This is a genomic window from Mesobacillus sp. S13 (assembly GCF_020422885.1).
GTDB lineage: Bacteria > Bacillota > Bacilli > Bacillales > Cytobacillaceae > Mesobacillus > Mesobacillus selenatarsenatis_A.
The window spans coordinates 4,238,472-4,296,142 of record NZ_CP084622.1 but is presented as its reverse complement, the minus strand read 5'-3'; the positions used below and the strand labels follow the sequence as shown (position 1 = coordinate 4,296,142).

Annotated in this window: 46 protein-coding genes and 1 riboswitch (2 of these 47 cut by a window edge); of the genes, 40 read left to right on the top strand and 6 right to left on the bottom strand. The window is 41.9% G+C overall.

Annotated features, from left to right (window positions below; genetic code table 11):
• The 10 genes from LGO15_RS21950 to LGO15_RS21905 form a co-directional block, all read left to right on the top strand.
• A protein-coding gene (locus LGO15_RS21950) for a M14 family zinc carboxypeptidase (protein ID WP_226085939.1) crosses the window boundary here: on the top strand, window positions 1-372 show its final stretch. It extends 1,749 nt beyond the left edge of the window; the window shows 372 of its 2,121 coding nt (coding positions 1,750-2,121); its start codon lies beyond the left edge, outside the window; it ends in the stop codon at window positions 370-372.
• 179 nt (window positions 373-551) lie between these two features.
• Window positions 552-2,543 (top strand): metallophosphoesterase, encoded by a 1,992-nt coding sequence (locus LGO15_RS21945; RefSeq protein ID WP_226085937.1) that lies wholly within the window; start codon window positions 552-554, stop codon window positions 2,541-2,543.
• A gap of 235 nt (window positions 2,544-2,778) precedes the next feature.
• Entirely contained in the window at window positions 2,779-5,457 is a 2,679-nt protein-coding gene (locus LGO15_RS21940; RefSeq protein WP_226085935.1) for a glucosaminidase domain-containing protein, read from the top strand.
• Window positions 5,458-5,790: 333 nt separating this feature from the next.
• Window positions 5,791-6,939: a CDP-glycerol glycerophosphotransferase family protein gene (locus LGO15_RS21935; RefSeq protein WP_226085934.1), complete on the top strand. Its 1,149-nt coding sequence runs from the start codon at window positions 5,791-5,793 to the stop codon at window positions 6,937-6,939.
• Window positions 6,940-6,970: 31 nt separating this feature from the next.
• Window positions 6,971-7,678 carry an IspD/TarI family cytidylyltransferase gene (locus LGO15_RS21930; RefSeq protein ID WP_226085933.1) on the top strand — a complete coding sequence of 236 codons (708 nt, stop codon included), beginning with the start codon at window positions 6,971-6,973 and terminating at the stop codon, window positions 7,676-7,678.
• A 1-nt stretch (window position 7,679) separates the two neighbouring features.
• A complete protein-coding gene (locus tag LGO15_RS21925) occupies window positions 7,680-8,705 on the top strand; it encodes a ribitol-5-phosphate dehydrogenase (protein ID WP_167833229.1) in 1,026 nt (341 codons plus the stop codon).
• A 105-nt stretch (window positions 8,706-8,810) separates the two neighbouring features.
• Complete coding sequence (locus LGO15_RS21920) at window positions 8,811-9,611, top strand: LicD family protein (protein ID WP_226085932.1); 801 nt, start codon at window positions 8,811-8,813, stop codon at window positions 9,609-9,611.
• Between the two features lie 168 nt (window positions 9,612-9,779).
• Window positions 9,780-10,514, top strand: a complete 735-nt coding sequence (locus LGO15_RS21915; protein ID WP_226085931.1) for a WecB/TagA/CpsF family glycosyltransferase — start codon at window positions 9,780-9,782, stop codon at window positions 10,512-10,514.
• A gap of 18 nt (window positions 10,515-10,532) precedes the next feature.
• A complete protein-coding gene (locus LGO15_RS21910) occupies window positions 10,533-11,639 on the top strand; it encodes a glycosyltransferase family 4 protein (protein ID WP_167833227.1) in 1,107 nt (368 codons plus the stop codon).
• A 38-nt stretch (window positions 11,640-11,677) separates the two neighbouring features.
• Window positions 11,678-13,141, top strand: a complete 1,464-nt coding sequence (locus tag LGO15_RS21905) for an oligosaccharide flippase family protein (protein WP_226087959.1) — start codon at window positions 11,678-11,680, stop codon at window positions 13,139-13,141.
• Between the two features lie 38 nt (window positions 13,142-13,179).
• Here LGO15_RS21905 and LGO15_RS21900 read toward each other — a convergent pair whose 3' ends face one another.
• Together LGO15_RS21900 and LGO15_RS21895 are read right to left on the bottom strand one after the other, a co-directional pair.
• Window positions 13,180-15,255, bottom strand: a complete 2,076-nt coding sequence (locus LGO15_RS21900; RefSeq protein WP_226085930.1) for an LTA synthase family protein — start codon at window positions 15,253-15,255, stop codon at window positions 13,180-13,182.
• A gap of 130 nt (window positions 15,256-15,385) precedes the next feature.
• Window positions 15,386-16,849: an O-antigen ligase family protein gene (locus tag LGO15_RS21895; protein ID WP_226085929.1), complete on the bottom strand. Its 1,464-nt coding sequence runs from the start codon at window positions 16,847-16,849 to the stop codon at window positions 15,386-15,388.
• A gap of 343 nt (window positions 16,850-17,192) precedes the next feature.
• Here LGO15_RS21895 and LGO15_RS21890 point away from each other — a divergent pair, with 343 nt between their 5' ends.
• The 5 genes from LGO15_RS21890 to LGO15_RS21870 all read left to right on the top strand — a co-directional run bounded on the left by LGO15_RS21890 (window position 17,193) and on the right by LGO15_RS21870 (window position 24,235).
• Window positions 17,193-18,632, top strand: coding sequence for an MBOAT family O-acyltransferase (locus tag LGO15_RS21890; protein ID WP_226085928.1), 1,440 nt, complete (start codon window positions 17,193-17,195; stop codon window positions 18,630-18,632).
• Between the two features lie 19 nt (window positions 18,633-18,651).
• Window positions 18,652-19,713: a hypothetical protein gene (locus tag LGO15_RS21885; RefSeq protein ID WP_226085927.1), complete on the top strand. Its 1,062-nt coding sequence runs from the start codon at window positions 18,652-18,654 to the stop codon at window positions 19,711-19,713.
• Window positions 19,714-19,958: 245 nt separating this feature from the next.
• Complete coding sequence (locus LGO15_RS21880; RefSeq protein WP_226085925.1) at window positions 19,959-21,839, top strand: phosphotransferase; 1,881 nt, start codon at window positions 19,959-19,961, stop codon at window positions 21,837-21,839.
• Window positions 21,829-22,827, top strand: a complete 999-nt coding sequence (locus LGO15_RS21875) for a DMT family transporter (RefSeq protein ID WP_226085923.1) — start codon at window positions 21,829-21,831, stop codon at window positions 22,825-22,827. The genes LGO15_RS21880 and LGO15_RS21875 overlap by 11 nt, the downstream gene beginning before the upstream one ends.
• Before the next feature lie 343 nt (window positions 22,828-23,170).
• A complete protein-coding gene (locus LGO15_RS21870; protein ID WP_226085922.1) occupies window positions 23,171-24,235 on the top strand; it encodes a glycosyltransferase family 4 protein in 1,065 nt (354 codons plus the stop codon).
• 126 nt (window positions 24,236-24,361) lie between these two features.
• Here LGO15_RS21870 and LGO15_RS21865 read toward each other — a convergent pair whose 3' ends face one another.
• Window positions 24,362-25,402 carry an LCP family protein gene (locus tag LGO15_RS21865; protein WP_226085920.1) on the bottom strand — a complete coding sequence of 347 codons (1,041 nt, stop codon included), beginning with the start codon at window positions 25,400-25,402 and terminating at the stop codon, window positions 24,362-24,364.
• A gap of 112 nt (window positions 25,403-25,514) precedes the next feature.
• Window positions 25,515-26,147 carry a YigZ family protein gene (locus LGO15_RS21860; protein ID WP_226085918.1) on the bottom strand — a complete coding sequence of 211 codons (633 nt, stop codon included), beginning with the start codon at window positions 26,145-26,147 and terminating at the stop codon, window positions 25,515-25,517.
• 427 nt (window positions 26,148-26,574) lie between these two features.
• On the opposite strand from LGO15_RS21860, the gene LGO15_RS21855 reads away from it, so the two are divergent.
• The 24 genes from LGO15_RS21855 (at window position 26,575) to prfB (ending at window position 52,645) form a co-directional block, all read left to right on the top strand.
• The gene (locus tag LGO15_RS21855) at window positions 26,575-27,717 is read left to right on the top strand and encodes a sensor histidine kinase (protein WP_226085916.1); all 1,143 of its coding nucleotides are present in this window, start codon (window positions 26,575-26,577) and stop codon (window positions 27,715-27,717) included.
• A gap of 73 nt (window positions 27,718-27,790) precedes the next feature.
• A complete protein-coding gene (locus tag LGO15_RS21850) occupies window positions 27,791-28,474 on the top strand; it encodes a response regulator (protein ID WP_167833218.1) in 684 nt (227 codons plus the stop codon).
• A 138-nt stretch (window positions 28,475-28,612) separates the two neighbouring features.
• Window positions 28,613-28,774 (top strand): sporulation histidine kinase inhibitor Sda, encoded by a 162-nt coding sequence (gene sda, locus LGO15_RS21845; RefSeq protein WP_226085914.1) that lies wholly within the window; start codon window positions 28,613-28,615, stop codon window positions 28,772-28,774.
• A 534-nt stretch (window positions 28,775-29,308) separates the two neighbouring features.
• On the top strand, window positions 29,309-30,148 hold the full coding sequence (locus LGO15_RS21840) for a DegV family protein (protein ID WP_226085913.1): 840 nt from the start codon (window positions 29,309-29,311) through the stop codon (window positions 30,146-30,148).
• A gap of 452 nt (window positions 30,149-30,600) precedes the next feature.
• Entirely contained in the window at window positions 30,601-32,016 is a 1,416-nt protein-coding gene (locus LGO15_RS21835) for an ATP-dependent helicase ComFA (RefSeq protein WP_226087958.1), read from the top strand.
• Window positions 32,013-32,720, top strand: a complete 708-nt coding sequence (locus LGO15_RS21830) for a ComFC family protein (protein WP_226085912.1) — start codon at window positions 32,013-32,015, stop codon at window positions 32,718-32,720. The genes LGO15_RS21835 and LGO15_RS21830 overlap by 4 nt, the downstream gene beginning before the upstream one ends.
• 29 nt (window positions 32,721-32,749) lie before the next feature.
• The gene (locus LGO15_RS21825; RefSeq protein WP_226085911.1) at window positions 32,750-33,151 is read left to right on the top strand and encodes a TIGR03826 family flagellar region protein; all 402 of its coding nucleotides are present in this window, start codon (window positions 32,750-32,752) and stop codon (window positions 33,149-33,151) included.
• A 78-nt stretch (window positions 33,152-33,229) separates the two neighbouring features.
• Window positions 33,230-33,499: a flagellar biosynthesis anti-sigma factor FlgM gene (flgM, locus tag LGO15_RS21820; protein WP_226085910.1), complete on the top strand. Its 270-nt coding sequence runs from the start codon at window positions 33,230-33,232 to the stop codon at window positions 33,497-33,499.
• A gap of 56 nt (window positions 33,500-33,555) precedes the next feature.
• Window positions 33,556-34,026, top strand: a complete 471-nt coding sequence (locus LGO15_RS21815) for a flagellar protein FlgN (RefSeq protein WP_226085909.1) — start codon at window positions 33,556-33,558, stop codon at window positions 34,024-34,026.
• Between the two features lie 17 nt (window positions 34,027-34,043).
• Window positions 34,044-35,591 (top strand): flagellar hook-associated protein FlgK, encoded by a 1,548-nt coding sequence (gene flgK, locus LGO15_RS21810; protein WP_226085908.1) that lies wholly within the window; start codon window positions 34,044-34,046, stop codon window positions 35,589-35,591.
• A gap of 10 nt (window positions 35,592-35,601) precedes the next feature.
• Entirely contained in the window at window positions 35,602-36,492 is an 891-nt protein-coding gene (flgL, locus tag LGO15_RS21805; protein ID WP_226085907.1) for a flagellar hook-associated protein FlgL, read from the top strand.
• A 45-nt stretch (window positions 36,493-36,537) separates the two neighbouring features.
• A complete protein-coding gene (locus LGO15_RS21800) occupies window positions 36,538-37,092 on the top strand; it encodes a DUF6470 family protein (RefSeq protein ID WP_226085906.1) in 555 nt (184 codons plus the stop codon).
• A gap of 50 nt (window positions 37,093-37,142) precedes the next feature.
• Window positions 37,143-37,586 carry a flagellar assembly protein FliW gene (fliW, locus tag LGO15_RS21795; RefSeq protein WP_226085905.1) on the top strand — a complete coding sequence of 148 codons (444 nt, stop codon included), beginning with the start codon at window positions 37,143-37,145 and terminating at the stop codon, window positions 37,584-37,586.
• Window positions 37,587-37,589: 3 nt separating this feature from the next.
• On the top strand, window positions 37,590-37,811 hold the full coding sequence (gene csrA, locus LGO15_RS21790; RefSeq protein WP_226085904.1) for a carbon storage regulator CsrA: 222 nt from the start codon (window positions 37,590-37,592) through the stop codon (window positions 37,809-37,811).
• A gap of 145 nt (window positions 37,812-37,956) precedes the next feature.
• Entirely contained in the window at window positions 37,957-38,724 is a 768-nt protein-coding gene (locus tag LGO15_RS21785) for a flagellin N-terminal helical domain-containing protein (protein ID WP_226085903.1), read from the top strand.
• Between the two features lie 153 nt (window positions 38,725-38,877).
• Window positions 38,878-38,974, top strand: a riboswitch (cyclic di-GMP riboswitch).
• A gap of 75 nt (window positions 38,975-39,049) precedes the next feature.
• The gene (locus tag LGO15_RS21780; RefSeq protein ID WP_226085902.1) at window positions 39,050-44,134 is read left to right on the top strand and encodes an OmpL47-type beta-barrel domain-containing protein; all 5,085 of its coding nucleotides are present in this window, start codon (window positions 39,050-39,052) and stop codon (window positions 44,132-44,134) included.
• 199 nt (window positions 44,135-44,333) lie between these two features.
• Complete coding sequence (flaG, locus tag LGO15_RS21775; RefSeq protein WP_226085901.1) at window positions 44,334-44,696, top strand: flagellar protein FlaG; 363 nt, start codon at window positions 44,334-44,336, stop codon at window positions 44,694-44,696.
• Between the two features lie 17 nt (window positions 44,697-44,713).
• Window positions 44,714-46,270 carry a flagellar hook-associated protein 2 gene (locus LGO15_RS21770; RefSeq protein ID WP_226085900.1) on the top strand — a complete coding sequence of 519 codons (1,557 nt, stop codon included), beginning with the start codon at window positions 44,714-44,716 and terminating at the stop codon, window positions 46,268-46,270.
• A 16-nt stretch (window positions 46,271-46,286) separates the two neighbouring features.
• The gene (gene fliS / locus LGO15_RS21765; protein WP_226085899.1) at window positions 46,287-46,688 is read left to right on the top strand and encodes a flagellar export chaperone FliS; all 402 of its coding nucleotides are present in this window, start codon (window positions 46,287-46,289) and stop codon (window positions 46,686-46,688) included.
• The gene (locus LGO15_RS21760) at window positions 46,688-47,026 is read left to right on the top strand and encodes a flagellar protein FliT (protein WP_226085898.1); all 339 of its coding nucleotides are present in this window, start codon (window positions 46,688-46,690) and stop codon (window positions 47,024-47,026) included. Before fliS ends, LGO15_RS21760 begins: the two co-directional genes overlap by 1 nt.
• Window positions 47,027-47,199: 173 nt before the next feature.
• On the top strand, window positions 47,200-47,745 hold the full coding sequence (hpf, locus tag LGO15_RS21755; RefSeq protein ID WP_167833199.1) for a ribosome hibernation-promoting factor, HPF/YfiA family: 546 nt from the start codon (window positions 47,200-47,202) through the stop codon (window positions 47,743-47,745).
• A gap of 115 nt (window positions 47,746-47,860) precedes the next feature.
• Window positions 47,861-48,703 (top strand): DUF1028 domain-containing protein, encoded by an 843-nt coding sequence (locus tag LGO15_RS21750; RefSeq protein ID WP_226085897.1) that lies wholly within the window; start codon window positions 47,861-47,863, stop codon window positions 48,701-48,703.
• Window positions 48,704-48,909: 206 nt separating this feature from the next.
• A complete protein-coding gene (gene secA, locus LGO15_RS21745; protein WP_226085896.1) occupies window positions 48,910-51,423 on the top strand; it encodes a preprotein translocase subunit SecA in 2,514 nt (837 codons plus the stop codon).
• 111 nt (window positions 51,424-51,534) lie between these two features.
• Window positions 51,535-52,645 (top strand): peptide chain release factor 2 gene (gene prfB / locus LGO15_RS21740; protein WP_167833196.1). Its coding sequence is split into 2 segments (ribosomal slippage): window positions 51,535-51,606 and window positions 51,608-52,645, totalling 1,110 coding nucleotides; the frame shifts between segments, so codons are not numbered across the junction.
• A gap of 258 nt (window positions 52,646-52,903) precedes the next feature.
• On the opposite strand, the gene LGO15_RS21735 is transcribed toward prfB, so the two are convergent.
• Together LGO15_RS21735 and LGO15_RS21730 are read right to left on the bottom strand one after the other, a co-directional pair.
• Complete coding sequence (locus LGO15_RS21735; protein WP_226087957.1) at window positions 52,904-53,854, bottom strand: nuclease-related domain-containing protein; 951 nt, start codon at window positions 53,852-53,854, stop codon at window positions 52,904-52,906.
• A gap of 575 nt (window positions 53,855-54,429) precedes the next feature.
• Entirely contained in the window at window positions 54,430-57,015 is a 2,586-nt protein-coding gene (locus LGO15_RS21730; protein WP_226085895.1) for a CoA-disulfide reductase, read from the bottom strand.
• A 497-nt stretch (window positions 57,016-57,512) separates the two neighbouring features.
• On the opposite strand from LGO15_RS21730, the gene LGO15_RS21725 reads away from it, so the two are divergent.
• Window positions 57,513-57,671 carry the beginning of a YitT family protein gene (locus tag LGO15_RS21725; protein WP_226085894.1) on the top strand. Its footprint extends 705 nt past the window's final position, so only the first 159 of its 864 coding nucleotides appear in the window; it begins with the start codon at window positions 57,513-57,515; the stop codon falls past the right edge of the window.

Sequence of the window (57,671 nt, the reverse complement as noted above, 5' to 3'; positions counted from 1 at the left end):
AGTGAACCAGAAGCATTGGCGTTATATGAATTCACTAAGGCACATAACTTTAAAATAGCCACGGCATACCATTCTTCAGGACAAATCTTGTACTGGAACTTTAAACAGACTGGCAGCCGATACACACGTGATTATAATATCGCCTTGAAATATCAAAGGATGACAGGATATAGCCTTGTTAAGCCAACAACCAACCCAAGCGGCGGGGGCTTCACGGACTGGTTTATCCAGGATATCAAGATGCCAGGCTTTACACCGGAAATCTCACCTTATACTTACGGTAAGCCAGTTCCGGTAAGCAGGTTTGACAGCATCTGGAACGAAAATAAAGCAGCAGGTTTAATGCTTGCGAATGAAGCACTTGGTTTATAGGTTAGGCAAAAAAAGCAGCTCAGGCTGCTTTTTTGTTTGGGCCGGTTAATAATAAATATCGAGTTCGTAAAGATTTTTTATAATTTTTCGCCTTTTTGAATGGGAGTTTTGGTAGATTTTCAATATTGTGGAATTAGAGTATAATATATTTACCTAATTATAGAAGGGTAGGCAAATAAGTGTTTCGTATTTTTATTGTTATTGTACTTACCGTCGGGGGATATTTAGGATTAGCGAATACGGACTTTGCAAGTGCTGCAGAAACAGAGATACCGAGGCTTCAGTTTCCGGTCATAAGTGATACCCATATTTGTGGGGAACCTCAGACTTTGGGGGGGATCCCAGTTTGCCAGGATTATAGCCGGGATTTAAAGTTCGGGAGGGCACTCGAGGATTATCAAGAAACAGCACCTAATTACAAAGCGATTGCTGTTGTCGGGGATCTAACGAACCAGGGGCTTGAACAGCAATATCTCGCTTTTGGTCAAATGCTGAATCAATATGTGCCTTCTTACATAGAGAAAGTCTTTGCAATCGGGAATCATGAATTTTTCGAGAAAAAGTATAATCGAGCTTTGACAGATGAGGATATGATTAAGAGATTCCTTGCCCTGGCTGGCAAAGAACGATTGTATTATGACACATGGATTTATGGCTATCATTTCATTGTGCTTGGAAGTGAATCAACGGCAAGTGGTGACTATAATTCTGCGTTTATTTCTGAAGAACAATACCAATGGCTGGTAGAGAAAATTGCAGTCAATACATCAGAAAGTAAACCCATTTTTGTGTTCCTGCACCAATCTATCAAGGATACGATTTACGGGAGTGAATACTGGAGCGGAATCAGTGATTCCAGGCTCGCAGATATTTTAAGGAAGTACCCGCAATCTATCCTTTTCACGGGTCACTCGCACTATCTGCTGGAACATCCAAGAACTGTTTACCAGGATGGGTTCACAATGGTCAATACTGGGGCAGTTGCATATGGCTATTATGATGGCGGGAATCTATTTGGCAAATCGCAGGGATTGTTGGTGAATGTCTTCAAGGACCGTGTAGAAATCAAGGCGAGGGACTTTGGTACTCAAGCTTGGATCAATCAATACTCGATTGAGGTACCCTATAAAAAGACCTATGAGGATATTGAATTGCCTGCTTTCTCGGAAGGGTCTAGCATAACCATAGATTCAGTAAATCATAAATCAGCGAGAGTTTCCTGGGATCCAGCTACAGATAATGGCATTATAGAAAAATATGAAATTTATTTGAATGGTAAACTATGGGACACAAAATATACTCGTTATTGGGAAGATGATGTATCCGTCGAAATGGTTATGTTAAATGGCCTTTTACAGCATACGGATTATAATATTGAAGTCATTGGCATTGATGGCTATGGAAACAAGACTCAAATTGGTTTGAAAACATCATTCCAGACTACTTGGACATATAGTGGCTGGGTTAATGAAGATGGTAACTGGTATTACTATGACCCTGAAACAGGAACGACTAGAACAGGATGGGTCGATTATGAAGGCAAGAGATTTTACATGAATGAAACTGGCATCATGCAAACAGGTTGGATATCAGTGGATGGCATGTGGTACTACCTGGATGATAAGGGTGTCATGCAAGTTGGATGGAATTTGTACAAAAACAAGTGGTATTACATGGATGAAACAGGCGCCATGCAAACAGGCTGGGAATTAGTGAATGGAAAGTGGTATTATCTATCCGAAAACGGCACGATGGTCAGCGGCTGGTTATTGGAGAAGGACAAATGGTATTATTTAGCTGCAGATGGCTCCATGAAGACCGGGTGGCTCAAGTCAGGAACAAAGTGGTATTATTTGTCGTCAAAGGGTATGGTGACGAATTGGCACCAAATTGGAGGCAAATGGTACTTCTTTGATCAGAACGGAGGAATGAAGACCGATTGGATTAAAGATGGTGAGAATTGGTATTATCTAGAATCCAGTGGTTCTATGAAGACAGGGTGGCTTAAATACAGTGACGCATGGTATTATCTCGATATGAGAAGCGGTGTCATGATCAATGGTTGGAAGTATATTGGCGAAAAATGGTACTATTTTTACAGAAACGGGAAAATGGCTGTAAATACTACTATAAATGGTTATAAAATTGGAGCAAATGGCGCGATGTATTGAGTTATAAGATCAGGACACTCTCCTTTCAAAGGGAGAGTGTTTTTTTATTCGACAAATTATTTAAATATTTAAAAAATACAGGACTGTTTATGCTATAATTTAAAAAGCCAATAATTACCACGGGGAGGTCGTCATAAATAACTAAAATTCTATAAATATATTAAACTGGGTGTCGATATATAGAGTAGATTTCATCAGAAAAAAGAGAGATAGAAATAACAGGGGGAAAAGGGTCTTGAAAAAATATGTGTTGCTTGCTGCCATGTCTCTGCTTCTTGTTTTTTCATCCAGTGCGAATGCGTATACAACAACAGGATGGAAGTTGAAAAATAATTACTGGTATTATTACCATAAGGATGGATCGCTCGCCAAAGGATGGGTCTCATACAATGGAAAGTGGTATTATCTTGCGAGCAATGGGGTAATGCAAACAGGCTGGGAACTTGTAAAGAATAAATGGTACTACCTTGAGAGCGGCGGTGCAATGAAGGAAGGCTGGCTGCTCTATAAAAACAAATGGTATTATCTTAAGCCAAAGTCCGGCGACATGAAAACCGGCTGGCTGCTGGATAAATATAAGTGGTATTACCTTGAGAGCAGCGGTGCGATGAAGGAGGGCTGGCTGCTCTATAAAAATGATTGGTATTATTTGAAACCGAAGTCGGGTATCATGGCAGAGGGCTGGATTGAGACTGGCGGCCATAAGTACTTTATGGATTCTTCAGGGAAGATGGTATCTGGAAGAGTGATGATAGAAGGGAAGCCATACATATTTGCCAAATCAGGTGAACTGATTGAAGACAAAGTGACAGGCTGGTTCCAGATTGGACAAGACCGGTACTATTATAATGAAGATTTTACCGCAGCTACAGGTTGGAAAACTATCGACCGCGACAATTACTTCTTTTTTGATAACGGAGTAATGAAAACCGGCTGGCATAAGGAAGCGGAAAAGACCTTCTATTTCGACCAGGATGGCAAAATGGCGGTAGGCTGGAGGACCATTGACGGTTATCGCTACTATTTTGATGAGAATGGATTAATGGCTACGACTGGCTGGATTGAAGATGGGACGAAGCGCTATTACCTGCAAGAGGATGGAAAAGCACTCGTCGGCTGGCTGGAAGAAGCCAACAATAAATATTACTTTAATGCTGACGGCAGCATGGCAAGAGGCTGGACCGTAATTGCGGATAAGCGTTACTTTTTCGGCGAAGATGGTTCGATGAAAACAGGCTGGATCATTGAAGGGAATGACCGCTATTACCTTAACAGCAAAGGTGAATCAGTGACCGGCTGGCTGCTTTACGAAAATCAATGGTATTATTTCAGTCCTGAGGGAAAAGCTGCGACGGGATGGGTGAACGTCAGCGGGAAGCTTTATTATTTGAACGCGGAAGGCATCATGCAGACTGGCTGGCTTGCTGTCGACGGAAAGAAATATTTCCTGAAAGACAGCGGTGCTGCTGCAATTGGCTGGATTGCTGTAGGAGAAAAGAAGTATTTCTTCAATAATGATGGATCTATGTACAACGGCTGGCAGGTTGAGGGAGCCAAACGCTACTACTTTGGCGTAGATGGACTTGTTGGACCAGGTTGGCTGCTGATTGACGGCCACTACTATTACTTTGGCAGCGATGGAGCTGCTATGACCGGCTGGCTCACAGACGCCGGGAAAAGGTATTACCTCGAAGCTGATGGGAAAAGAGCGATAGGCTGGAAGACCATTGATGCAAAACGCTACTACTTCAGCTCAGGCGGAGAGATGGCATCAAGCAAATGGATCAAGCTTGAAGGAACCTGGTATTATTTTAATCAGGATGGAACTGTGAAAACCGGCTGGCTATTATATCAGGGGTACTGGTACTACCTTGGAGCAGAAGGTGCCATGGTGACGGGCTGGCTGCAGGATAATGGCAAGACTTATTATCTGGATGCAGATGGAAAGATGGTAACCGGTGAGCAGACAATTGATGGCCGGGTATACTACTTTTATGAAAATGGCGCTCTAAATACCGGGCCAATCATTTCAAATACAGCATATGACCTGACATTTGCTGAAATGTTACAAAAACAAATGGCTGTTTCGCCACAGACTGATAAATACAGGAATGATAAGGCGTATGTCAGCGGAGATTTTGTCAATGTCAGCGCCAGCACTCCTAATGTAGGGACTGTGACTGCTAATAAGCTGAATGTAAGGGCTGGAATGGATACTACCCATCATATATTTGGATATGTCTATTATGGAACTACTGTTCAAATCGTAGCTAAAGTTGGAGACTGGTACGAAATCAAGTTCGGTGCATGGAGAAATGCTAAAGCAGAAGATGTAGCATATTACCTGAATCCGAATAACTTCAGCCAAACTGATGATTCGTATTATCAATTTCTTTCACTATCAAAGAACACCCAGGCAACTGCAGCGGAAATCAATGAGAAAATCCTTGTCAAAAAGGGAATCCTCACAGGGAAAGCAGAGGCCTTCATTAAGGCGAGCAAGGACTATAGTGTGAATGAGATTTATCTCATTTCGCATGCTTTGTTAGAAACGGGCCATGGAACATCCGAACTCGCTAACGGAGTAACCATTAATGGAAAGAAAGTATACAATATGTATGGTTACGGAGCATATGACAATTGCGCTTTATCATGCGGAGCACAGTTCGCTTATGATCAAGGATGGTTCACGCCTGAAGATGCAATTATTGGCGGAGCACAGCTCATCGCCAGCAAATACATCCATCAAGGCCAGGACACACTCTACAAAATGCGCTGGAACCCAGCCAACCCAGCAAGACACCAATACGCAACAGACATTGGCTGGGCCGCAAAACAAGTCAACAGCTTCAGTAAACTATACGCACTACTCAAATCACCAACACTGTACTTCGACGTACCACAGTATAAATAAAGAGGTGCCTGGGGAGGTGCCTGTCACCACCCGGAATTTGTCGAATCAAAAGCCTATATCCAGAAGCGTTGCTGTTTCTGGATATCAGGCTTTTTTATTTTGGTGTTTTGAGATTCGACGAGTTTGACGAGTTCGACGGGTGCCTGTCACCACCCGAAATTTGTCGAAGGGGCTATTTGGTGATATCTGTTGAAATTTGTAATTAGTTTGTTTATCATTAATAGGAAAACATTTTATGACTACATGCCTATAGCGATGATAGATGAAGCGATATTTATGGAAGCAATATCGCTTTTATTATGTTATAGGTCAAGGATAGGCAGGAATTCTACGATGAAGCAATTGATCAAGAAGCTGTACCAGTTTATTTTCTATAAAGTATTGTACAATCTCTTCAAGTTGCTGCCGGTAAATGAGAGGAAGATCATTTACATTTCTCATTATGGGAATCGATTTGGCTGTAATTCTAAGAGTATGTACGATCACATTAAGGTACATTATCCCGAGTACACGAATGTCATTGTCCTGAACAAGGCAGATGTGAAAAATGAGCATGCTGGGGATAAGGGTGTCGGCTACTATTCAGTCTCGTTCCTGCATGAACTCGCTACTTCGAAGTACTGGGTAGTCAATACGAATCTTCACCCGGACTTGTCGCCACGTAAGGAAACGGTATACCTGCAGACATGGCATGCTGCTGGCGCATTCAAGAAGTTCGGACTTGACCTTCCGGAGAGCAGGGGGCAAGAGAAGGAAAGCTGGAAGCGGGATACATCCCACTGGACAAAGCTGATTTCAAGCTCAGAGAGCATCGTCGAAACATACGCGAGCGCTTGCGGCATTGATCAAAGGAAGATTTATCCGATCGGACTGCCGCGTAATGATATCTTCTTCAAGAAGAATGATATCGCCAAAATGAAAAAAGACTTTTACAAAGACTACAATATACCTGATGACAAGAAAATCATCCTGTACGCACCAACCTACAGGGACACTGATAATGATAACCCAATCAACCTGGATTTTAGCAAACTCCAGAAAGAGCTCGGCCAGGAATACGTTTTTGTCCTGAAATTGCATCCGTTCCTTGCGAACTATAAATTTAAAGCAGCGACAAAGGAAGAAGAACAATTCGTCCTGAACTTGTCATCCATCGATGATATCCAGGATCTGCTGCTGATTGCTGATGTCCTGATCACAGATTATTCTTCGGTCATTTTTGACTTCGCCATCACAGGCCGTCCGATGATTTTTTATTCATATGATTTGGGTGCTTATGAGAGAGGCTTTTACTTTGACTATAGAACTAAGCTTCCTGGACCGATTGTTTTTAACCAGGAAGAGCTTGAAGTTGAATTAAAGGATTACCGGAAGCTGTCCGAGACATATCACGAAGCAGTCCTACAATTTGCGAAAGAATACAATGCAGGGTTCGATGGGAAATCGACCGAAAAAGCAGTCAAGCTGCTGCTGGAACAATAACACCTAAAAACGATGAAACGAGGTATGAATCATGATATACGCAGAAATCCTTGCAGGCGGAAAAGGAACACGAATGGGCAATATCAATATGCCGAAACAGTTTCTTACATTGAATAACAAACCGATTATTATTCATACTATTGAAAAGTTCATCTTGAATGACCGATTTGATAAAATCCTTGTCGTAACACCAAGCGAGTGGATCAATTACACAAAGGATATTATTCGCAAGCACATCGGCGAAAACCATCCGATCATTGTAGTCGAAGGCGGCAGGGACCGTAATGAATCAATCATGAGCGGAATTCGCCACATATCCGAAAATTTCGGACTGAATGATGATGATATTATCGTTACCCATGATGCTGTTCGCCCTTTCCTGACTCACAGGATTATCGAGGAGAACATTGATGCCGCATTAGAGAGTGGTGCTGTTGACACAGTAGTGAGCGCGGTGGATACAATCATTGAATCTGAGGATGGAGTCTATATTTCCAATATCCCGAAGCGTGACAATATGTATCAGGGACAAACACCACAAAGCTTCAGTATTAAAAAGCTTGTTGAGTTATATAATTCTCTGTCAGAAGACCAAAAGAGCATTTTGACTGATGCTTGTAAAATCTTCACTCTATATGGAGAAAAAGTGAAAATCGTTAAAGGCGAAGTTTTCAATATCAAAATCACTACTCCGTTTGATCTTAAGGTGGCAAACGCCATGATACAGGAGAAGATGTAAAATGATAAATCAAGTATACCGTCTTGTGTCGGCAAGGCAATTTGAGATTAGTTACAATGACCATTCGATTAACTCAGAACATATTGCCATTCGTCCAACACATTTGTCGATTTGCAATGCTGACCAGCGATATTATACTGGAACCCGTGGAAAAGAAGCGATGGCCAAAAAATTGCCGATGGCTTTGATTCATGAAGGGATCGGGAAAGTCGTCTATGACCCGAAAGGCGAGCTCAAGCCTGGCACTAGTGTGGTAATGGTGCCGAATACTCCGGTAGAGAACGATGAAATCATTGCTGAAAATTATCTTAGGTCGTCTAAGTTCCGTTCTAGCGGATTTGACGGTTTTATGCAGGACTATGTGTTTATGGACCGAGATCGGGTCGTAATCCTGCCGGAATCCATCAATCCGCATGTCGCGGCTTTCATAGAATTAATCACCATCAGCATGCACGCCTTAAAGCGTTTCGAGGCAAAAGCGCACTCCCGAAGGAATTCATTCGGCATCTGGGGTGACGGTAATTTAGGGTTTATCACTGCATTAATCCTGAAAAAGCATTATAAGGATAGCAAAGTATATGTTTTTGGAAAGACTCAGTGGAAACTTGATAACTTCTCATTTGCTGATGAAACCTATTTGATTGATGATATCCCTGAAAATGTCCGGATTGACCATGGTTTTGAATGTGCAGGCGGGAAAGGCAGTCAATATGCTATCGACCAGATCATCGATCATATTCATCCGGAAGGTTCTATAGCCATTCTTGGTGTTTCAGAGTATCCTGTTGAAATCAATACGAGAATGGTACTGGAAAAGGGACTGACGATTATCGGAAGCAGCAGAAGCGGAAGGATAGACTTCGAGGATACAGTGAACTTCTTGGACGAGCATAAAGAAGTAGTTGATTATTTGACTACAATCGTCGGTTCAGTTAATGAAGTTAAGTCCATCCAGGATGCTATCAAGGCCTTCGAGTTCGACCTGTCTACTTCATGGGGAAAGACGATCATGGAGTGGAAGATTTAACCTGGAATCTAATGCATTCAAAATATCAAATATCACGTTATAGTAGTTTCGAAAGGTTTCTAGCTACTAAATTATCTTACATCTGATTAAAAGGGGGATAGGCCAATGGAAAAGGAAATAGATCAACAAAACCCTCTTTTGGCAGCTCAGAGTGTAATGACTGATATGCTTTATGTGATACACCAGATTTGTGAGAAGCATGATATCAAGTACTGGCTAACGGACGGTTCATTGCTTGGATCGATTAGGCATAAGGGCTTTATACCTTGGGATGACGATGCTGATATAGGAATGATGAGAGAAGATTACAATAAGTTTCTGCGAATTATCCAAGAGGAACTGCCTTCTCCCTATAAAGTACAGTCTAAAGTTAACCAAACCCATGGGCTGCATAACTGGTTGAAAATTATGTATATGGAAGATTTCGAGTGGGTTGATTGGTGGGGGAACTGGACGAAAGGTTTGTCCATCGATGTGTTCCCGTTTGATTTTGTTCCGGAAAAGTATGAAAACAAGAAGTCTTTGAAGGAAAAACTGATCAACAGGGTAGCAACCATTCGATATCCATTGAGTGGGAACCCGTTGAAAACAACGATTCAACGGACAATTAATAAAGTCAAAATCCACAATATTTACAGCAAGTACAATAAACAAACAAATATTGTGACATACGGTATCGAACTGCCCTATTACGGCTGGGCATACTTCCATGTAGATGAAATCTTCCCATTGAAAAAAGGACAATTCGGGAAACATGAATTTTATATACCAAATAACTATGAACGATACCTTGAAAAACTCTACGGAAACTACATGGAACTCCCAAAACCAGAAGACCGGGTAAGCCACATGGCAAACCTCAAATTTTCAAGACCACAGCCGCCCGACAACAAACCGCAAAAATAAAACGGTCCTACGATCGTTTTATTTTTTGTATTTCGAGCGGTGCCTGTCACCACCCGAAATTTGTCGAATACCGTGTTTTGTAGGTTGGGCGTCTGTCTCCGTATGAAGTTATCATTGGGGTGGTGCCTGTCACCACCCGAAATTTGTCGAAAGTTAGGGGTTTTGTTTGTGCGTGATTTAGTTGATATTTTAGGTGTTAAGTTTGTTAGGCTTTCGCGGGGGGAGATTCTTTCTCAGGTTGAGGGGAGTATTGATAGCAACGGGAAGATGTTTGTTGTTACGGCGAACCCTGAGATTGTGATGCATGCGAAGGATCATCCTGATTATATGAGGACGGTTTCTAATGCGGATATGGTGATTGCGGATGGGATTGGCGTTATAATCGGGTCTAAGATCCTTAACACCCCTCTGCCTGAAAGGGTTGCTGGTTTCGATCTGCTCACTGAGCTCCTCAAGCGAGGAAACGAGAAGAACTGGCGTGTGTTTTTCCTTGGTGCTAAGGATGAAGTGCTTCAGGAAGCTGTCGGGAACGTGAAAAAGGACTATCCGAACCTGGTCATAGCGGGTTCGCACCATGGGTATTTCAAGGATGATGACACGAAAGTCGCTGATCTAGTCAGGGAAGCGCAGGCGGATATGGTGTTCGTAGCACTCGGCTTCCCAAGGCAGGAAAAATGGATTGAGGCGTATATGCCGTCATTCGATAAAGGTTTATTCATGGGCGTTGGCGGCAGCTTTGATGTCCTCGCAGGACATGTTCAGAGAGCGCCGGAAATCTGGCAAAAGCTAAACCTTGAATGGCTGTACCGGCTTCTGAAGCAGCCCTCTAGATGGAAAAGAATGCTGACACTGCCTATGTTTATTTTAGAGGTCGTAAAAGAAAAGAATAGGCGGAAACGCTAATCGAAGGGAATCTGTTCTATGAAAGTTCTTCATTTAAATGCGGGAAATGAAACGGGCGGAGGAATGCATCATATTCTTCTGCTCTTGAAGCATATGAAACGGGAAGAGGTAATTCTCGGTGTTTTCGAGGAAGGTGAGATGTCACGAAGGGCTGAAAAGCTGGGCATCACAGTAAAACTCTTCACGCAATCGTCTAGGCTGGATTTTTCAGTGGTCGCCGCTGTTTCTGAATACGTAAACGAGAATCATGTTGATATCATTCATACACACGGTCCGAGGGCGAATCTGTTTGGCACTTTCCTGAAAAAGAAAACGAGCGCTAAGTGGGTGACGACCATCCACAGCGACCCACGTGATGACTTTATGGGGCAAGGCACCAAGGGGAAGGTGTTCACCTTCCTTAATACTTGGTCCATCAAAAAAGCAGATCATTTATTGGCCATCTCTGAAAAATTCCATGATATTCTTCATGAAGAATATAAAATCAGCAAAGATAAAATCACGACGATCCTCAACGGCATCGAGTTCGACGCCGTATCCGGAAAGCCTTATAATAGACAGCAGTTCGGACTGAATGATGACGAACTTGTGGTCATCATGGTGGCAAGGCTCGAAAAAGTAAAGGATCATCTGACTGCTTTTAAAGCAGTGAAGCATGCAATTGACCATGGAGAGAAGGTCAAACTGTTATTGGTAGGCGATGGAAATGAAAAAAATGTTTTAGTCTCTCATGTTGAGCAGCTTGGACTAAAAAAAGAGATTCTCTTCCTTGGCCACCGTGACGATGTAATTGATCTATACCCAATGGCTGATTTGGGCATCCTCACTTCCAAAAGCGAGAGCTTCCCATTGGTACTGCTCGAGGCAGCTAGGGCAGGTGTTCCGGCTATCAGCACAGATGTAGGAGGAGTCCGCAGAATGATTCCATCAGCTGAGCATGGCTGGGTACATGATGGTGGAGACTACAAAGGAATTGGAGACTCACTAATTAAGGCTGCCGAACTGAAGAAAGTGAAGCAATTATCACGCATTGGAGAGGCTTTCCGTGAGCATTGCCGCTCAAACTTTTCAATCATGAACCAAGTCGCAGATGTCAACAAGGCCTATACTAAAATCTTAAGTTAACATACTTACTTAAGACTGGATTGGATATGAAACGAAATATGGAAAAATCTCTTTTTAAAAATGCCATCTATAAGATAGCGTTAAATTTCTTTAACTTAATCGTCCCGATCCTGATCGGCCCTTATGTGTACCGTGCTTTAGGCGCTGACTCCATTGGTAAAGTGAAATATGGAGAGTCCATTTTCAATTACTTCTTCATTTTTGCGACATTCGGGATTTACCAGTACGGGCTTCGGGAAATCAGCAGGATCAAAAAGGATAAGACTAAGGTAGCCCAGCTTTTCACGACGCTGTTCACGTTCAGCTTGATTACGAACGCCGTTACGATGGCCGCTTACTTGTTAGTGACTTTCCTGGGGTATGGTGACCATTACCTGTTCCCGATTCTCCTTATCTTCTCATTCAGCTTCGTCATGAATATCTTTTATGTTGAATGGCTGAATGAGGCATTTGAAAACTATGATTTCATCACAATCAAAACGATCATCGTAAAAATCATCTATGTCGTCCTGTTGATTGCTCTCGTAAAAAGCTCGGCAGATTATTTGATTTTCACATCACTTCTAGTAATGACGACAAGCCTGAACAATATCATCAGTTTTGTTTATATAAAAAGACAAGTGAAGTTTGATTTTTCTCATATGAAATTCAAGCCTCACATTAAACCGTTATTTTTAGTAGTTATCTTCATGAACGGGAATATCCTTTATTCCCAGTTGGATATCTTCATGCTAGGTCGTTATGTCAGCGATGCGGCCGTATCATTCTACGTCATGTCGAAGCAGATTACAACGATAATAAGCGCACTGATGCTCAGCGTCGTACAGGTGACAATACCAAGGCTTTCCTATATACTCGGTTCATCCAATGACGAGGAATCCTATGTGAATCTCGTACAAAGAGTTGCAAGGATATATTATGCTGTCCTTTTCCCTGCAGCTGTAGGCCTGCTGGCTATATCTGACCTGGGGGTAATCGCTTATGGAGGCGGTGAGTTTGCCGGAGCTGGTTCGGTCCTTGCTGTCTACTCCATCTACATGATTTTCGTCGGTACAGACAATGTCCTCGCCAACCAGGTCATGTATGTGAAAAAGAAAGAGAATATCCTCGTCAGGTTCATAGTGGTTGGCGGTATTTTTAACCTGATGTTAAATGCTATCTTTGTGTACTTGGATCTATTCAGTGCAGCGGTGGCCATTGGGACAACAGCTGCATCAACGGTATTGCTAGTTGCGATGGAATATTACTATATCCGAAAAAAGCTGGATATACCTTTATTCCTGTTTAACAAAACCAACATGAAATACCTGCTATTCTCACTGACATTCTTCCCGATTTCGTATATTCTGAGGAGTTTCATCTCAGGTACTTATGTTCTTTTCACTGTCATCGTAGTAGCATGTATCGCCGTCTATGGTGCCCTGATGTGGCTGACCAAAGACGAAATGCTGTACTTGCTGCTTGATAAAGTGAAGAACAAATTGCCTGGTTTCAAGAAATGACCATAACAAAAGGCTGAGGGAAGTCCTCAGCCTTTTTCTTATTCCATCATCATCTTCTTCCCATTCGATTCAGCTATGCTATTTTCCTTATCGTCGAGGACCTTGACAATAACTTCTAGTTCTTTACCTTTGAATTTTTCTGGTACTGAAGCGATTAATGTTTTCTCGTCATTGAAGATGGTTGTTTGCTGCTCTCCGTTCACGAAGACTTTAGCGTTTGAGACAAAATGCTTACCGGTGACTTTGAGGTTATCCTTTTCCGTCATTTTTAGCTTCGTGATTTTCATTTTCTCGCTGCCCAGGAAGTAATCATCATGTGGCTTCACTGGATTCTTCTTGTAGCTGTACTGTTCGCCAAACAAGGTGTCATATTGCAGGAGCTGATACTCTTTGAGTTTGTTCTCATCGATTTTCTCATCAGCGTAAAAGGGCTTTTTAGGAATGACGTGTGTGCCTTCCTCGTAAACTTTTTCAGCCATCGCAAACATCGGCGACTTGTCCCTTTTGGCGTGGGAAAGGATGTAGGAGCCCAGGAAATTAGGCGTCATCCGCAAGTCTTCTTTCTTGCCTTCGGAGTAATTATCCCAAACGAGCAATGGTGTGGTCTGAAGCTTTAAATAATCTTCGTAGGCATGAATGCTCTTGAAGTAGTCGGCTTCACGATACACGGCATAATCATAGCCAAGCATTGGGAGGTGGTCCCCGTAAATCACGACCATTGTTGGTTCATCGAGTTCTTTAACACCTTCAATCAAGACCCTGATCGAATCATCCGTTTCCTTTAGCACCTGGCAGTATAGGTCAAGGACGTATTGAGGCACCTTGGTTAGCTGAGGTGTGTTTTTACAGCTAGGAAGCGGGTCGTAACGAATATCATCGTATGGACCGTGGCTAGAGACGGTAACCGTATTGATAAAGTCAGGGCCTTCCGTTTTCTTAAGTTCTTCGACTGTCTGTTCCATCAGCTCTCGGTCATCGATATATGGACCAATCATCTTCGGATTGGAGAAGAACTCCATGCTGACGAATTTTTCATAGCCAAGCCATTTATACGTAAGGTTACGGTCATAGAACCAGTTCTTGAATGTGTGGACTGCTGTAGTATTATAGCCCTGGTTCCTGAAAACGTGAGGAAGGGCATCAATCGGCCGGTTGACTTGAGCGTTATAACTTTCCTTACCCTCTGGAAGGAAGCGGGTTGACATTCCTGTCATGATCTCCAGCTCCGTGTTGATGGTCCCTCCGCCAAAAATATGAGTAAGAAGCTCGCCTGACGAATGTTCCTTTGTCAGAGATCTGAAATAAGGAATCGGATCCTCTTCAAATGATAGATTCTTCAGCAGTAAAGGATCCCAGAATGCTTCCGCGAGAACGACAATCACATTTGGTTTGAAGTCCTCGTCCACACCTTCCGTTTCAGGCAGGGATTCCACGATCTTATTGATTTCTCGCTTGCTGTATTCAGTCGGATGGACCACTTTGGATTCTTCCTTCAGGTTCAGGAAACCGCCAACCAGTCCAAGTTTCTGGTATTCCTCCACATTGCCGACAGCCGAAGCCCTGATTGAGAAAACCGTGGGGTTCAACAATATTGCTGCTATTCCAGCAATGGCGAAAACAGAGAGAATTAGACGGATTTTCCATTTTAACGGCTCTGTGATTTTCATTAGATAATAGACGATCCCAAAGATGAAAGCCAATATGATAATAGCCATCATGGCCATTTTCACTGATAAAAAGCCGTTAAGGACGTTTGCGAAGGCTGCACCTTCCTTGACAAGGCCGAGGTCAGTCGGTGTAAGATAATCCCCTCTAAGCTTGAACTTCTGGTAGCTGCCAAACGCAACGATAGAAAAGAAGGCTAGCTGCAGAATGATGAATGGAATGAATAATTTCTTCGGAATAAACAATACTGTTGAGATAAACAGCAGGAAGAATAAATAGGATATGACAAATGCTGCGCTGCTTTCCTGGATCCATTTTAACGCCGCTGTAAAAGATCCGCGGTGGATCGATTCGATCGCCAATAATGATACGAGCGGGGCGAGCAGCAATAAAAGGATGTACCATATTTTCGCTTTATTAAGATTGAGTCGGTCAAATACTTTTTTCATAGAAGGGTAATCCTTTCTCTCATTTTTGTATTCTATTAAATCGATGATAAGAGCAAAACTATATATATTTATCCAAACAGCAACTGGATAAACCGAAAGGACGATAAATATCTATCGTCCTTTGGATGTCTTAATGTTTCAGTTGTTTAAGCCTGTGGAAGGCAAATCCTAATGCCAGGAAGTAATAGAGCATGAACGTATCATTTTCAAGGATGTTGTAGACTAGACCCCCGACCATCATTGTCACGAAGAAGAAGACAAGGGTGATCGCCAATGGGCGGTCAGACTGCTTATAAATTTTAATAGTAATTAGCAATAGATAAACAATAAAGACAGTCAGGATCAATACGCCGACAATGCCAGTTTCAGCAAGTGTCAGGATATATTGATTATCTGAGTAAAAATTGAAGCCAATCTCATATTCATCATAGATTGGTGAAGAGTAAGCAAGTGTAGCAGCTCCTCCGAATGTTCCAAAGCCTGTCCCGATGATTGGATGGTCCTTGAAGACTTCAATCGCCTTTGTCACATAATAAATCCTGCCGTCAGCGCTGCTTTTGCCGATTGTATCCTCAGAAAAAGCCTCCTTATAACGGTTGTAGCCTGTTTCCTCTTTATTCTTGTTAGATGAAGGGTCGTCCTCCTCATCGGAACCATCGACGTTATCGACTGCATACAGGACATTGTCTTGATAGAAATCTGCTGTAGCTGTTACTGCATAGAACAAGCCAGCCGATACAAATGTCACCATCAAAATAGGCACTAATCTCTTCAGGTTACGGAAAAAGACGAAATAAGCAATAACGAATACAAAGAGTGCAAGGAAAGCTCCACGTGAATAAGTCAGCAGGAAGGTTGCGCCAATCGTGGACAAGCCAGCTAAAAACAGCCATCTTTTGTTTCCTTTAAAATGATTGAATAAAGCAAGTGAGATCAAGAATGCGATTGCCAGATATAGAGCTAATTCGTTCGGCCCTTTTAGCAAACCGTAAACCCGGATATGGTTTGTATTCGAAAGGCTCCAATTCTGCCATGCTTCTGGCATGAAAGCAGTCTTATCAGATATCTTTTCAACAAACCCATGAATAGACAGGATGACAGCAGTGACGAATGTCAGCAGGATTCCTCTTTTCTTGAATGCTTCCGTAAGGTCCATTCTCTTGACAACATAGTAGACCAGGTAAAACAGGATGTAAGCACGAACCTGCAGGATGATTGCCATCAGTTCGACACCGGTAATCAAAGCGGAAATGATTCCCACCGCCAGGAAGGCGAAGAACGCCAGCTCGAACACCTGGAATTGGAACAGGTTTTTCAGGTTTTTCCGGTTGTCATAAGCTGTCCAAATCAAGAGGGCAAATATAATTAAGTCACCCGTGATCTTTAGCCCGGAATTCATTTCGATTAAAAAGGGCCTCAATGATACAAATAGAATGAGGAGCAGAAGTCCCGCCTGCCTGTTCATCAAAGTGAAGAGGGCGAGGATGACAGATGCAGCCAACGCAATGTAGGTGTTGCCAACCAAGATGCTAAAAGTAACAAGTAAGACAGACAGCAGCAAAATCATGCTGTCTTTGCGTAGTATATTCATCATTTACCAACCTCTATATTTATTTAAATATCTGGCTGCGCTGATTGTTCGCTAAGATGTTCACTGACCCCTTACTGCCTTGTCAAACCGCTTTTAGAGGAATTTATCAGCCCGGGAAGTGATGGCCATCTGCTGCAATCTTGCATTTTTATACACAGGCAAATATTTTTGAATTTTTCATTTAAACCAGCATCTATGATAACTTTTTTTGTCGAATTAATCAAGATTGGATGACTTCCAATTTTGTGGCAGATTATTTATTCTTTATTATGTGATTTACATTTAAAAGGTAATCATATAGAATTTATCCGTTGATAACATCATTACTGAAGGGAAGCATAATCGAATGCTGTTTAATTCATATACTTTTATTTTCTTTTTCCTTCCTATTGTATTTATCGGTTATTTTGCGTTGTTGCGGATCAAGCCAGTCATAGGGAAAGCATTCCTTGTTTTGAGTTCATTCTTTTTTTATGGATATTGGAATGAATCCTACCTCATACTGATCATTGGTTCTATTCTTGTAAACTTCTTCTTCGGCAAGATTCTGTCCCGGGAAAAGGTCAGTCACATCATCAGGAAGCTTGTTGTTAGTGTCGGAATTGCAATCAATATCGCGCTTCTTGGATATTATAAGTACTCTGACTTTTTTATCGAAAATTTCAATGCGCTTTTCAGCCTTGACCAAAACCTGCTGAACCTGGCGCTGCCGCTTGCAATCAGTTTCTTCACTTTCCAGCAGATTGCCTTCCTTGTGGATAGCTACCGATTGGAAACGAAGGATTACAATATTCTTGATTATTCTTTGTTCGTTACCTTTTTCCCGCAGTTGATTGCCGGGCCGATTGTCCACCATAGCGAGGTCATGCCCCAATTCAACGATAAGAAAAATTGGAAGATGAATTATGCGAACATCTCCCGCGGGCTTTATATATTCGGGATTGGTTTGTTCAAGAAAGTCATCATTGCGGACACCTTTGCTCTATGGGCAAATGACGGTTACAACAATATGGCATCACTGTCACTGTATGACAGCTGGGTTACAACGCTGTCCTACACCTTCCAGCTGTATTTTGATTTCAGCGCTTATTGTGATATGGCAATCGGAATCGGCCTTCTTTTCAATATCGTGCTGCCAATCAATTTCAATTCACCATATAAGTCTTTGAACATCCAGGAATTTTGGAAAAGATGGCATATCACTCTGGGAAGGTTCTTTACTCAATATGTCTATATCCCTCTAGGTGGAAATCGGAAGGGACAGGCTAGGACCTATTTCAATCTGTTTTTGATCTTTTTCATAAGCGGCTTTTGGCATGGGGCAGGCTGGACATTCATTGTCTGGGGAGCGATGCATGGGTTTGCAAGCATTCTGTACAGATGGTGGAGCCGGACAGGTTTTTCTTTCCCAAAAGTGGTATCCTGGTTCATCACCTTCATGTTCGTCCACGTTGCATGGGTGTATTTCAGAGCAATCAGCATTGACCAGGCGAATGTCATGATCAAGAAGATGTTCAGCTTCCATACGTTGACCCTGCCAGAAGGATTGGCCCAATCTGTCCTTACATTTACTGGGCGGTCTTACCCTGTTGCAACCTACTTCTTCAGCCTGGATCTGGCTATTGTGCTTGCAATCGGATTGCTTGTCGTTTTCTTTGCAAAAAATTCAATCGAAAAGATGAACTTGTTCCAGCCATCCATTAAACATGCAGTGGCAACAGCATTTTTCTTTGTCGTATCAGTACTATACTTGAACAGGGTAAGTGAATTCTATTTCAACTTCTAAATTGCACGAGGTGCGAATCATGCGCGAGAAATCTTTTATTAAGCTATTTGTCCTTTTTTCCATACTGTTAGCCGGAATCATTGCCGTTTTCATTTATATAGTAGACCCTTTATTCTATTATCGGGAGCAATCCCTTTATAGGCCGCAATACCTGGCAACCGAGAGGTACCAGATGCCTGGATTGCTGAAAAATAGGGAGTACGAAACATTGTTCACATCTACTTCGATGGGCCGGAACTTTGTCGAAAGTCATGCAGATGAAAAAATGAAAACTGTCTCTTTCAACGGTGCCTTGCCTGCATCTACGGCAAGGGAACAGGCGATGGTCGCCGACCTCGCCATCAGGCACCAGGATTTAAAGACGATCATTTGGGAAATCAATTATTATTCTTTTGCCGAAGAACCGGACTGGACTCTGGAACCTGAGAAAAATACCTTCCCGCATTTTTTATATGATGATTCCAAATGGAACGACATCAAATATCTGTTCAACTCCTATTCCTTTGAGGTGATGTATGATAACATTTTAGCCAACAAGGAAGGTGACGAACGGAAGAGGGATGTGGAAACATTATATAAATTCGGTGGCGGGGTGCCGCCGCAATCAATTGAAAGCATGGCGGCCAAGCTCGATGGTTTGGAGCAAAGCAGCCAACTGCCGAAATATGAACATGTGGAATATATGATGAAATCTTTTGAGGCGAATTTGATCCCTCTCGTAAAAAATAACCCTGATATCAAATTCAAGCTGTTTTATGCGCCGTATCCAATCGTCAACCATGTTTCATTTTACCGGAAAAATCCTCAGTATCTTGAGGAGAGGGCAAAGTTCAAAGAGGCAGTATACGAAAAATTAAGCCAGTATGACAACGTCCAGCTCTATGATTTCCAAACAGAATCATCCATTACGTATGTTGCGAAGAACTATATGGACAGCGTCCATTATTACCGCTATATTAACGACTGGATGATTGATTACATGGCTGAATACAAAGGTATTTCCTCTAAGGAAGAGAATGATAAAATCATTGAGGAATTCCGGAATCAAATCATCAACTTCAATGTTGCACAGCTGAAGTAAGGTTTTTCAAAGGTCAGTAAATTTTTGCTGACCTTTTTCTGTGCCAAATTGACTGTATCTCTGTGTCTGATGATGAGAGCATTCCTAGTATCGGCTGAAAAGATTGAGTAAGAGATTCAATATTTTTACAGAAAATGACCATTTTCGAGTTTACTTTCAAATTTTGAACTGATATGATTATATCGTTCAAAAAATGAATGATTAATAAATGGTTATATAAATATTAAATTGAGAGGACGATTCGTTTGTATAACTTCTATATTTTAGAAACTATATCCAAATTCCCGGATTTAAGCCAAAAAGCGATAGCGGAAAAATGCAATATTTCAGCTGGGAAGGTAAATTATACGATCAATAAGCTTCTTGCTAACGGATTATTAGACATAAACAAGAACGGCAAGAAGTTTCAATATACAGTCACTGAATCTGGCAAAGAGTATCTTAAACAGGAGCTGGAAGAGTTTCAGTCTACTAAGGTCACTCTTCATACTAGCGGAAAAAAGCGCATCAAAAATGCAGTGATCCTTGCTGCTGGAGCTAAAAATGATTTCCAGGAGCCTGTTTGCCTGGTTCCTATTGATGAGATCACCTTGATTAACAGAACGCTGGATATCCTATCAAGGAATGGTATTGAAAAAATTGTCATAGTCACGGGTTACAAAGCCTGGGCATTTGACGCACATCCTTCAATTGCTAATCGCCCTGGTATTCACTTCGTTCATAATGCGGATTATTTATGGACAGGCTCGATGGCTTCTCTTGCTGCGGCAAGGGAATTTTTAAACGATGATTTTATATTAATTGAGGATGATATTTTAATAGAAGAAAACGCGATCATTGAGTTGCTAGACCAAAAAGAGAGGGATTGTATCCTCGTAACAAAAGAAAGTGGGTCTGGTGACGAAGCATATATTGAAATCAGGAACGGCTATTTATATAAGATTTCAAAGGACATCCATCAAATGAACCGTATAGATGGAGAGATGATTGGAGTTACGAAGGTCTCAATCGATGTTTACAGGGAAATGCTGCGACAGTTTGAATTTAATAAGAATCCTTTCATGAATTACGAATATATGCTCCTTGATATCTCTAGAAAAATAAATATTGGCTTCTTAAAAATCTCAGATATGATCTGGGCTGAGGTTGATAATACAGCTCAGCTGCAAGCTGTGATTGATAAGACTTATCCAATGTTAATAAGGAAGGAAGCACTGTTTAAAGAATACGAACTACGGCAAACAATTGCTTCAGCACTTGATATTGATGAGAATATCATCACAGAAGTAAAGCCCTTTGGAGGAATGACCAACAAAAACTTCAAAGCCACCATTGGTGATGAAGATTATGTTGTCAGGGTTTCTGGCGCAGGCACACAGGATATGATAAACAGGATCGAGGAAAAGAAAAATACAGAATTGGTAGCCGCACTCGGAATCAATCCTGAACAGCTATATTTTGATGAAACAACCGGATTGAAGATTGCACGATTCATTACAGATGCTGAGACGTTGAATCCGAAGACTGCGAAACGGCCTGAAAATATCAGGAAGGTAGCAATGACCTTAAAGAAGCTGCATTCTTCAGGCATTGAAATGATTAATGAATTTGATACATTCAAAACACTGGCGGTATATGAACTGCTGACTGATAAAGCTGGCGGAACTTATTTCGAGGATTATGAAGAAGTAAAGGACCAGGTTATTGAGCTTAAAAATTATTATGAAAAAATGCATGTGCAACCTGCACCATGCCATAATGACACGGTTCCAGAGAACTTTGTCAGAAGCACGAATGACACCCTTTATTTAATTGATTGGGAATATAGTGGAATGAATGACCCGCTGTGGGATCTCGCTGCTTTCTCATTGGAGTGCGGCTTTGATGAGAAAGAGGAAGAGCTATTTCTGAAGCAGTATTTTGACGGAACGCCAACCATCCAGGAAAGAGAACGAATTATAATCAGCAAGATATTCCAGGATTTCCTGTGGAGTGTTTGGACATTATTGAAGGAAGCCTGCGGTGACGATTTTGGGCCGTATGGACTAAACCGTTACAACCGTGCGAAAGAGAACATTCAGCTATTTAAACAAAAGTTCGGGGAGGCAGCCAAAATTGAACAGTAAAACCATCAAGGGAGCTTCGCTCGGTCTATCGTCTGGTCTTTTTTGGGCTATTGATACAATTTTAATCGGATACATCCTGGCATCGGCGACATTTATGTCTTTTGCAGAAATCGCACTTGCAGCGCCATTGATCAGTACCTTCCTACATGATTTAATGTCGTCCATCTGGATGATGATCCTGCTAGGGGTGAAAGGGGAGCTTGGGTTAACATTCAAGAAACTTAAAACGAGAAGCGGCCTTTTCGTCGTCCTTGCAGCAACTCTTGGCGGACCGGTCGGAATGACCTTTTATGTGCTGTCTGTCCAAAGTATCGGTGCTTCATTCACTGCCACGATTTCATCGATTTACCCGGCAATCGGCGCATTCTTTGCCTTTATCTTGCTGAAGGATAAATTATCCCTGAAGAATTGGGCAGGCTTATTAACAAGTATCTTGTCCATTACCTTGCTAAGTTACTCAGGAAACCTGATCAGCGGCAGCACCGTGTCCATTGGCTTGGTTTTTATACTGCTCTGCGTTTTTGGCTGGGGAATGGAATCCGTAATTGTAGCTTATGGAATGAAGGATGACCAGGTTTCTCCAATTCAGGCTCTATTGATCAGACAATTCACTTCTGCGGTCATATTTGGTCTCTTGATTATTCCGATTTTCGTCGGTCATTCAGTGACTGTGCAAGTACTCAGCACGAATGCTACTTGGCTGATTGCTTTAATTGCCTTAGCTGGTACGCTTTCTTACATCTTTTATTATCAGGCAATCAATCTTGTCGGGCCTGTACGCGCAATGGGCTTGAATATTTCCTACGCTGCCTGGGCGATCCTGATCGATGTGCTGTTCCTTGGCGGAGACTTCTCATTCAAGAACATGGTTTTTGCTGCATTAATCATGGTCGGCTCGATCTTCACGGTTATGGAGAATAAAAAGAAGCTCATTCGTGATGATGGAGATTTAATGCGGGGAAATCCTGCCTCGGCTTTTAATAAATAGTAGTTTCGGAGTCTCTTTCCATAATATACAGAAACTTTCCATGGATAAAAACATATTGATTCGAGAAGATAGACCTATTGACTGTTTAGGTCTATCTTTATTTTTGAATTTTTAGATAATTAACCTAAAAGTTTTATCTTCTCGAAAACGGGAATTCTATTTGCAATGGATATAACCTGTGTTATAATTCCTCATGATACATTTGTCGATATTAGTCTATTAAAAATTTAATCTATAAAATTAGAAACTTATTTTGTGTTTCATCGTCGAATACTTTGTTGGATTGAATTTACTTGTTTTCTTTATTACGTCTATGGGCAAGATACATTTGAGGAGGATCTTCATGGTTTATGTAACCTTAATAGTATGTTTTATCGCTTCCATCCTTATAACTCCTTTAGTTAAAAAATTGGCTTTGAAAATTGGTGCGACTGATGCACCTAATCAGCGTAAAGTACACGCAAAAGTAATGCCGCGCCTAGGCGGACTTGCCATATATATAAGCTTTGTAATCGGTCTTTTGATACTTCGTCCAGAGGCCGAGTATAATACAGCCATTATTTTAGGAAGCTTGATCATCATCATCACTGGCGTACTGGATGACATGATGGAACTATCTGCAAAAATCAAGATGCTTGGACAACTTGCCGCAGCAGGCCTTGTAGTAGTCTGGGGCGGAGTCCAGGTTACATTCATCAACATTCCATTCATCGATTCACAAATCCAATTTGGATTTTTGAGCATACCGATCACTATTTTCTGGATTGTTGGTATTACGAATGCGATTAACCTGATTGATGGGTTGGATGGACTGGCAGCTGGAGTTTCATCTATTGCCTTGATCACCATTTCTGGAATGGCGATTATCATGGGTGACCAGTATACAGTCATGCTTGCATCCATTGTTTTAGCATCAACGCTTGGCTTCTTGATTTATAACTTCCACCCGGCAAAAATATTCATGGGTGATACAGGTGCTTTGTTTCTTGGATACATGATTGCAGTCTTATCATTACTGGGATTCAAAAACGTAACATTCATTTCATTCATTGTCCCGGTTATTATACTCGGAGTACCAATTTCTGATACATTTTTTGCGATCATCCGCAGGATTGTCAATAAACAGCCGCTTTCTGCGCCAGATAAATCACATTTGCACCACTGCTTGCTTCGCCTTGGTTATACACATAGACAAACAGTGCTAATGATTTATGCAATGGCTGCATTCTTCGGATTAGCAGCAGTCATCTTTTCACAAGCAAAGCTTTGGGGATCTTTTGTACTGATTGCGATTCTCCTTCTGCTTATTGAGATCATTGCTGAAAGCATTGGACTTGTCGGTAAAAACTACAGACCATTATTAAAAATATTCAGGACAGTGAAATATTCACAAGCGAGAGACCGCTAAATATGGAATAACCCTTTGCCTCAAGGCAAAGGGTTATTTTTTAGGTTTGGAATACTAATACAGTGGTAAATGGATTAGAAAGGAGTCACTATTTTTTTATGTATCAGTCCAATAAAAAAACCCTTCTTAATTAGAAGGGTCTTGTGAAGCAGTTTCGTTTGTATTGATTGATGTCGATTCAATTGATGATGAATCATTACCAGCAAGGTTAAGGTGGGTTTGCAGTTTAAGCTTCGTTTCCTGGAGAGCAGCTTCATCAAGTTGATAGTAGTAAGCTCCGCCGAGGGTTAAATCAGAACCTGCAAGTGTTAATGTTTCAGTGTTAAGATTTTTTCCTGCAGTAGCAAACTCAATGAAGGACTTCATTTCATCAAAACTTAAATCGGTGGTCATATTGTCGCCAACTGCCTCGATAACATTCGCATATTTTGTAACAGATCCAGCAGATGCAGCTTTAGAGATAATCGCTTTGATAATTTCCTGCTGACGTTTGCCGCGTTCAATATCATTGTCATAGTGTCTAGTTCTTGCAAGTGCCAATGCTTCTTCGCCGTCTAAAGTTTGTAATCCTTCCGTAAGCCTGATTGCTCCGGCACGGTCGTTTGAATCCTGTTCAACGAGGTTGTAAGGAACATTCACTTCAATACCGTTTAATGCATCAATAACATCAATGAATGCATTAAAATTCATTTTCACATAATAATCAATAGGTACATCCAATAAATCTTCCACTGTTTCAAGGGTCAATTCAACTCCCCCATAAGCATGGGCATGGTTGATTCTCGTTTTGTTTGTTCGGCCAGGAATGGATACGTAGGAATCACGTGGAATGCTCAACAGTTTAATCGACTTGTCATTTTGGTTGAAAGTCGCAAGCATCAATGCATCTGTTCTTGAGCCTTTCTCGAACTTCCTAGTCTCGCTGTCATCTACTCCGATAAAGAGAACAGAAATATTCTCTTCGAATGGATCCACATCTGGACGAGTCTTTTCACGTTCAATTGGTTTGTACGATTTTTCCATAACGGTTTCGGCTTTTGTATATAAGAATGCTCCATATCCAGCAGCAGCCACAAAAATCAATAGTATAGGCATCAAAATCCAACGGACAAGTCTTTTTCTCTTCCTTCTCTTGCTATTAAGAGAAGAGCGTCGTTCAGAAACCATGATATTCTCCTTTTCCTTAAATAGGTATATGTGTCTAAAAACTTTGGGAATTATTAATTCGCCTAAACTTCATTTTACAATTTATTTCTTCTATAGTAAATTCAAATTTTTGTCAGAGGTCTTCCTCCATATAAATAACCTCTCCATCATGGATTTCTGCCTGACCATTAGATAGTTCGACCATCCATTCGGTAAACTCGTTTTTCTTTGCTTCCTCAACATAGGTTTCCAATGTTACCTTATCGAGATAATGGATATGTTTTAATTGATAAACTGATGATCGTAGTTCATTTTCTACTTTTCCAAGCAGAGTATAATCAATCGTCGTGTGCATCACCTGCATCAGCTTCCGTTCAACAATACCCGTTGCTGAAAGTCCTTCAGAGGTTGCTTTCCCATAAGCACGAATCAGCCCGCCTGCCCCAAGTTTTATACCGCCGAAATATCTAGTTACGACAACGACCGTATCTTTTAATTGTTTCTTTTTAAGGACTTCGAGAATGGGAACGCCGGCAGTGCCGCTTGGTTCGCCATCATCATTCGCTTTCTGGATTTGATCATTCTCTCCGATCAGATAGGCTGAGCAGTTATGGGTTGCATTCCAGTTCTTCTTTTTTATGTCCATGATAAACTGCTGTGCTTGTTCCTCTGTTTCGGCCCTAGAGATATACGCAATGAACCGAGACTTTTGAATCTCTATTTCGTTGATTCCATGTCCTTTTACAGTAAAGTAGCTAGGAAGCATGTCTCCTGCTCCTCTCTATTAAAAATTTTCCCAATAGATTGCGGCCACCTTCACATCGATTTCTATTTTCCCGAAACGGTGTTAATGCTACAATTCATATAATCATTATAAGTATCAAGTTAGCCACAAACAACATGTCTTATGATTGTAATATAACTTTAATACAGGGCAAGTGTTTGAATGTTATAATAGTTAGTGGTCTGACAGCCTTTCATTGTTGCGGAAACATTATTTGGAAGAAAGTTTTTTGTATGCAATTGGAGGTTTATCTCCTAGAATTATAGGATATAAGACTTAGAATGAAAAATCAAAACTATGTCTTTATGACGATTTTTGTTAAAAATGGCATGATTTTCTTGTTGATATTAGTAACAAATAACTTTTCACGCTAAAATATCATTAAGTGCCACCCGTGGGGGAGTTATTCATGGTAATTAAACAATTCGACAGCAAAACACTGGATATCATTTTGGAAAAAATGATAGAGACTGTCGGTAACAGCAAAGATGAAATCTTCCGAATTGGAGAAGAATGCAGGAATGACTTTGAATCTATCACGCAGGAGCTCCAGGAAATCAAGCGAAAAGTCGCACAGATCATTAATGAGGGCGATAAGCTTGAAATGCAGGTAAGGTCTGCGAGGAAGCGGCTTTCTGAAGTGAGCAAGCATTTTAAAGATTACACTGAAATACAAGTCAGGGAAGCATATGAAGTTGCTCATAAGCTTCAGATGGACCTGACATTGAACCGACAGACAGAAAAACAGCTCCGTGAAAAACGCGACGATCTAGAGCGGAGATTGATTGGTCTAAACGAAACGATTGAACGGGCAGAACATCTTGTTTCCCAAATCTCAGTAGTCATGAACTATATGATGAGTGATATAAGGAAAATGGGTGAAGCGCTTGAAACGGCAAAAGAAAAACAGGACTTCGGACTAAAAATCATACAAGCTCAGGAAGAAGAGCGTAAACGCCTTTCACGTGAGATTCATGACGGTCCAGCACAGATGCTGGCAAATGTGATGATGCGCTCGGATTTGATTGAAAAGGTTTATAAAGAGCGAAGCGCAAACGAAGCAATCAAAGAAATCAAGGATATGAAAAAAATGGTGCGAAGCGCACTATATGAGGTCCGAAGAATCATTTATGACTTAAGGCCAATGGCTCTTGACGACCTCGGTCTTGTTCCTACCCTCAAAAAATATTTACAGACAATCGAAGAGTATCATAGTTCCACAAAAATTGAATTCATTAATATTGGGACCGATCATCGACTCCCTGCTAAGTATGAAGTTGCGCTGTTCCGAATGGTTCAGGAATCGGTTCAAAATGCGCTCAAGCATGCGAATGCTCATTTGATCCAGGTGAAGCTGGAGATTAAAAAAGACAATGTTATGGTAGTCATAAAAGACGATGGAAATGGTTTCGATATCAACGACAGGAAGCCTGAGTCTTTTGGCATCCTTGGAATCAAGGAAAGAGTCGAACTGCTTGAAGGTGAGCTCGCCATTCATTCAAAAATTAGTGCAGGGACGCTGGTTATTATCCAAATACCATTGAATCATTAAAAAGAGCAATTGCGGCTATAGCCGCCACTAGAGATAAAAAATAGAGACAGAAGCCGTAAGGGAGGGCGAATGTATGACAACCAAGATTGTCATTATTGACGACCATCAATTATTCAGAGAAGGGGTAAAACGGATCCTGGATTTTGAACCGTCTTTTGAAGTAGTTGCTGAAGGAGACGATGGCAGCGAAGCAATCCAGCTAGTTGATCAGCATCAGCCAGACGTTGTCATTATGGATATCAACATGCCTAATACAAATGGTGTGGAAGCGACAGCTAACCTGATTGAAAAGTATCCAGAGTCAAAGGTTATCATTCTATCCATCCATGATGATGAAAATTATGTAACCCATGCACTTAGAACTGGCGCAACAGGTTATCTATTAAAAGAAATGGATGCCGATGCATTAGTCGAAGCTGTAAAAGTAGTTGCAGATGGGGGCTCATATCTGCACCCGCGTGTAACCCACAACCTGGTAAAAGAATACCGACGTCTTTCTGAGGATGAAAATGGACAAGATAAGTATGTTTCCCCTGTGGAAATACGACGTCCGCTTCACCTGCTGACTCGCCGCGAATGTGAAGTCCTCCAGCTTTTAGCCGATGGCAAGAGCAACAGAGGAATTGGTGAAGCGCTGTTTATCAGTGAGAAGACAGTCAAGAACCACGTAAGCAATATTTTGCAAAAAATGAATGTTAACGACCGTACCCAGGCAGTAGTAGTTGCCATAAAGAATGGATGGGTAGAAGTTCGATAACAAAAGAAACCACATTTGTCGACATGATGAATGTGGTTTTTTGTCGTTTTTTGTTGGAAAAATACGACAAAAAAACCGCCAGAGATTTACAAAATCTTAATAAATTCCGATATAATTAGGGAACAGTAAATCGAAGGGGTGGTCAAAATATCTACGCTATTGGACTTAACAGATGAAAAATTACTAGAAGCTTACCAAAAGGCTACTCTGTTAAATTTAGATGTAACCTTTATTGAAATGCTGGAAGAAGAAATTAATAATAGAGGATTGGAAAGTTCAAATTGTTCATACGTCTCTTAAATTTGTAACGCTGTGCAATCGATTGCCAGCGTTTTTTAATTTTATCAGATACAGATTCGGGTGATTGGCCGGTGGAAGGTGATATAGAAACCTATAATCCTGAAATTTGGTGCAGAACTACTTGGATTTTGGCTGGGAAAAATCAGCTGTTTTTTCCAGTTCGCTATATAAACGAAAAAGTCGCTATATAAATGACGAAATCGCTATAAAAACAAGAAAGTCGCTATATAAGTGATAAACTCGCTATAAAAACAAAAATGTCGCTGTAAAAATTATTTTTCTTTGATAAAAGTTTTCTGCCACTACTTTTCGTGCAAAACTAATCAAGGTCAAACCGCAGGGAAATGAGTGCAAACCCAAAAAGGTCTTATAAGAAACAATATGAGACACGAAAACTGTACTATCCAACCAGTTTCCGCACTTCCAAAATTCTTTACCCAAATAGTTTTCCTGAAAGAATGCATTTTGCAGGAAGTTCATATAAAATGGGATTGTACATACTGTAGAGAAAAACATAAGGATGGTAATATTATAATGAAAACGGCAGTTATCACGGATAGCACTGCTTACATCCCGAAAGAGTTGCGGGAGAAATGGAATATCCACATGATTCCGTTGAGCGTGATTTTCGATCATGAGACATATAGAGAAGATATAGATATAAGTGCAGAAGAGTTTTACGAGGAAGTGAAGCATCGTGAGCTTCCGACGACTTCTATGCCTCCGATTGGCGAGTTCGTCGAGCTTTTTGAAAAATTGGCCAAGGATTACGACTCGGTAATAAGTATCCATTTGTCGAGCGGGATTAGCGGCACGTACCAGGGCGCAGTGAGTGCAGGGGAAATGGTAGATGGTATAAAGGTATATCCATTTGATTCTGAAATCAGCGCCATGGTCCAAGGTTTTTATGCGCTGGAAGCTGCAGAGTTGGCAAAGCAGGGTGTTGAGCCTGAGAAGATCATCGAGCGCTTGAATGAAGTGAAGAAATCCATTTGTGCATACTTCATGGTGGACGATTTAAGCCACCTTCAGCGCGGCGGCCGGTTATCCAGTGCCCAGGCGTTGATCGGAAGCTTATTGCAGGTGAAGCCTTTGCTTCATTTTGAGGACAAGAAGATTGTGCCGTATGAAAAGGTCCGTACTCGTAAGAAGGCGATGAACCGTGTCGTTGAATTGTTAGCGGAAGATGCCAACAGCGGCGATGAGTACCGGGCGGTTGTCATCCATGCCAATCGTGAAGCACAAGCACTAGAATGGAAAAGCGAGCTAGAGGCTCAGTTCCCGAATGTTGAATTCATGTTAAGCTACTTTGGCCCAGTCATCGGAACCCATCTTGGAGAAGGATCAATGGGGATGGGCTGGTACAAGAAATAACTACGGAAAAGTTCTTACAACTATGATGAAGCGCCAGATCCGTGTAGGGGGATTTGGCGTTTTTTTCTTTGTCCAGCTCCAGCGCCTATCCCCTCGATTCGCTTCGGTCCGCCCAATGAAGTCAAAGAACTACTTCACCGGTCGGCCCTCCAGCGCTTGTCGGGGCTGACCAAGGCGCTTGCGCTTTTCTGATTGTCCACATAAAAACAGTAGTTATCAACAAAAAAATCCACTTACTAACAGATATTTTACATACTACCTTTACTTATCCACAGTAATAACCGCTTACATTAACTCGAACAGACACTTACCAACAAAATAACCCACATTATCCACATAAAAACCGTGTTATCCACATGAAAATCCACAAAAGGCTGTGATTAACTTTGATAAAAGAAGAAAATTTAATTCCCAACACTGAATATTCTGTTGATGAATGGGTATTCACCGACATGGAACTTCCGCAGTTGCCCCCGTTATCCACAAATCGCTCTTTCCACTACAATCCTGAACTACAAAGATTGCTGACTGGAAAACAGCTGCTATTGGAGGATTTGCCTTTTTTGATGGAAGAAATACAGAAGCACCATGAACTAAGTTATTTAGCATACCGCAAGGGAGTTAAGCAGAAGCCACTTTCCTGTACAAGATGCGGTACGACAGATCCTTCATGGTTTGCGGAGTTTCCCTGTTCGCGTTGTGGAAAAGCAGATTTCTATTGCCGCAAGTGTTTGATGATGGGGAGGGTGAGTGAATGCACGTCGCTTGTCAGCTGGGCTGGACCGGAACCGGGGTTTGATCAAGTGACGGAGCCACTTCAGTGGAGAGGTGAATTGTCAGAAGGGCAGAAGGCTGCTTCTCTAAGAGTTGTGGAAGCTGTGGAAAACTCATCAGAGCTGCTTGTCTGGGCAGTTGCAGGGGCAGGTAAAACGGAAGTGTTATTTGCCGGGATTGCACAGGCTTTATCCACAGGCAAACGGGTATGTGTGGCTACTCCTAGGACGGATGTGGTTTTGGAATTGGCACCTCGATTGAAAAAAGTGTTTCCAAATATAAAGATTGCTGCTCTCTATGGCGGCAGTGAAGACCGTCATGAGTATGCCCAGCTTACCATCGCCACAACGCATCAGCTGCTTCGCTTTTACAGGTCGTTCGACGTGATGATTGTGGATGAAGTCGATGCCTTTCCTTATTCAATTGACGAAACTCTCCAATATGCCGTTCAGCAATCCAGAAAACCAACTTCCTCGTTGATTTACTTAACTGCCACCCCTAAAAGACAATGGCAGAAGGAATGTCGTTTAGGAAAAAGAAATTATGTTACGATTCCTGCCCGCTTTCATAGGCATCCGCTGCCGGTACCACAGTTTGTGTGGTCCGGGAACTGGGAGAAAAAACTGTCTAAAGGGAAACTTCCTCCAAATATTATGAAATGGATAGAAGCTAGATTAGCCAGAGGCAAACAAGCACTGATTTTTGCTCCAAAAATCAAATCCATAGACAAAATCCTCACCCTCTTTCGTCAATTGCATCCTCTCATTGAAATGGTCCATGCAGAAGATCCTGACAGAAAAGAAAAAGTCATGAAGTTTCGAAACAAAGAAATCCCCATCTTGCTTACCACAACCATCCTTGAACGAGGTGTTACGATCCCTAATATCGATGTTGCCGTGATCGGGTCGGAGGACAGGGTTTTTACCGAGAGCGCTCTCGTTCAGATTGCCGGGCGGGCAGGAAGGAGTGCTGAGTATCCGACAGGGAGTGTTACGTTTTTTCATTATGGTAAAACCGAAGCGATGCTCAGTGCCAGAAGCCAGATTATGATGATGAATAAAGAAGGAATCAAGAAAGGGCTGATTGATGTATGAAAGGGGATCACTGTCTGATTTGCCATGCGGAGGTTGAAGCTATTCTGTCTTGGAACACTCTTCTTGGCATAAAAGAAGTCTCAAAGGTTTGCAGAGAATGCAAAGAGAACTTTGCTCCGATCACAGGTGAAGTATGCGAGATGTGCGGCAGGCCATTTGCCTTTTTGGAAGCGGAGTATAGATTGGGTAATCTATGCTTCGATTGCAAGCGATGGGAGGAAGATGAGCACTGGAGTGGGAGCCTAGATCGAAACCGCTCACTTTATCGGTATACCGATTTTACAAAAGATGTGCTGGCCCAATTCAAATTCCGCGGGGACTATGTACTTGCGGAGATTTTTTCGGAAGATCTCCGACAGGCTTTGCAAGCTTTGCAATATGATTATGTTGTTCCCATCCCGCTCAGTGAAGAACGACTATATGAAAGAGGTTTCAACCAGGCGGAAGCCATAATTACCACAGCTGGCTTTGAATCAACCCAACTGTTATCCAGAGTCCATACCGAAAAACAGTCAAAAAAATCGCGTTCAGATCGAATTCATCTACAGCAGGTCTTCAAATTCGATTCAGACCTAAATCTAAACAGTAAAACAATTGTGCTGATTGACGATATATATACTACAGGCTCAACGCTGAGGCATGCGGCCAAAATACTAAGGGAAAATGGAGCGGCGAAGGTGTATTCATTCACTTTGGCACGCTGATTGAGATAAAATTGAAGGAGGAAGGGACCTTGGACCTTCAAAATTGCCAAAAATGTGATTCGCTATATGTGAAAAATAAATTTCGTGATGTTTGTGAAAAATGCTGGAAAGAAGAAGAGGCAGCGTATGATACAGTGGCTAAGTTCATGAGAAAGCGTGAAAATAGAGCTGCGACAATCATACAAGTTGTAGAAGCTACAGGTGTCTCTGAAGAGTTGATTTTAAAGTTCATTAAAGCAGGCAGGTTCCAACTTACACAATTTCCGAACTTTGGCTATCCATGTGATAAATGTGGAAGCATTATACGTGAAGGAAGACTCTGCGCATCCTGTTCAAGCAGTCTAAGAGCTGATTTGAAAACGGTTGAATATGAGGAACAAAGAAAGCGAGAACTGGCAAAACGTGCGACTTTTTTCACGCACAGAGATTAGGTGAAAAGAATCATTAAATATCGGCGGATGATTGCCGATAATAAAAGTAGAAATCGTTCTGAAAGTGAGGTTTAGACGATGAAAATAAATAATAACTTTGGCCCATCGGGGATCAATCCATATAAACGCCAGATGAACAAACTGGATGCAGCAGCATCTTCGCAAAATAAAAAGGCTGATAAGGTGGAGATTTCTTCGACTGCAAAAGAAATGCAGCAGCTTTCCCAGATTTCTGTGGATCGCAAGCAAAAGGTTGAGGAATTGAAAATCCAGGTGGAAAACGGAACGTATAAACTGGATTCAAAAGAAACAGCAAAGAGTATCATCAATTTCTATCGTAATAAATAAGGAAAATACTCGTCTCGCAGCGAGTGTTTCTTTATGCCTAATAAGGAGGGCAGTCTATGTCTGCTGAATCACTTACTGTCATCATGAATAAAATGCTTAAATTGCATAAAAGCCTTTACGAATTGACGGTTAAGAAAACCGGTATCGTGAAAAAAGGAGACACAGCTGCCCTCGATCAGCTCTTGAAGGATGAGCAAGCACATATGGCTGCGATCAATAAGCTGGAGCAAGAGCGGCAGGCTGTATCTAGAAGTATTTCCCCCGATGCGTCTTTACAGGAAATAGCAGAGGCAAATCCAGTGGAGAAGAATCAGCTTCTAAAAATTAAAGCAGATCTAGTAGAGGTCATTTCAGAAATAAAGGCTCGGAATGAATTAAACCAGCAAATGATCCATCAGTCATTGCAATTCATCAATTTTTCAAAAAGTCTTGTGATGCCGCAGGAAAAGGAAATCAATTACGGACCACCAGCCGGCAAAAAAGCAAAGCCTGGTCAATCACCGGGAATGTTCAACTCAAAAGCATAATATTTGGAGGAACGAAAATGCGTTCAACCTTTATGGGATTAGAAACAGCGCGCCGCGGAATGTTCACGCAACAGAGCGCTTTACATACAACCGGACACAATATTTCAAATGCGAACACACCTGGTTATACACGTCAGCGCATTAACTTTGAGCAAACAGAACCTTACCCAAATGCGTCGCTTAACCGCCCGCAGATTCCTGGGCAGGTAGGAACAGGCGTCAAGGCTGGATCGATCCAGCGTGTGAGGGAAAGCTTTCTGGATATCCAGTACCGCAGTGAAAATAATAAGCTGGGCTACTGGGAAACTAGGGCTGAGGCGTACACAAAACTTGAGGAAGTATTGAATGAGCCTTCTGAATCTGGCCTTGCGAAGACGATGGACCAGTTTTGGCAGTCGCTGCAGGACTTAGCGGTGAACCCGACAAATCCGGGGGCGCGATCCGTTGTTCGCCAGCGTGGGATTGCTGTTGCAGAAACGTTCAACTATCTTCACAATTCTCTTTCTTCCATTCAACGAGATTTGAAGAATGAGGTCTCTGTTACCGAAAAAGAAATTAATTCGTTAACTTATCAGATTAGTAAAATTAACGGTCAGATAGCAGATGTCGAACCACATGGTTATTTGCCAAACGATTTATATGATGAGCGCGACCGTTTGATCGATCAATTAGCGTCACTGGTGAATATTAAAGTTGATTACACAAACTCAGGTGGCGGCTCACTTAAAATGGCTGATGGACAGGCAGTCATCAAGATGGTCAGTGACAGCGGGAAAGAGCTAGGGATCCTTGTCAGCGGTGACCGTAATAACAATCTGACTGTAAACTTTGATGGCGCAGATGAATCGGTTAAGACGTTATCTATTGGCGATTCTAAGTTTAACTTTACAGAATTAAATTCAACAGGAAAGCTTAAAGCTTTAGTAGATTCATATGGGTATGAAGCAAATGGCAAGGTGGCTGGAGTTTATCCTGAAATGATCACCGAGTTGGATAACCTTGCATTTACCTTTGCGACGGAGTTTAACAATGTGCACAAGGAAGGAATGAGCCCTAATGACATTGCTAACAAGACGAAGGCTGGTAATGCATTTTTTGCTGATTCCGAGAATGCTGATCTTCAACGTAAAGGGTTTGCAAGCAGGATTCAGTTGGCAGATGCAATCAATCAGAGCTTGGATAACATCGCAACTGCTGATGGGTCAGACATTGCGAATGCGACAATCGGTGATTCTACGAATATCTTAAAGCTTGCAAATATCATTAATGATAAGTTTGATTATGCCGGAGATAACGAACAAGCCAACTTCCGTAATTACTATGAAGGTGTAATCGGCGGCATGGCAGTTAAGTCGCAAGAAGCTGTCCGGCTTACTCAAAATAGCGGCTCACTGAGAGAGTCGGTGGAAAATCGCCGGAAGTCAGTTAGCTCAGTATCATTAGACGAAGAAATGACAAATATGATCCAGTTCCAGCATGCCTACAACGCATCAGCCCGAATGATTACCCTCCAGGACGAAATGCTCGATAAAATCATCAACGGCATGGGAACCGTAGGAAGATAGGTGAAATGAAATGCGCATAACACAATCAATGCTTTCTTCCAATTCATTAAGAAACCTAAGCGAAAGCTACCGCCGTATGGGACAGTACCAAGATCAGCTTTCTACAGGTAAAAAAATTACTAAGCCTTCCGATGATCCGGTTGTAGCGATGAAAGGGATGTTTTACCGCTCAGGATTGACGGAAGTTGAGCAGTATAAGAGGAACCTTTCTGAACTTTATTTGTGGATGGAGAATTCTGAGGCTGGTTTGGAGCAAGCAAATAACGGACTACAGCGTGTCCGGGAATTAGTGATACAAGCGAAAAATGGAACTCTCAGTTCGACTGATAGAGAAGCAGTAGCTCGAGAAATCGAACAGATTAAGAGCGATTTAGTGCAAGTTGCAAATACCCAGGTGTCTGGCCGATATATATTCCATGGAACGGACACCGAGCATCCGCCGGTACCAATTGAAAATCCTCCAACAGTAGCGGCAAACCTATCAGACCCATCAATAAATAACTATAAGGTGGAGATATCGCACGGAGTCTCATTAAGAGCGAATGTTAATCCTGCTAATGTATTTAACCAAGAGCTATTTAGTGTGGTACAAAATATACAAACTGCCTTTGAAAATAATACCCCTGCTGATTTAAATGGGGTATTAGTTGAACTTGATAAAAAGATTGATAGTCTGATCGCCGAACGATCAGAGTTAGGGGCACGCTATAATCGTCTTGAAATGGTTGATTACCGTATCAGCCAGCAAGAAGTAATTGCAAATAGGGTCTTGTCAGATAATGAAGATGCTGATATTGAAAAAGTCATTACTGATTTAAAGACCCAGGAGAGTGTCCACCGGGCAGCACTAGGAGTTGGTGCACGAATATTGCAGCCTACGCTTTTAGACTTTTTAAGATAAGCTATTCTCATTGGGAATAGCTTTTTTTTCTAGGAGGGAATGTTCATGCGACTACCGCAGATTCGTTTGCATTCTACATCGGGACAAATACAAATAAAGACAGTAAATTCGCAGTTGGCAATTGAGCAGCCTAAAGCAGAATTAAATATTCAACAGCCTAAAGCCGAGCTTGATATTGAGCGTACGGCATCAAAGTTAACAATCGATCAAACAAAAGCAAGGGAAGATATGGATTTAAAGAATATTTCAAGACGAATTGAAGAAGCTGCTGAACAAGGGTATCAAGATTGGCTTGCTGGACTTGCGCGTGTTGCCCAAGATGGTGATGAATTAATGATGATTGAAAACGGTGGTCATCCCCTTGCTTCCCAGGCAAAAAGAAACAGCGAGCCAACGAATTTAGAATTTAATATAGGATGGATTCCTTCAGCAGGCAGTGTAAAGATTGAATATGAACCGACGAAACTTGATATTAATTGGAGGGTAAATAAGCCGATTATTGAAACTCAAGTAAATAAGCCGATTTTTTCCTCGACACCAGGTTTGGTTGAAATTTCGCTCAAGCAGTATCCAGCTTTAAAAATAGACTTTGAAATGTAAAGCATGTAGGCATAAGTTATGAACAATTTATAATAAGGGAATGATGAAAAATGAAGATCTTTACCAAGTATCACGGTGATGTTGAAATAAATCCCAATGAAGTTTTATCCTTTGACAAAGGAATCCCTGGTTTCCCGGATGAAAAGGAGTTTGTTATACTTCCACTTTCGGATGATAACTACTTCTATATTATGCAATCACTAACAATACCAAGCGTAGCATTTGTAGTAACCAATCCCTTTACCTTTTTTAAGGAATATGAATTTAAAATGGAAGATTCTTTCGTAGAGGATCTCGGACTTAAATCTCAAGAAGATGTGAGTGTATATTCTATTCTTACTGTAGAAGATCCATTTGAAAAAACAACAGCGAACCTGCAAGCTCCAATAATCATTAATTCAAAGAATAATAAGGCGAAACAATTAATATTACATGAAGAAGGTTATAAAACAAAACACCCAATCTTTAAGAAGGATGTAGTAAAGGGGGGATAGAAGATGCTTGTATTGACTAGGAAGAATGGGGAAAGCATTAAAATTGGAGAGGACATTGAAATAACAGTGATTTCCTCAAAAAATGATCAAGTTAAACTAGGTATAAAAGCCCCCAGAAATATAGAAATATTTCGTAAAGAAATTCTTGAATTAATTCAGGAGGAAAACCAGCAAGCTTCTAAAGACATTTCTAACCTGATTATTAATTTTAAGGCACAAAAATAAAAAAAGATTTAAAAACTATTAAACAAATATATTTGTTCGACGATAATAATAGTGTAAAGGGAAATGGGCGGCCGACATTATTTCCCTGAGCTAATCATTTCGGTTCACATGGATGTGGACCAAACATTCAAGGAGGAAAAAAATAATGAGAATCAACCACAATATCGCAGCGTTAAACACGCACCGCCAGTTAGGTAATGCTAACAACGCTCAAATGAAGTCGATGGAAAAGCTATCTTCAGGTCTTCGTATCAATCGTGCAGCTGATGATGCAGCTGGTCTATCCATCTCTGAAAAAATGCGCGGTCAGGTTCGTGGATTAGAACAAGCTTCTAAGAATGCTCAAGATGGTATTTCTTACATCCAAACTGCTGAAGGTGCATTGAACGAAGTTAGTGACATGCTAGTACGTTTGAAAGAATTATCAGTACAGAAAGCTAACGGCACATACAACACTGAAGATATTGCGAACCTCGATCTTGAAATGACCCAATTGGGAACTCAAATTGATAAGATCATTTCTGATACAGAGTTTAATGGAACTAACGTATTTGCTGGTACGATTGATATTGTAATTAGTGATGATGACACCGATGTATTTGCAGTAGGTCTCACTGTTGCAGCACAAACTTTATCATCTGCCTCTGCTACATCAGCCATTGAAACTTCTATTGATACTATCAATACTGCAAGGTCCACTTTCGGTGCGCATCAGAATCGATTAGAGCACACTATCAATAACCTAAACACTACTGCAGAAAACTTAACTTCTGCAGAATCACGTATCCGAGACGTTGATATGGCAAAAGAGATGATGAACCAAACTAAGAACTCTATCCTTGCTCAAGCTTCTCAAGCTATGCTTGCTCAAGCTAACCAACAGCCGCAGGGAGTTCTTCAACTTCTTCGTTAATTTTAAACTTATGAGGTTTGTCCAATGGACAAACCTCTTTTTCTGTTGATTAATAATTGAAGAGTAACTTCTTATAAATTTCTTAAAAATAAAACTTATGGGTATAAATACCTTTTAATATTGGGTCTATTGTATTATGATAAAGTGAAATACAAGTGAAAAAGGCAAACTATGGGAAACTATAGGACGCAAAGCCACGGGCCTGTTCTACCTTACTAGTTATTTTGGTGGATGGCAGCCGGTTGCCACAAGGATACATAGCGTATTTTCTATGGACCTTGTTAAGGTCTTTTTGTTTGCCCTTTTTTCGCAAAAGGAGAGAAATATGTTTAAGAGATTATTTAAATTCCCGTCTCTAGTAGTAGTTATGCTGCTAATCGCTCAATTGGTTTTGCCAATTGGATCAGCATTCGCTAACAATGCAAGCAGTATGCTACCCCCTACGGATCTCGCTTACGTGAATCCATCCCCTGAAGATGTAAAACTCACATGGAATACTGTATATGGAGCAACTGGCTATAATGTTTATGAAATTAAAGAAGGCCAGTTGATATTGCTTGGTACGGCCAAAACAAATATTTATAGCTTGAATGATCTTCCAGAAGGCAGTTATACCTATACAATATCCACTTTGAGCGGTGAGTTCGAATCTGGGCCATCGGCTCCGATAACTTTGGATGTTGTTTATCCTTCAATGGAAGCCCCGGCAAATCTGTCTTATAAAATCCAAAATGGTAATGATATTGTCCTTGATTGGAAATCATCTCAATATGCTCAAGAGTATTCTATTTTTGAAGTCTTGGAAAATGGTGAAAATAAGCTGCTTACGACCACGACTTCAAATAGTTACAAGTTTACGAACTCAGCAGCAGGCACATATACATATTCAGTATCTGCAGCTAACCCTTATTTCGGGGAATCGGTGCTTACAGATGCTATATCAGTTGAACTTATTCACCCGGTAATGACAAAGCCGGATAATCCGACTTTCACTATTTCTAACGGAACGGATGTAACCTTAAAATGGAGCAGTGTTCCTTTTGCGAAAGGCTATAATGTCTATCAGGTAATAGAAGGACAAAAGGTATTAAAAGAAACGGTTACAACAACAAACATAAAGTTAGTGAATAAGCCTGAGGGTGATTACAAATATATCGTTCATTCCTTCAGCGACCGCTTTGGTGAATCACAAGAAGGCAGTGAAATCTCACTAACGGTTAGTCCGGTAGTAATGCAGGCCCCTAATGCTACTGCAAAAGTGCAGAACTTTAATGATATTTATATTAGCTGGGATCGAGTTGACTATGCCGACAGCTACAAAGTCTATCAAATTGTTGATGGAGAAAAAGTGCTGAAGGATACAGTTACAAGAAATTATATAAACTATCAAAAACAAGAGAGTGGCGACTATCAATTTGAAATCCACTCATATAGCGACCGTTTTGGTGAATCAGAAGATAGTGCCAAGTTAACAGTTACAGTGGAAACATATGAACTTGATGCACCGCAAAATGGTGCTGTTAATGTTAAAAATGGTAATGATTTAACCCTGACTTGGGATTCTGTTGTCAATGCCAGCAATTATAATGTCTACCAAATCATAGACGGTGTTAAGGTTTTAAAAGATTCAATTACAGGAACAACTAAAACTTTCACTAATCTCCCAGAAGGGAATTATCATTATGAAATCTTTGCTTATAATGCTCGAATCGGAGAATCAAAAGAAGGGCTTGAAATCAGTACTGCTCTTGAACATCCAGATGTTGCCCCACCTACCAATGTAGAGTATTCTGTGACCAACCCAACTAGTTTCACATTGAGCTGGGATAAGGCTGAATATGCCAACAGCTATTATGTATATCAGATTCTTGATGGAGAAAAAGTCCTGAAAAGATTTGTTTCTGGTACAAGTATCTCTTATAGCAATTTGGAAGCTGGCCAATACAAGTATGAAGTATATTCGTATTCTTCCAGATTTGGTGAATCAAAAATCGGCAGCCCAGTAGAGGTTACCCTGGACGGATATGTGATGCCGGCTCCTGAAAATATAACATATTCAATTTCGAGTGGTAATGACATCAAGCTGCAGTGGGATGCTGTAGACTATGCAGCAAGCTACAAAGTTTATCAGGTTGTTGATGGAGAAAAAATTCTGAAGTCTTCGCCAAGATCAACATATGTTTATTTATCTAACCAGCCAGAAGGAGAACTAGAGTTTGTCGTTTATTCTTATTCCTATTTCTCTAGTCAATCCCCTGAAGGAACTGCTATAAAGATTTCTGTAGTTCACCCTGAAATGGTGAAACCTGAAAATGTAAATGCTGCAATTTTAAATGGAAATGATGTTTCTCTAACATGGGATTCTGTAAGTTATGCTACTGGTTACAATATTTACGAACAGATAGATGGCGAGGAAGTTTTTGCAGGTTCATTGTCTTCTTCATCTTCTCCTAGGAAAATTCTTTCCAATGTGTCTGAAGGAGAGCATGTCTATTTCATTCGTTCTGTCAGCAGCCGCTTTGGTGAATCCAGTGAAGGAACTCAAGTGAATGTGACCGTTAATTTCCCGGAAATGCAAAAACCAGAAAATATTAGCAAAACTATTAATAATGGGAATGATATTTACTTGAAGTGGGACGCTGCCGAATTTGCAAAATCCTATAATATCTATCAAGTTAAAAACGGTGAAAGAGAGTTATTGAGAACAGCAACCAGTACGTCAGCTGTGTTATCAAACATGCCAGAAGGTGATTACAAAATACAGGTAACATCATTTAGTGACCGATTCGGGGAGTCTGCTGAGGCAAGTACAGTAGAATTCACTTTAGTCTTCCCAATTATGCAAGCACCAGAAGATGCTTACTATACTATTAATAACGGAAATGACATCATTTTAAGATGGGATAAGTCAGAGTATGCAAAAACCTATAATATCTATCAAGTTACAGACGGTGGAAAAGAGTTTTTAAGGACGGTTAGCGGTACTTCGGTTTCCTTCACGAATATGCCGGAAGGGGACTATCAATACGAAGTCCACTCTTATAGTGATCGATTTGGAGAATCCCCGTTATCTAGTTCAATAGAGTTAACCATGGTATGGCCTGAAATGCAGCCGGCAGTATTGACCGGAAAAGTAGTTAATGCAAACAATATGAACCTTTCATGGCCGCAGGTAACATGGGCAAACGGCTACCAGGTTTATAAAGTTGTTGGTGAAAATCGAGAATTACTTTATAAAGGTAAAGCTCTGAAATACGATGTGTACAATCTTACAGAAGAGACTCATTCATTCGAAGTTGTCGCTTACAGTGACCGATTTGGAGAGTCGCCAGTGTCTAATACCTGGACTGAAAACATCATTTACCCAGAAATGCAGGCTCCGGTCGCTAACCTGAAGCTTACTAGTGAGACAAGTGCGACAATCACTTGGAATTTTGTCACCTATGCAAATGGTTACAATATTTATGAGTTGATTGATGGAGAACCAGTTTTAATTGCGGAGAAAGTAAATAACCTTTCGTATCAGTTGAAAAACTTAACCTATGCCAACCATCTATACTATGTAACATCCTACAGTAACTCGTTTGGTGAATCTGATCCATCCGAAACGGTATTGGCAAAGTTAATCATTGATGAAGAAGCACCGGTGACTACGTCTGATGTTTCAACAGATTGGATTAATGGTGAGGTTAAAGTTTCATTGTCAGCAACAGATAATGAAACCGGAGTTGCAGCAACTTATTATTCAGTAAATGGTTCAGAATTCGTTGAAGGCACATCTTTTACAGTTGAGGGTGAAGGTGTCCATCAGGTATCTTTCTACTCGATTGACAAAGTCGGCAATAAAGAAGAAGTGCAGACCACCGAAGTTAAAATCGATATGACAAAGCCGCAAACTGCTTCAGATATGACTGAAGATTGGGCAACGGCAGATGTGGAAGTGAAGTTATCAGTTGCAGATCAATTAAGCGGAGTTGCCAACACATTCTATTCTGTGGATGGCAAAGATTTTGCTGAAGGAACGACATTCACTGTTGCTGGAGATGGTGAGCATCAGGTGGAATTCTACAGTGTTGACCATGCCGGGAATGTGGAAGACATTCAATCTGAGATAGTAAAAATCGACAGTAAAGCACCAGTTACTACATCCAATATTGAAGGTAAGTGGTATCAAGAGGCTGTGAAGATTGAACTTGCTGCAACTGATGAGACAAGTGGTGTTGCCAAGACATTCTACTCAGTGAATGGATTGGAATACATTGAAGCGTCAGAGTTCACTCTGGAAGAAGACGGGGTGTACGAAGTTTCTTTTTACAGTGTGGATGCCGCAGGTAATGTAGAAGCTGCACAATCACAAAAAGTGAAAATCGACAGTTACGCACCAGTTACTACATCAAACGTAGAAGATAAGTGGTATCAAGAGGCTCTGACAGTCGTTCTTGCTGCAAACGATGAGACAAGTAGAGTTGTGGCAACATTCTATTCGGTAAATGGATCAGAATACATTGAAGGAACAGAGATTTTGCTTGAAGCGGACGGCGTTTACGAGGTTTCTTATTATAGTGCCGACAAAGCAGGAAACATAGAGGAAGTTCAAACCCAGAAAGTTAAAATCGACAGCCAGGCCCCGGTTACAACTGACAATGTTTCGGATCTCTGGTACACCACTGACAAAGAGGTTGTGTTGGCTGCAAAAGACAATTTAAGTGGAGTGGCTAAGACATATTATTCAATCAATGGCTCAGAGTTCATTGAAGGTGCAAGCTTCGAGGTATCTGAGGAAGGTAAGAATGAAGTTGTTTATTACAGCGAAGATGCCGCTGGAAACAAGGAAGAAGCAAAGTTAATTACGGTAAAGGTCGACAAGACTGCTCCTGAAGTGACTGCTGACATGAACGAAGAGTATATGCTTGGTTCAGAATTCACCATCGCATATAACGCTTTTGACCAGCATTCTGGTGTTGCGACTGAAGAAGTGACAGTCAATGGAGTTGTATACAAGAATGGTGATGTGATTAAACTCGACCAGCCGGGAGTATACAAATTAAAAATCAAGGTAACTGACAACGCAGGATTAGTGACTACAGTTGAAAAAGAGTTTGTAGTTTATATCCCAGCAACAATTCAAGTGCTGCCAAAAGTGATTAAGGGCAATAAAGGAATTTTCACAGTCAAGGCAGATCTGCCAGGTGAATTTGCTCGCTCTACATTTGATGTATCGACAGTATTACTTAACGGAGTAGCACCGAAAGTTGATAACAAAGGTTTGTTAAAGCAAGCAGAAAAAGGCCATTTCAAATTCGAGCGTGAAGACTTCAACTGGAAAACAGGAAAAGTGGAATTAGGATTCTGCGCTTATCTTGATAATGGATATTTAGTAAAAGGCACAAGGATAGTTAATGTAAAGTGAAGCTTATGTGGCTCCTCAATTGAGGAGCCTTTTCTGTTATTTAAAAATGTGACTAACTCAAAACTGGATTATAACCTGCCATAGATTCTAAGTTTTCATCGTTTTAAAATGTGGTAATTATTTTTATTTCATAATAGTTAAAGAGAGATATGGTTGTACCGATATAATAAATATAATGCGCTTTAGAGGAGGCAATGGCATGATTAACCGTCTCTCTTCAGATACACCAAGTACATACATCTACGAAACGATTAAGACGAAAATTGACAACATCGGTGCGCAAGGTGACACCGAAATGAATAAGCTTGTTACTGCAGAAGAAGCATCTCAGGTCGTTCAAAGAGAGAAAATTGAAGGTGTAGTTGAGGGACTGAATAAATACCTCCAGCAATCCCAAACATCTTTGAAATTCCAATATCATGAGAAGTTGCAGGAATACTATGTAGCATTAGTTGATGAAAAAACAAAGGAAGTTGTCAGGGAAATCCCACCGAAAAAAATGCTAGACTTTTACGCAGCGATGACAGAATTCCTTGGTTTGATTGTAGATAAGAAAATATAGAAGGCAGGTGCAGAAAAATGGTAAGGATAGGCGGTCTCGCCAGCGGAATGGATATTGATACGCTTGTAGGCGACTTAATGAAAGCTGAAAGAATTCCACTGAATAAACTGCATCAAAAAAAGCAGTTAATGGAATGGCAGCGTGATGATTATCGAACAATGAACAAGTTGCTAGCAGATTTGGATGAATTAATTAAGAATGGTTTGTACCGTTCTTCCACGTTTACTAAAAAGATTGTAACAACCTCAGATGAAAGTGCAGTGTCAGTTAGGAGTATTAGTGCAACATCCAATATGAATTCTAGCCTTCAAGTTCATACACTTGCAGAAGCGGCAAATATGACAAGCAATGGAAGTGTAGTTACGAACCTTGAAGGTTTTGATCCGAACAAGACCCTGGATAGTCAGAGGGGATTGTTCTCTCAACCTTTTTCAGATACCCAAATAACCATTCAATCTATAGGGAAGGATGGGAAATTAGGGGTCATGACTCCTATACCAATTGATCCTTCTGTCGATTCATTAAACACGGTTATTGATAAAATAAATAATTCTAATGCAGGGGTTATTGCATTTTTTGATTCAGTTACAGGGAAGTTTTCTATATCAGCAAAAAATACTGGAGATATTATAGGAGATGCAGAAATACACTTGGGTGGCGACTTTTTGACAAGTGCATTAAAAATGGACGATAACAATCAGCTTGCAGTGGACGCTGGTAACATACCTCCAAGGGGGAAGGCTGGTGTTAATGCTGACTTTACTATAAATGGTTTAAGAACAACACGTTCATCAAACATTTTTGTTATAAATGGATTTGAGTACACACTTAAGAAAACTACTGCATCAAGTGTTAAAGTTAGTTCTGCTACAGATGAAGAGACTGTTTTTAAATCTGTTAAAGAGTTTGTGGATAAGTATAATGAAACTATTTCAAAAATTAGCAGTGAAGTTAAGGAAGAGCGATACCGCAAATATCAACCTTTAACCGATGAAGATAGAGAGGGCATGACTGAAAAGCAGGCGGAATTGTGGGATGAGAAAGCTAAGAGCGGTATGCTTCGTGGCGACTCCATTTTGATTGGTGCTTTAAATAAAATGCGCAGTGACCTTGGTGGTACTTTTGGAGTACCTGGCATAGATGGTATTAATGATAATTACGATCAACTGGCCGACATTGGAATAAAAACATCGAGTAATTATCGAGATGGTGGCAAGCTTATCATTGATGATAACAAATTACGTGAAGCAATTAAAAATGACCCTAATGCAATTTATCAGCTATTTAATAATAATGGCGCTGGAGATTCTCAAGGACTTGTTTTAAGGTTGAGGTCAACAATTGAAAATACAGTTAAAAATATTGAAGCGCGTGCAGGAAATGTATTCCGGACGAATTCGCAATTTACACTAGGTAGAAATCTTAACAATATTGATAAACAAATCAATCGTTTTGAAAATCGATTGATAAAAGTTGAAGATCGGTATTGGCGTCAATTCACCGCTATGGAAAAAGCGATATACAAAGCGAATGAACAATCAGCCCAACTGATGTCTCAATTTAGTGGCATGTAAGGAAGGAAGTGCTTTCATGGCGATTTTAAATCCCTATCAATCCTATAAACAAAATTCCGTCAATACTGCCTCACCGGGCGAATTGACTTTGATGCTTTATAACGGATGTTTGAAGTTTATACACCAGGCAAAAAAAGCAATTGGTGAAAAGAACATTCAAGATAAAAATAATAGTATTTTACGAGCTCAGGACATTATCCGCGAGCTGATGGTCACGCTTAATCCCGATATTGAGGTTGGAAAACAAATGATGAGCATGTATGACTACATGCTTAGAAGGCTTGTGGAAGCAAATATTAAGAATGACCTTGAAATCCTGGATGAAGTGGAAGGCCTGGTAACGGAATTTCGTGATACTTGGAAGCAGGTCATCCAAATTAACAGACAAAAGCAATTCTCCCCGGACGGAAGAGTATAATGAGCCCGCTGGAAAGGTTTTACGAAACAACAGCTAAGCTAGTCCAAGTGCTTGAAGGCACATTTGATCGGGATGAGAAAATCCTGCTCCTGGATAAGCTGCTCGCTGAGCGGGATATTTTTTTGAAAGAAATTAAACGGCCGAATCCTGAAGAAGCCGAGCTGGCTGAAAAAGTTATCAAACTCAACCAAAAGCTCGATGTGCTTTTAGCAAAAGAAAAAACACTGATCCAAAAGGATTTGAAAGATCTGAAGAACCGTAAGGAAAAATCAGATATGTACCAAAACCCATATGCTTCCGTATCCGTTGACGGAATGTTCTACGATAAACGCAACTAAACCGCCTAATCGGGCGGTTTTTTCGTATTAGGACAAGTTCCTACAAATTATCCACTATTCCGACGGTAAAAACAGACATAAAAATGTCAAATCTTCAGACTGTTTTTGCAGGAGTTCTTTGGGGTAAAATAGAATTAGTAATACATAGTCATATCCCAAAGGAGGAGTCCACTATGAACTACAACATTCGTGGAGAAAACATTGAGGTAACGCCAGCAATCAGAGAGTATGTAGAGAAGAAGGTTGCGAAGCTTGACCGGTATTTTACCGAGTCACCCAATGCCAATGTGAACGTTAACCTGAAAGTTTACCAGGATAAAAAAGCAAAAGTTGAAATTACGATTCCGATGAAGGACCTTGTGCTTCGCGCCGAGGAGCTTCATGAAGATATGTATGCTGCGATCGATTTGATCACGGATAAGCTTGAGCGTCAAATCCGCAAGCATAAAACAAAGGTCAACCGCAAGTTCCGTGAAAAGGATAGCTTGAAGGATTACGCTCCAATTTTCACAGAAGTTGAGCAGGTTGAAGAAGATGAGGACCTTGAAGTTGTCCGTACTAAGAGCTTCGACCTGAAGCCAATGGACAGCGAAGAGGCCATCCTGCAAATGAACATGCTGGGCCACAGCTTCTACGTCTTCACAAACGCTGAAACAAACCAAACAAACGTTGTTTACAAGCGTAACGACGGACGATATGGTTTGATTGAAGCTCAATAAAACCAAAAAACCATAAACTCTACCCACAGTCAGAAATTGGCTGTGGGTTTTAATATGTTCTTTTGAAGGAAATATTATGCCGAGTGCCGAAATGTTTTTACAGGAGGCGATACATATGACATTTTCTATCGTAGGTTATGACCCACAGGAAAAAGAGTGGGGGATTGCCGTTCAATCTAAATTTCTTGGAGTAGGGGCGGTTGTTCCGTTTGCGAAGGCTGGAGTTGGAGCTGTGGCGACACAGTCATACGCAAATACGGCATATGGACCACAGGCACTTGAGTTGATGGCCCAGGGGAAATCAGCTGAGGAAGTGATGGAGCTGATCACGAAGGATGATCCTGACAAGGAGATGCGCCAGGTTGGCTTGATTGACGCCGAAGGAAACGGTGCAACTTTTACAGGTACATATTGTTATGACTGGGCAGGCGGAGTGACAGGTAAGCACTTTGCGGCGCAGGGGAATATTTTAGTAGATGAAAATACAGTGAAGGCGATGGCTGAAACGTTTGAATCGACGGAGGGGCCGCTCGCGCATCGGCTGCTTCAGGCACTAGACGCCGGACAGCAAGCTGGCGGTGACAGCAGGGGCCAGCAGTCGGCGGCTCTCCTTGTCGTCAAGGAGAAGGGCGGCTATGGCGGCTACAACGATCGTTACATCGATCTCCGTGTCGACGACCATCCGGAGCCAATCACTGAATTGATTCGCATTTACGGCTTGCAGCAGCTTTATTTTGCAAAAGCAAAGCCTCAGAACATAGTGGCAATTGAAGGTGAAATCAGGGAAACAATCGTCCAGCACCTCAAGCGTCTTGATTACCTAAAGGCCAATCCATCTGACGACGAAGAGCTCTACAAAGCGCTCACTGCCTACATCCACACTGAAAACTTCGAAGAACGAGAGCAGGAGAAGGGCAAAATCGACCTCGAAGTTTTGGAGTTTATGAAAAATCAATAATACATGGTCCCACTGTCAGCCGACAGTGGGACTTTTCACCTTTTTCGATTGGTTGTCACCCCCATTTGTAAGTGGTAGAATAGTAAGAAGAAATAAATCGAATTTTTCTAAAAGGGATTCGGTGCGTTTACAGCGAATCTTTTTTCTTTGGGACAATTTTTAACAATCGAAATCAACTAGATTCAATAGATAAAAGGAGCGTCTGTATGGGGATTTTAACGAAAATTTTCGACCAGAATAAACGCGATATCAAGAAATTGACGAAAATGGCAGACCAAATCGATGCGCTTGCAGGCGATATGGAAAAGCTGTCTGATGACCAGCTTAGGGAAAAGACGGAGGAATTCAAGAACCGTTACCAGAACGGCGCATCTACTGATGACTTGCTGATTGAAGCTTTTGCTGTCGTACGTGAAGGTGCCAAGCGTGTCCTGGGCCTTTACCCTTATAAAGTTCAACTGATGGGTGGTATCGCTCTTCACGAGGGAAATATCTCCGAGATGAAGACTGGTGAAGGTAAAACCCTTACAGCGACAATGCCGGTTTATCTGAACGCGATCACTGGACGTGGCGTGCACGTTATCACGGTCAACGAATATCTTGCAAGCCGTGACGCTGTTGAGATGGGCAAGCTGTATGAGTTCCTTGGCCTGACAGTCGGATTGAACCTGAACAGCATGACGAAGGAAGAGAAGCAGGAAGCGTACCGTGCTGATATCACTTATGGTACGAACAATGAGTTCGGCTTCGATTATTTGCGCGATAACATGGTGCTTTACAGTGATCAGAAGGTTCAGCGTCCATTGCACTTCTGTGTAATCGATGAAGTTGACTCCATCTTGATCGATGAAGCGCGTACGCCATTGATCATTTCCGGCTCTGCGCAAAAGTCTGCGGCGTTGTACATTCAGGCGAATGCATTCGTTCGCACGCTAAAGCGTGAAGAGGACTACACATATGATGAAAAAACGAAGGGTGTCCAGTTGACGGAGGAAGGGATTACGAAGTCCGAGAAGGCTTTTGGCATCGAGAACCTTTTTGACATCAAGCATGTGACATTGCTTCACCATATCAACCAGGCGATGAAAGCCCAGGCGAGCATGCACAAGGATGTGGATTATGTCGTCCAGGACGGCGAAATCGTCATCGTTGACCAGTTCACTGGCCGTCTAATGAAGGGCCGCCGTTACAGCGAAGGCTTGCACCAGGCAATCGAGGCAAAAGAGGGCCTTGAGATCCAGAACGAAAGCATGACGCTTGCGACAATTACATTCCAGAACTACTTCCGTATGTATGAAAAACTGTCTGGTATGACGGGTACGGCGAAGACAGAGGAAGAGGAATTCCGCAATATTTACAATATGAACGTTGTCGTCATTCCGACGAACCGTCCAATCGCCCGTGACGACCGTCCGGATTTAATTTACGCATCAATGCAAGGCAAGTTTAAGGCAGTGGCCGATGACATCGCCGAGCGTCACCAGGCTGGCCAGCCAGTTCTTGTTGGTACGGTTGCGATTGAAACGTCGGAAATCATTTCTGCGTTTTTAACGAAAAAGGGAATTAAGCATAATGTATTGAACGCGAAAAACCATGAGCGTGAAGCGGAAATCATTGCTGAAGCCGGTCATCAGGGCTCGGTTACGATTGCGACAAACATGGCAGGCCGTGGTACGGACATCAAGCTTGGCGAAGGCGTAAAAGAGATTGGCGGTCTTGCTGTTATTGGTACGGAGCGTCACGAGAGCCGTCGTATCGACAACCAGCTACGCGGACGTTCCGGACGTCAGGGGGACCCAGGTGTGACGCAGTTCTATCTTTCCATGGAAGATGAACTGATGCGCCGCTTCGGTTCTGACAATATGAAAACAATGATGGAGCGCCTTGGTATGGATGATACCCAGCCGATCCAAAGCAAAATGGTTTCAAGAGCCGTTGAATCCGCGCAAAAACGTGTTGAGGGCAACAACTTCGATGCACGTAAGCAGTTGCTTCAGTACGATGATGTTCTTCGCCAGCAGCGCGAAATCATCTACAAGCAGCGCGATGAGGTTCTTGAATCTGAAAACCTCCGTGAAATCGTAGAAAGAATGATTAGATCTGCATTGGAGCGCAACGTCTCTGCCCATACTCCGGCAGGCGAGGATATGGAAAAATGGGATCTGAACAGCATCATCGACTACGTGAACGGTAACCTGCTACACGAAGGCGACATCACTGCAGAAGTTCTTCGCGGCAAAGAGCAGGATGAAATCATTGAAGCCATCATGGCGAAGGTTAAAGAACGCTATAATGAAAAAGAAGAAATGTTGACAGACGAGCAAATGCGCGAATTTGAAAAAGTTATCGTGCTTCGTTCGGTTGACTCAAAGTGGATGGACCATATCGACCAGATGGACCAGCTGCGCCAGGGTATCCACCTGCGTGCGTACGGCCAGATCGATCCACTGCGCGAATACCAGCATGAAGGCTTCGCAATGTTCGAAAACATGGTCCTTTCCATTGAAGACGACGTTGCGAAATATATCATGAAAGCTGAAATCCGCAGCAACCTTGAGCGCCAGGAAGTAGCAAAAGGCCATGCGGTGAATCCGAAGGAAGACGAAGGCGGCAAAGTGAAGAAAAAGCCTGTCGTCAAATCAATGGATGTCGGCCGTAATGACCCATGTATCTGTGGCAGCGGCAAGAAATACAAGAACTGCTGTGGCAAAGCAGAGTAAGTTCTAGCGCAGAATAATTTTTCAATCAAGAGGGCCGGATTTCGGCTCTCTTTTTCCTTGGAACATACAATACGGTATAATGGAAAGTAACTAATTTATGAGGTGAATGATATGGAATTAGCAGATATCAGGAATGAGCTTGAGAAAACAGCTAAGAAATTAGCGGACTTCAGGGGGTCTCTTTGACCTCGAAAATAAAGAAGCGCGGATCGCAGAGCTAGAAGATGGCATGCTTGCACCAGACTTCTGGGATGACCAGCAGAAGGCACAGGTTGTCATCAATGAAGCCAATGCGCTTAAAGAACAGGTGAATGTTTTTAACGAGCTGAACGAGACTTACGAAAATCTTGATTTGACTTATGAGCTTGTAAAAGAGGAAGACGACGCGGATCTTCGTGAGGACTTGGAGAAGGAGCTTGTTGAGTTCAAAGAGCGCATGAGTGAGTTCGAGCTTCAACTATTGTTGAGTGAAGAACATGATAAAAATAATGCCATTCTTGAATTGCACCCAGGCGCTGGCGGAACGGAATCCCAGGACTGGGGCTCTATGCTGTTGCGCATGTACACTCGCTGGGCTGAAAAACGCGGCTTCAAGGTTGAGACGCTGGATTACCTGCCAGGAGACGAAGCAGGAATCAAGAGTGTCACTTTAAAGATTAACGGCCACAATGCATACGGCTATTTGAAGGCAGAAAAAGGCGTACACCGTCTCGTACGTATATCACCGTTCGATTCTTCAGGACGCCGTCATACTTCATTCGTATCTTGCGAAGTTATGCCGGAGTTCAATAACGAAATCGAGATCGAAATCCGTACGGAAGACCTGAAAATCGATACGTACCGTGCAAGCGGCGCCGGCGGTCAGCACATTAACACGACTGACTCCGCCGTTCGTATCACCCACTTGCCGACAGGTGTCGTTGTATCATCACAGGCTGAACGCTCACAGATTAAGAACCGTGAAACGTCAATGAAGATGCTGAAAGCAAAGCTTTATCAGCGCGAAATCGAACAGCAGCAAGCCGAGCTGGACGAAATCCGCGGTGAGCAAAAAGAAATAGGATGGGGCAGCCAAATTCGTTCTTATGTATTCCACCCGTACTCCATGGTCAAGGATCACCGCACCGGTGCCGAATCCGGCAATGTGCAAGGCGTCATGGATGGGGATATCGATATGTTTATTGATGCTTATTTGCGATCTAAGTTGAGTTTGAGTGAGTAAACCGAACTCCATATGAGTTTTAAGAGTCCCCCGCCGGGTTGGCGGGGGATTTTTGTGCTTAATGGGCTGCTAGTTTGTTTGATTATGAGTTAATTGCACGGTCAAACGCCATAATTGCGCGGTGAGCTAAGCTAATTGCATCGTCAATTAGTGTAATTGCACGTTCATCCCTTATTATTGCACGCTTAACTGCCTGGATTGCACCTTCATCCTAATAATGGAAAAACCTCCTCGCCCAAAGGGAAGAGGAGGTTATAATCATGCTTGATAATATACTCTATTTTTCGTACTACCTGTATGCTGTAGGCTCATATTCCTCAACAAGATTGTCGAAGTACTCCGTGACGGCAGGCGTAAGAAACCTCTCAATTGCTTATTTGTCATCGTCGGCCCAATCAGTAAAAAATAATCAAGAATAGCCTGTTCATGAGCATAAGTTGAAGAAGTTCCACAATTCGAACAGTACCATTTCCTTGAGATTCTCTCCATATGAAATTGCTCGCACGTTGGACATTGAATACCGGGGATGATGTCAGACGGGGATAGATTATACTTGCTAATATCAGCTTTCTCTGGCTCGTGGTTTTTCATCAGAAGTTTTGATAACTTTTTTACATCCTTGCTAGAAAGAACTTCTCCTTGATGACGATTTTGAAACTCGTCTACTTTAAAGACCAATTGTCCTCCTTTGCAAACTCGATTATAAACCTCTTGGTTTTTACTGGGATTTTGAAGGATGGAGCCATGATTGCTGTAGGTGACGAGGAATTCTAGAGGAAGAGAGTTGCTATTGTTTTTCTTCAGCCAGTTCCTGAATTGATAGACTTGTCTTTTTACCTGGTCAACCGGGCAGTCGTATACCTCCGTATTGTCATTATACGTTCGGAAAACTTGTTTGAAGGCAGGATCAAACTCTATTATTCCAGGCATATTCTTATTTTCGATCAGCAGGGCAAATTTGGTTGATAAAAGAAGGAAATCAATTTGGAAGTAGTTAGTGCCAAGTGGAATGCGGAGATCCTGGAGGATGGTAAAATCGTTTTCGTTCAAGAGGCTGAGGTAATAATCCATATCCTGTTCGCCTTTGAATCCCGCTTTTTTAATCAGCAAATCTTTAAGAATATCTGGCCTCTTTGGATGGTTTGGAGGAAGTCTGCGCAGCAGTGCTTCATTAACGAGGATTCTCCTTGGGGTCGTTCTGCGTTTCACTATCAAAAATTGTCACTCCTTTAGGTTGATGAGTGTATATTCGACATATATCGGTAAAAACCCTGTTAAAGAGTGAGATGTTTTTCCTCGTTTAGTTTTTTTTATAAAATTTTCCCTACAATTCAAGTTCTCAATTACCTATTTACAACACCCCCAGGCACCCGGAGAGATGACTGATTCAGTAAAGGGAAAGAACTAGTAGGCTAGTACGAAACTGATAGGGAGTAAATAAGGTAACTTTTAATTAGTATCTCGATGTTTCCTCTAAAAAACTCTTGAAAACCTACAAAGAGCAGTACGCAATTCGTTTTTGTGCAGGGCGAAGGTAGAAACAAGGTCCAAAAAGTAAACTTACTAGTGAAATAGCTGTTTATTGGAGTCAACTTTGCTACTGGAAAAATTATTCTGTTAGTAAAATGAGATAATTGCACCGTTGTTTAAGGTAATTGCACCGTGTTTTGAAATAATTGCACGGTCCTCCTAATTAATTGCACCATTAATCGAGATAATTGCACCGTCTTCCTAAATAAGGAAAAACAAGAAAGCAGCCCTCCTAAGAAGGCTGCTCCCACATATTAGATAAACAAATTCAACCCAGAATCCTCTGCATCACCGAGGTAAGCTGCTACGCCGCCGATTTCGACTCCTTCGATGAGTTCTTCTTTTGCGATGCCCATGATGTCCATGCTCATGCCGCAGGCTACTAGCTTGACGCCGGCGTCCATGGCATTTTTCATCAGGGTATCAAGGCTGTCGACGTTTTTATTGGACATGACGGTCTTGATCATCTTGGAACCCATGCCGCCCATGTTCATTTTGGATAGCGGCAGGTCGTTAGCGCCCTTAGGCATCATCATGCTGAACATCTTCGCCATCATGTCTTTCTCGGTGGCAGGTGCGTCACTGCGCTTTAAGATGTTCAGTCCCCAGAAGGTGAAGAACAAAGTTACTTCTTTACCCATCGCCGCGGCACCGGATGCGATGATGAAGGTTGCGATGGCCTTGTCGAGGTCACCGCTGAACACGACCATCGTCGCACCATTTTTAGCCGGAGCAGCAGTTGGAGCCTCAACTGGAGCTGCCATTGTGTTCATAGGCACGACCACATTGCCTTTCATGATCTGTGCTTTGAACTTCTTATCCTTAAATTTGTTGCTGATCAGCTTGTTGCCTGTCTTCTCACACCATGCTTTGATGTCTTTCGCGAAGCCAGGATCTGTTGCGTGGACTTCCATCACCTCGCCGTCTTGCATGTCACCGATTGTTTTATACACCTTCATGATCGGACCAGGGCAAGACAGGCCGCAAGCGTCAAGCGTAGTCTTCACAGTCGGTGGGGCAGCTTCTACGGCAGAAGCAGCAGAAGCAGGAGCGGTAGGTGCCTGAGCAACAGGAGCCGCCTCAACTGCCAATCCCACACTAGACTGGGCAGCACCTGCAGCAATCTCTTCCATCGCAGCATTTCTCTGTGCCACGCCATTGTCACTGATGGGTGTACCGCAGTTCTCACTCGCATCTGGCTCGAACACACAAGAGTAAGTCTTGTATCCACCGTCCAGATTGCGAACCTTAAAGCCAGCCTGAATCAGGATACGAGAAGCTAGGTAACCGCGAAGGCCCACCTGGCAGTAGACATACACTTCTTTTGTCGGTAATTCATCAAGACGATCGCGAAGCTCACCAAGCGGGATGTTTACAGAGCCCTCAATCATGCCCATATCGCGCTCGATTGGCTCACGGACGTCGATCAGGTAGCCACCATCAGCCAAAATGTCGTTGATTTCATGCCATTGAACAGTTTCCACGAGACCTTCCGCGATATTTTTAGCTGCATAACCAGCCATGTTTACTGGGTCTTTTGCAGAAGAGTAAGGTGGTGCATATGCCAGTTCAAGGTCTGGCAGGTCAAAAATTGTCATGCCGCCTTTAATCGCAGTTGCCAGAACGTCGATGCGCTTGTCCGCACCATCATAAGATACAGCCTGTGCACCGAAGATTTTTCCTGTTTCGCGGTCAAAGATCAACTTTAGTGCAATTGGGAATGCGCCTGGATAATAGCCAGCGTGTGAGCTTGGGTGAACGTGCACGACATCGTAAGAGATGCCAAGGCGTTTCAATGTTTTTTCATTATTTCCGGTTGCTGCAACGGTCATGTCGAACACTTTCGCAATCGATGTGCCAAGCGTACCCTGGTACTTGGAATCGATGCCGTTGATATGGTCAGCGACGATGCGTCCCTGGCGGTTGGCCGGCCATGCAAGCGGAATATGGGTCGCCTGTTCGTTGATATAGTCTTTCACTTCAATTGCATCGCCGATGGCGTAGATGCTTTCGTCAGCTGTCTGCAGGCGCTCGTTGACATGGATGGCACCGCGAAGGCCAAGCTCAAGCCCAGCTTCCTTAACTAATTTATTTTCAGGAGCCACACCAATGGCAAGGATGACCATGTCAGTGTCGATTTGCTTGCCGCTATTCAGGTTGATCAGCTTGCCGTTCTTCTCAAAAGATTTAACACCATCTTCAAGAACCAGGTTCACACCTTTTTCGCGGAGATGCTGATGTAAAATAGAAGCCATCTCGAAGTCGATTGGCGCCATGATCTGGTCAGCCATCTCGACCAGTGTCACTTCTACACCGCGTTCCCAAAGGTTTTCGGCCATTTCGACGCCGATGAAGCCACCGCCGATAACAGTCGCTTTCTTAGGCTGTTGCTCATCAACATAAGCTTTGATTTTATCAGTATCAGGAATGTTGCGAAGCGTGAACAATGCTTCAGCTTCATTAATGCCAGGAATCGGAGGCTTGATCGGGCTTGCTCCTGGTGATAAAACAAGCACATCATAGCTTTCCTCATAAGTTTCGCCAGTTTTCAGGTTCTTGATCTCCACCACTTTGCGTTCACGGTCAATGCGTGTGACTTCGCTAAGGTTGCGGATATCCATGTTGAATTTCTTAGACATGCCTTCAACCGTCTGCACAAGCAATGCGTCGCGTTCCTGAATTGCACCGCCAATATAATAAGGAAGGCCGCAGTTTGCAAAAGAAATGTATTCACCGCGCTCGACCATCACGATTTCAGTTTGTTCATCCAATCTTCTTAAACGAGCAGCTGTTGTAGCTCCGCCAGCAACTCCACCTACGATTACCACTTTTTTAGCCATATTCATTACCCTCTTTCTTAAAAATTTATATCGTTTCGATTTAGTGTTTAGTGCAGGCTCCTTTGTGAAAATCCGTAACTATCCAGTCTGGCCAGATGATAGGCACGGATTTTGTGTAATGGTGAGCATGCGAGATATTAAAAAAAATATATATTTCTTTTCTACAGGAAAGACTAATCATGTGATCGCCTCCTTATACGTGAAATATATCACAAAGTACGACTAGGGGTAAGGGTATTTGGTAAAGCGTCAAAAACTGTTCATAATTTGTCATACTTAAAAAACCTTTATAAAATTTTGCTTGCAAAATGAACGAAATCAATTGTTTCTATAATATAGGCTAGGTTTTATAGTAACTAGTTGTATAAGTGAGATAATATTCCTTTTTTACATCAGATCAACTTTTACCCTTTAACACGGCGCACTGCTAGCGTTTACAGGAAATTCGACACGTGCTATACTCACTGACGGCATTAAAGGAAAAAGGGGATAGGACTGTGAAAAAACGGCGAAATCATACGATAAATCCAACTTTAGAAAAGCTGATTGAATATGTGTATGTGTTGATAGGTTCTGGGATTGTGGCCATCTCGTTCAATGTGTTCTTGCTGCCAAACCGGGTTGCTTCTGGCGGGGTCAGTGGGATCAGTACGATT

What these genes read in the sequence shown, in the direction of transcription:
- secA (WP_226085896.1), top strand. Translation starts at nt 48,910, where the DNA reads ATGGGGATTTTAACGAAAATTTTCGACCAGAATAAACGCGATATCAAG.
- LGO15_RS21910 (WP_167833227.1), top strand. Translation starts at nt 10,533, where the DNA reads ATGAAAGTTCTTCATTTAAATGCGGGAAATGAAACGGGCGGAGGAATG.
- LGO15_RS21780 (WP_226085902.1), top strand. Translation starts at nt 39,050, where the DNA reads ATGTTTAAGAGATTATTTAAATTCCCGTCTCTAGTAGTAGTTATGCTG.
- LGO15_RS21895 (WP_226085929.1), bottom strand. Translation starts at nt 16,849, where the DNA reads ATGATGAATATACTACGCAAAGACAGCATGATTTTGCTGCTGTCTGTC.
- LGO15_RS21850 (WP_167833218.1), top strand. Translation starts at nt 27,791, where the DNA reads ATGACAACCAAGATTGTCATTATTGACGACCATCAATTATTCAGAGAA.
- LGO15_RS21905 (WP_226087959.1), top strand. Translation starts at nt 11,678, where the DNA reads ATGGAAAAATCTCTTTTTAAAAATGCCATCTATAAGATAGCGTTAAAT.
- LGO15_RS21930 (WP_226085933.1), top strand. Translation starts at nt 6,971, where the DNA reads ATGATATACGCAGAAATCCTTGCAGGCGGAAAAGGAACACGAATGGGC.
- LGO15_RS21750 (WP_226085897.1), top strand. Translation starts at nt 47,861, where the DNA reads ATGACATTTTCTATCGTAGGTTATGACCCACAGGAAAAAGAGTGGGGG.
- LGO15_RS21835 (WP_226087958.1), top strand. Translation starts at nt 30,601, where the DNA reads ATGGAACTTCCGCAGTTGCCCCCGTTATCCACAAATCGCTCTTTCCAC.
- fliW (WP_226085905.1), top strand. Translation starts at nt 37,143, where the DNA reads ATGAAGATCTTTACCAAGTATCACGGTGATGTTGAAATAAATCCCAAT.
- LGO15_RS21885 (WP_226085927.1), top strand. Translation starts at nt 18,652, where the DNA reads ATGCGCGAGAAATCTTTTATTAAGCTATTTGTCCTTTTTTCCATACTG.
- LGO15_RS21785 (WP_226085903.1), top strand. Translation starts at nt 37,957, where the DNA reads ATGAGAATCAACCACAATATCGCAGCGTTAAACACGCACCGCCAGTTA.
- LGO15_RS21840 (WP_226085913.1), top strand. Translation starts at nt 29,309, where the DNA reads ATGAAAACGGCAGTTATCACGGATAGCACTGCTTACATCCCGAAAGAG.
- LGO15_RS21770 (WP_226085900.1), top strand. Translation starts at nt 44,714, where the DNA reads ATGGTAAGGATAGGCGGTCTCGCCAGCGGAATGGATATTGATACGCTT.
- csrA (WP_226085904.1), top strand. Translation starts at nt 37,590, where the DNA reads ATGCTTGTATTGACTAGGAAGAATGGGGAAAGCATTAAAATTGGAGAG.
- LGO15_RS21870 (WP_226085922.1), top strand. Translation starts at nt 23,171, where the DNA reads ATGGTTTATGTAACCTTAATAGTATGTTTTATCGCTTCCATCCTTATA.
- flgM (WP_226085910.1), top strand. Translation starts at nt 33,230, where the DNA reads ATGAAAATAAATAATAACTTTGGCCCATCGGGGATCAATCCATATAAA.
- LGO15_RS21860 (WP_226085918.1), bottom strand. Translation starts at nt 26,147, where the DNA reads ATGCTTCCTAGCTACTTTACTGTAAAAGGACATGGAATCAACGAAATA.
- flaG (WP_226085901.1), top strand. Translation starts at nt 44,334, where the DNA reads ATGATTAACCGTCTCTCTTCAGATACACCAAGTACATACATCTACGAA.
- LGO15_RS21935 (WP_226085934.1), top strand. Translation starts at nt 5,791, where the DNA reads ATGAAGCAATTGATCAAGAAGCTGTACCAGTTTATTTTCTATAAAGTA.
- LGO15_RS21920 (WP_226085932.1), top strand. Translation starts at nt 8,811, where the DNA reads ATGGAAAAGGAAATAGATCAACAAAACCCTCTTTTGGCAGCTCAGAGT.
- LGO15_RS21925 (WP_167833229.1), top strand. Translation starts at nt 7,680, where the DNA reads ATGATAAATCAAGTATACCGTCTTGTGTCGGCAAGGCAATTTGAGATT.
- fliS (WP_226085899.1), top strand. Translation starts at nt 46,287, where the DNA reads ATGGCGATTTTAAATCCCTATCAATCCTATAAACAAAATTCCGTCAAT.
- flgL (WP_226085907.1), top strand. Translation starts at nt 35,602, where the DNA reads ATGCGCATAACACAATCAATGCTTTCTTCCAATTCATTAAGAAACCTA.
- LGO15_RS21900 (WP_226085930.1), bottom strand. Translation starts at nt 15,255, where the DNA reads ATGAAAAAAGTATTTGACCGACTCAATCTTAATAAAGCGAAAATATGG.
- hpf (WP_167833199.1), top strand. Translation starts at nt 47,200, where the DNA reads ATGAACTACAACATTCGTGGAGAAAACATTGAGGTAACGCCAGCAATC.
- LGO15_RS21800 (WP_226085906.1), top strand. Translation starts at nt 36,538, where the DNA reads ATGCGACTACCGCAGATTCGTTTGCATTCTACATCGGGACAAATACAA.
- LGO15_RS21890 (WP_226085928.1), top strand. Translation starts at nt 17,193, where the DNA reads ATGCTGTTTAATTCATATACTTTTATTTTCTTTTTCCTTCCTATTGTA.
- LGO15_RS21865 (WP_226085920.1), bottom strand. Translation starts at nt 25,402, where the DNA reads ATGGTTTCTGAACGACGCTCTTCTCTTAATAGCAAGAGAAGGAAGAGA.
- LGO15_RS21815 (WP_226085909.1), top strand. Translation starts at nt 33,556, where the DNA reads ATGTCTGCTGAATCACTTACTGTCATCATGAATAAAATGCTTAAATTG.
- LGO15_RS21730 (WP_226085895.1), bottom strand. Translation starts at nt 57,015, where the DNA reads ATGGCTAAAAAAGTGGTAATCGTAGGTGGAGTTGCTGGCGGAGCTACA.
- LGO15_RS21760 (WP_226085898.1), top strand. Translation starts at nt 46,688, where the DNA reads ATGAGCCCGCTGGAAAGGTTTTACGAAACAACAGCTAAGCTAGTCCAA.
- flgK (WP_226085908.1), top strand. Translation starts at nt 34,044, where the DNA reads ATGCGTTCAACCTTTATGGGATTAGAAACAGCGCGCCGCGGAATGTTC.
- LGO15_RS21855 (WP_226085916.1), top strand. Translation starts at nt 26,575, where the DNA reads ATGGTAATTAAACAATTCGACAGCAAAACACTGGATATCATTTTGGAA.
- LGO15_RS21830 (WP_226085912.1), top strand. Translation starts at nt 32,013, where the DNA reads ATGAAAGGGGATCACTGTCTGATTTGCCATGCGGAGGTTGAAGCTATT.